Raw genomic sequence first — 56,562 nt, forward strand, 5'->3', positions numbered from 1 at the left:
ACAAGCTCTTCGAGTTCCTCCGGCGATACCGGCGCCTCGTCTGAACTTTCCGGAGATGCGCCAAGTGGTCGAGTCCGAACAGTGCGGGTGGGTGCTCGAATCCGGTTCCGGTTGGCGTGAGGCCGTGGCGCGCCTCGATCGGCCGATGGTCGAGGCCATGCGGTCCGCAGCGGTCAGCGCCGGATCACGGCACGTGTGGGAGCACGAGCGGCGGATCCTGCAGGTGCTCTATCGGGACCTCCTCGATGCCCGTTCGGGAGCGCGCCCGCTGACCACTTGCGCGCGCTGCATCATGGATTCGCGAGTCGATCCGCTCCTCGAGGTGGACAGGTCGGGCATCTGCAATCATTGTCGGCGCTACGCGACGCTCGTTCCTGCACGCGTCGTTCCGTGGCCCCGCAGGACATGACCGTCGCCGAGCGGCTCGCGGACCGCGTGCGCGCGGCGGCGCAGCCGGGACTACTGACTGCATCGTGGGGTCAGTGGCGGCGTCGACAGCACTTACGTCGCCTACGTCGCGAAGGAGCTGGGGCTCAGGCCGCTGGCGGTGCACTTCGACAATGGATGGAATTCGGAACTCGCGGTCGCGAACATCGAGAAGGTTCTTCGTACGCTCTCGATCGATCTCCAGACGTACGTCGTCGATTGGGAGGAGTTCCGCGACCTGCAGGTCGCATTTCTGCGTGCGTCGACGCCCGACGGCGAGATCCCGAGTGACCACGCCATCAATGCGCTGCTCTGGCGCACTGCGGCGCGGATGGGCGTGCGGTTCATCCTCTCGGGCATGAACTTCACGACCGAAGCGCTCAGTGTTCCCCACTGGGCGTACGGGCACTCCGATTGGCGCTACATCAAGGATGTGCATCGCCGGTTCGGTCGCGTCCCGCTGCGCTCGTACCCCCACTTCTCCCTTCCGTACCTGGGGTGGGTCAATCTGGTCAGGCGGGTGCGCACCATCTCGATCCTCAACTATCTCGACTTCGACAAGGCGAGGGCGATGGAAGCTCCTGCGGTCAAAAGCTCGGATGGGTCTACTACGGCGGAAAGCATCACGGGTCGATCTATACGCGGTTCTATCAGGGGTACGTCCTGCCGCGGAAGTTCGGGATCGACAAGCGATATGGACACCTCTCCGATCTGATCAACGCCGGACAGACGACCGCGAGGCCGCGCTCGCCGAGGTCGCCGAACCGCCGTATCCCGTGGAGGTGCAGCAGCGTGACCGCGAATATGTGGTGCGCAAGCTTGAGCTGACCGACGACGAGTTCGAGTCGATCATGCAGGCTCCCATACGCTCGTTCCGGGACTTCCGGAACAGCTACGACGCGGTGCAATTTCTTCGCCGGACCGTGGACAACCTGCGCGCGCGGGATTTGTACCCGCATGATCGTCCTGGAGCGGTACTTGACTCTCAATTCGCGCTCGTCGGTTGCGGCCCGCATCTCCCGCCGCCATGCCGACCTTCTTGGGCACTCGCAGATCGACAGGGCTCGTCTCTCCGCCGTGTGCGACATCCGGCATGAGCGTGCCGAGAAGCTGGGAAGGAGTTCGGGGTCCGTACTTCGGCGACATGCACGCGATGATGCGGCAGGCGCCGGTGGACGTCGTCGCGGTGCTCACGGAGAGCGGCCTGCACGCCGAGCACGTGCTCGCCCTCGCCCCCTACGGCAGGCATGTCGTGGTGGAGAAGCCGATGGCGCTCACGCTCGCCGACGCCGACGCGATGATCCGCGCGTGCGCCGAGGCGGATGCTCGCCTCTTCGTCGTCAAGCAGAATCGGTTCAACGTCCCGGTGGTCAAGCTCCGTGAGGCGCTGGATCCCAGCCGATTCAGGAAGATGGTGCTCGGAACGGTGAGGGTCCGGTGGTGTCGACCGCAATCGTACTACGACCAGGACGCTTGGCGAGGGACCTGGGCGCTCGACGGCGGCGTCCTGACGAATCAGGCCAGCCACCATGTCGATCTCCTTGAGTGGATGCTCGGGGACGTCGAGTCGGTGTTCGCGATGAGCACGACGCGGCTGGCCAAGGTCGAGACGGAGGACACCGCGGTGGTCACCCTGCGATTCGCGAACGGGGCGCTCGGGGTCATCGAGGCGACGACGGCCGCTCGACCACGGGACCTCGAAGGCTCGCTCTCGCTCCTGGGCGAGGCGGCTACAGTCGGATCGCGGGGTTCGCGGTGAACCAGCTGCGCACGTGGCAGTTCGCAAGCCGGAGTCCGGCGATGAGGAAGTGGTCGCGAAGTATTCGGTGAATCCGCCGAGCGTCTATGGCTTCGGCCATCAGGCGTACTACGAGCATGTCGTCGACTGCATCGTGACCGGCAAGCGTCAGATGGTCGATGGGCTCGAGGGGCGCCGAAGCCTCGAGCTGATCACGGCGATCTATGAGTCGATCGAGACGGGACGGGAAGTATCGATGCGATTCCGGCCGGTTCGCTGCAAGCTCGGGGTCCGTGATGCCTGAGCCCGATCGGCGGATGGCCTCCGTCCGCGACGTACGCTGTGGTGACGGGGTCGTGATCGTCGAGCCCGCCAACGTCTACGGGTGCACGTTGAGCGACGGGGTCTTTGTCGGACCGTTCGTCGAGATCCAGAAGGACGTGTCGATCGGCCCGCGCACGCGAGTGCAGTCGCATACGTTCATTTGCGAACTCGTCTCCATCGGCGCTGATTGCATGATCGCGCACGGCGTGATGTTCATCAATGATCTCTTCGCGCACGGCGGGCCCGCTCGGGGTGACAAGAGCCTCTGGCGCGCGACACGCATCGGTGACCGGGTCTCGATCGGCTCCAACGCCACCATCATGCCCGTGGCCGTGTGTGACGACGTGGTCATCGGCGCCGGTGCCGTCGTCACCCGGGACATCACGGCTCCGGGTGTCTACGCCGGGAATCCTGACGCAAACTCCGTCCCCTCCATGATCAAGTTCCTCGATCTCCAGTCGCAGTACGCCGCCTCGCTTCGGGGCGAGATCGACGCCGCCGTCGCCGGCGTACTCGCTGACGCGACCTTCATCGGCGGTGAGCCGGTCCGCGGATTCGAACGCGCATTTGCCTCGTACCAGCAGGCGAAGCATTGCATCGGGGTCGCGAACGCGACCGACGGCTTGGAGATCGCGCTCGAAGCGCTCGACCTGCCGAAGGGAAGCGAGGTGATCGTCGGCGAACTCGTTCATCGCGAGCAGCGAGGCCGTCACGAGATCCGGCCTTCGCGTCGTCTTCGCGGACGTCGACCCCGTCACGTACGGACTCGACCCGATCGATGTGGAGCGACGGATCACCGCACGGACGTCAGCGATCGTGCTCGTGCACTTGCCACGGACAACCGGCCGATCTCGGCGCGTTCCTGGAGATCGCGAGAATGCACGGTCTCAGACTCGTCGAGGACGCGGCTCAGGCGCACCGCAGGCGGAGTGGGGTGGACGGCGAGTCGGCGCGCTCGGCGACATCGGCGTGTTCAGCTTCTATCCGGGCAGAACCTCGGTGCGTACGGGGACGCGGGCGCGATCGTGACCAATGACGACGCGCTTGCGGAGCGTAGTCGCATGATCGCCAATCATGGGCGCCTGGACAAGTACCAGCCATCGGTTCGAGGGCCGCAACAGTCGGCTTGACACGCTCAAGCCGCGATCCTCTCGGTGAGATTGAGGCATCTGGACGCGTGGATCGACCAGCGAAACAGGATCGCGCGAGTGTATCAGCGGGAGCTCGCGGGCCTGCCGTGGCTCACTCTTCCCGGGGAACGGACGGGCGTGCGCCACGCCTATCATCTGTTCGTCGTGCGCGCGGTCGAGCGTGACCGATTGCAGGCGCACCTTGCGAGCCACGAGATCCAGACGGGGGTGCACTACCCGATCGCCCTCCCCAAGCTCCAAGCCTACGCCTACGTGGGCCAGGCTGGCGAGCCGATGCATGCGAACCGACTCGACGTCCAGCTGCTGAGCCTGCCGATCGGCGAGCACTTGACCGAGGGAGAGGCGGAGAAGGTCGCGGCCGCCGTGCGCGCGTTCGAGGCGTGAGGATCGTCTACCTGCACCAGTATTTCGTGACCCCTGAGATGTCGGGTGGGACACGGAGCTACGAGATGGCGCGCAGGCTTGTCGCGGCAGGACATCAGGTGGAGATGGTGACCGCGGATTCGCGCAACGGCGCAAGCGGGGGCTGGAGGGTGACGGAGGAGGCGGGGATCCGCGTGCATTGGATCGCCGTCCCGTACGACAATCGGATGGGCCGGCTTGGGCGGATCCTCGCTTTCGTTCGATTCGCGTGGAGCGCTGCGTGGCGCGCGAGCCGCCTGCCCGCTGACGTCGTCTTCGCAACGAGCACCCCACTGACGATCGCCATCCCCGGCATGCTCGCAGCGGCCCTGCGGCGACGCCCGTTCGTGTTCGAGGTGCGCGACCAGTGGCCCGATGTGCCGATCGCAATCGGTGCGATACGACATCCGGTCGCCGTCGGACTCGCGCGCGCGCTCGAGCGCCTCACGTATCGACGAGCGCAACACATCGTCGCACTGGCGCCGGGGATGCGGGAGGACATCATCGCCAAGGGAGTGCCGCCAGAGAAGGTGACGGTCATCCCCAACGGTTGCGACAACGGACTCTTCGGGCTCGATGCCGCCTCGGAATCGCGAGTTCGCGAGGCGCACGCGTGGCTTGGAGAGCGCCCCCTCGTGATCTTCACCGGCACATTCGGTGAGGTCAACGGTGTGGAGTATCTCATTCGGGTCGCCGGGGAAGTGGGGAGGATCGCGCCCGAGGTTCGCTTCGCCCTCTTTGGCGCCGGACGAGACGTCGAGCGAGTGACGCGGCTTGCCACGGATCTCGGCCTGCTCGATCGAACGGTCTTCCTCCACGCGCCGGTGCCGAAATCGCAACTCGCGGAATGGCTCGCCGCGGCGGACATCTCGTCGCGCTCTTCAGGGGACCTGCGGTCGTCTGGAAGGACGCCGTGCAGAACAAGTTCTTCGACGCGATCGCCGCCGGATGCGCCGTGGCGTGTAACTTCGATGGCTGGCGGACCAGGATCGCGGAGGAGGCGCAGGTCGGCTTCCGGAGAGGAACCAGGACGCTGGCGGCCGCTGCCTCAACTCGTTGACCGGTTGCAGGACGGAGTCCTGGTTGGCAGCCGTGCCGGATCGCGCCCGCGTGGATTGGGGACGGTACGGTCGGGACAAGATGACCCGACACCGAAAGCCAGGGCTCCGAGGAGCCGCGAGCGCCTAGATCCCTGTGACGCAAAAGGACACAGGCCCTGAGGCGTGTGTCCTTTGCCACCATCGATCCATGGGCGCGGAGGGGCTCGAACCCCCGACCTCTGCTGTGTGAAAGCAGCGCTCTAACCAGCTGAGCTACGCGCCCGTGAGCCACGAAGGATAAACGCCCCCCGGACCCCATTCAAGCCCGAGCGCGCCCCCTTCCACCTTCTCCCTTTCGCCTTGATGGGCCCAGCAGGATTCGAACCTGCGCACTTCGGATTATGAGTCCGCCGCTCTAACCGCTGAGCTATGGGCCCGACGCGCGAAGTCTGCCCTCCCTGCCACAGCGCGGCAAGACGCCCGCCGCCCTATCTTGTCCGCGTGCCGCCCGCCATGGACCCTGCGCCCGCGCCCCGCATCGCCGTCGTCGTCGACTGGCTCGCCCAGTTCGGCGGCGCCGAGCTCGTCATCCAGCAGATCCTCGCCGCCTACCCGGGCGCCGATCTCTTCGCGCTCTTCGACGTCATGGACCCCGAGGACCGGGCCCGTCTCTCCGCCAAGCCCGCCACCACCACCTTCCTCCAGCACCTCCCCGACATCCGCGGCCGCTATCGCTCGCTCCTGCCGCTCATGCCCGCCGCCGTCCGCGGTCTCCGGCTCGCCGAGTACGACATCGTCATCTCCAGCCATCACGCCGTCGCCAAGGGGATCCGCCGTCGCAAGGGTCAGGTCCATCTCTGCTACTGCCACTCGCCCACGCGCTACCTCTGGGACAAGCGCGACGAGTACCTCGAGGACCACGGGATCAAGGGCGTGCGCGCCGCGATCGCGCGGCGGCTGCTCGACCGGCTCCAGCGCCTCGACCGCGCGGCGGCCGATGGCGTCGACGTCTTCCTCGTCAACTCGCACTATGTGGGCGATCGCGTGCGGCGCCACTACGGACGCGACTTCCTCGTCATCCCGCCGCCGGTCGACACGAAGTTCTTCACCCCGGCCGGCGACCAGGAACCCGATCTCTACGTCACCGCGAGCCGGCACGTCCCCTACAAGCGCATCGATCGCATCATCGAGGCCTTCCGGTCCCTGCCGGACCGCCGCCTCGTCGTCCTCGGCGACGGACCGCAGCACGCGCGCCTGCTCCAGCTCGCGGACGGCGCGCCCAACATCCGGCTGCTCGGCGAGCGGCCGCGCGAGGAACTCCGCGACTGGTTCCGGCGCGCGCGCGCCTTCGTGTTCGCGGCGGACGAGGACTTCGGCATCGTCCCGCTCGAGGCGCAGGCGTGCGGCACGCCGGTCATCGCGCTGGGGAAGGGCGGGGCACTCGAGACCGTGCGCGGCGAGGCGGGGGCGGACCGCACGGGGCTCTTCTTCGCCGACGACACGCCGGCCCTGATCGCCGACGCGGTCCGCCGCTTCGAGGCGCTGGACCCCGCGCCGAGCACGAGCGCCTGCTGGGCGAACGCCGACCGCTTCAACATCGCGCGCTTCCGGACGGATCTCGTCGCGGCGGTCGACACGGCCTGGCGCACGCGCGCCCACGCCTGAACGGGCGCGCGACGAGCGCGCCGCCCTGAAAAGTCCCATCCCCGCACGCGCCGTCGCGCGCGATCGGACATCCCCATCGGACCGGTCAGCCACCACGCCGGACCGAACGGGTCCGTGCGCGATGTAACAAGAGAAGACCCGCGTAATTGGTTTTGCCCTCTTCGACGGATATACAAGTAGAGGGCTCGATCTCGTTTTCCGGCGTGAGTGCCCCCGCCGACGAGTCCTCGGCCGCAGCGGCAGTCCTTTCTCCACCGCCGCCAGTCGCGAGGTAGGGAGCGCCCCGAGGAAGTCCCCGACCGTCCCGTGCGTCCGCCGGGCGTTCCCGCGACTCCGCCCCAGGCGCCAGCGAGTCCCGCACGCCGTCCCGCCCCTCCCGCATCCCGCACCGCGACTCCCGCCGACCGTCCCGCGCCTTCCGCACGGCGCACCGCGACTTCCGCTCGCCGTCCCGTCCCTCCCGCTCGCCATCCCGTCCCTCCGCCTGGCCGTCCTGTCGTTCCCGCGCGCCCTCCCGTCGCTCCCGCTCGCGGTCTCGTTGCTCCCGCTCGCCGTCCCGTCGCTCCCGCTCGCCTTCACGCTCCTCCCGCATTCCGGATCAGGGCTCCCGCACTCCCGACCAGCACTCCCGCACTCCCGACCAGGACTCCCGCACTCCCGACCAGCACTCCCGCACTCCCGACCAGCGCTCCGCCGCCCGGTCGGCCCCGAAATCCCGCTCGTGACGGACGCACGCGAGCGGAGATCCCGCAGTCCATGCGTCCACCCCACAATCTTTATGGAGGCAGTATGAAGTCGAACCAGAAGCAGACCATCGAGTCGTTCGTCCGCGTCCTCGCGTTCGCTGACGCGCATCCCGTCACAGGCCCCCTCACCTATGAGGGCGCGCGCGTGGTGCTGGAGCAGGTGATCCGCCGGCTCCGCGAGCGGGCCGGTGCGCAGGTCTCCGGCCGCGAACTCTCCCGCGGCGAGGTCCGGCGGCAACAGCAGCTCGCCCAGCGCCTCATCGACCGCCACATCCGCCCGATCGTCGCGATCGCCAAGGCGCAGATCGAACCCGAGTCCGATGTCCGCCTGCCGGCCGTGGTGCGCATGCCCAAGCGGAAGATCGGCGTCACGCGTCTCCTCCAGGCGTGTGACGGCATCATCGAAGCCGCGCGCTCGTTCGAGCCGATCCTCATCGCCCACGGGCTTCCCGCGGACTTCCTCGCGCAGTTCACCACCGCGCGCAACGCGCTCGAGACGTCGCTCGGCGGGCGCGCGACCCTCGTCTCCAGCCACGTCGCCGCGCGCGCGGCCCTCGAGGCCGAGGTCCGCCGCGGGCGCAACGCGGTGCGGCGCATCGACGCGGTCGTCCGCGCGTCGTTCGATGCCGATCCCGCGGTGCTCGCCGCCTGGCGCGCCGCGAGTCGCGTCCAGTTGCTGCCCGGCGGGACCGGCCGCGGCGGCGCAGCGGCCGAGCCGCAGGAGGTGACGACGGCGTCGGCGGAGGGATCGCCGCGCCCGTCGGAGCAGGCCGCCTAGTCCCTCGATGGCGCGCGACGGTCGGCGGAGCGCATCCGCCGGCCGTCGCGCACCGCCGTCAGTGCGACTCGTACGCCGCGAGCACCTCGTCGGGCGACACCGTCGCCGCGCCCGCCTTTCCCACCTCGACGCCCGCGGCGAAGTTCGCCACCACCGCCGCCTCGAACGCCGTCGCGCCGGCGGCGAGCATGCCCGCGAGATACGCCGTGACCGTGTCGCCGGCGCCCACCACATCGAACACCTCGCGCGCCGTCGTCGGGATCCGCGCGATCGCCCCATCGGGCTCGATCAACGCCATGCCGCGCTCGCTCAGCGTGAGCAGCAGCCGCTCCGCGCCCAGTCGTCCGAGGACCGCGGGCAACGCCTCGGGATGGTCGAGGTCCACCGCCGCGCCGAGCGCGGCCTCGAGCTCCCGCCGGTTGGGCTTGAAGATCGTCGCGCCGCCGTAGGCGAAGAAGTTGCGGTACTTGGGGTCCACCACCACGGGGATCCGCTTGGCGCGCGCGGCGGCCATCGCCGCGTGGATCACCGGACTCCACGAGCACGCCCTTGTTGTAGTCCTCCAGCACGAGCGCGTCCGCCTCGCCCACCGCGCGGGCCACCGCGGCGTGGAGCGCCTCGACCTCGGCGCCGACGAGGTCCGCATCGACCTCCTCGTCCACGCGCACCACCTGCTGCCCGCGCGCCACCACGCGCGTCTTGGTCGTCGTCGGGCGCGCGGTGCGGATGAGGCCGCGGGCGTCCGAGCCCAGCGCCTCGAGCATCCCTTGCAGCTGCCGGCCCGCGGCATCGTCGCCGAGCGCTGCGACGAGTTCGGTGCGCGCCCCGAGGGCCGCGGCGTTCTGCGCGACGTTGGCCGCTCCGCCGAGCGCGTGCTTCCGTTCCTTCACGCGCACGACGGGCACCGGGGCCTCGGGGGAGATCCGCTCGACGTCCCCGCGGAGGTAGACGTCGAGCATCGCGTCCCCGACGATCGCGATCCGCAGGCGGCGGCGCGACGGGGCCTCGAGGAGTTCCAGCAGGCGGGCGCGGGCGATCAGGTCTTTCGGCATGACGGGAAAGATGCGTAGACTGACGCCTGCGCGACCACTGCCCCCCTTCGCGAGTCCCGTGACCACGCCCCATCCGCCGCGCGACACCCCTCGCGTCCTCCCGTTCGTGCTCGCTGCGGCCATCCTCGGCATCTCGGTGAGCGGTCCGCTCGCGCGCCTCTCGTCGGCCGCGCCACTCGCGATCGCCGCCTGGCGCCTCACGCTCGCGCTCGGCGTCATCGGGCTCTTCGTCCTCGGCACCGGGAGCTGGCGGGAGTACCGGACGCTCGCGCGCCGCGATCTCGCGGTCGCGTCGGTCGCGGGCGCGATGCTCGCGCTGCACTTCTGGAGCTGGATCGCCTCGCTCCGCTACACCTCGGTCGCGGCGAGCGTGGTGCTCGTGAACCTGCATCCGGTCGTCATCGTCGCGGGCTCGGCGCTCTTCCTGCACGAACGCCCGACGGCACGGCAGCTCGTCGGGATCGCCATCGCGATGCTCGGGGCCGTCGTCATCGGCTACGGCGATGCGGGGCAGGGTGGCGCCGTCGGCGCCGACGCGTTGCTCGGCGATGCGCTCGCCGTGCTCGGCGCCTTCACCGTGGGCGTCTACTACACGGCGGGTCGTTCGCTCCGGCAACGCCTCTCGCTCTGGCCGTACGTCGCGCTCGTGTACGGCGCGTGCCTCGTCGTGGTCCTCGCGCTGGCGTTCGCGACCGGCGTGCCGCTCTGGCCGCAGCCGTCGCGCGACTGGCTCCTCTTCGCCGGCATCGCCGTCGGCCCCATGCTCCTCGGTCACACGGGCTTCAACTGGAGCCTGCGCTACGTCCCGGCCTACGTCGTGAGCCTGGCGATCCTCGCCGAGCCGGTCGGGGCGACGCTCCTCGCCGCGTTCCTCCCGAGCATCGCGGAGACGCCGAGCGCGTGGACGCTCGCGGGAGGGGCAGTGATCCTCGCCGGACTCGTCGTCGGCACGATCGACTGGACGCGTACGACGACGCCTGTCGCGACGCCTGCCGCGACGTCGCCCGCGACGCCTCCCGGCGGCGACTAACTTCCGCCCGTGCACGAGACGCGACTGCAGCCCCCGTCCTCCATCAAGGAGATCTGCCGCACCCTCGAGGCCGCGGGCCACGAGGCGTGGTGCGTCGGCGGCGCGGTGCGTGATGCGCTCCTCGGCATCGCGACGCTCGATTGGGACATCGCGACGTCGGCGCTCCCCGAGCAGGTGCAGAAGCTCTTCCGTCGCACGGTGCCGGTGGGCATCAAGTTCGGGACGGTCGGGGTGCTCGACCGCGCCGGCGTGCTGCACGAGGTCACGACCTTCCGGCACGACGTGGAGACCGACGGCCGGCATGCGGTCGTCCGCTTCGGCGCCTCGCTCGACGAGGACCTCGCGCGCCGCGACTTCACGATCAACGCCATCGCGGTGCACGCCGAGACGCTCGTGGTGCGGGACCCGTTCCACGGCCGCCGCGACCTCGAAGCGCGGATCGTGCGTTGCGTGGGGGAGGCCGCGGAGCGGATGCGCGAGGACCGCCTCCGCGCGCTGCGGGCGATCCGCTTCGCCGGACGGTTCGGCTTCGCGATCGATCCGGACACCTGGGCGGCGATCCGCGAGAGCGCGCCGCACCTGGGGCGCCTGTCGATGGAGCGTGTGAAGCAGGAACTCGAGAAGGTGATGGAGCAGGTCGCGCGCCCCGCGGCGACCCTCGAGCGCTACCGCGAGGCGGGCATCTTCGGTGCGCTCGTGCCGGCGCTCGCCGACGCGCCGCGCGAGCGCTTCGGCGCGATCGACCACCTCGGCCGCCCCGGGCTGCGCGGCCGACCCGACCGTCGCGCGCTGCGGCTGGCCGCGCTCTTCGTGCAGCCCGGCGTCGTCCCGGCGCGCGATCTCGAGCGCACGCTCAAGGCGCTCAAGTACAGCAATGTCGAAGCGCGCGCGACGTTCGCACTCGCGCAGGCCGCGGGCGCGCTCGGCGCGACGGTCGATCCTTCGCTGGACGGAGCGCCGCTGCGCCGCCTCGTGGCGACGGTGGGGCGACTCGACCTCCCCGCGCTCGCCCGGCTGCTCTGGGCGCACGCGGCCGTGGCCGCGGAGGCCGATGAGGCCGCGGCCGCCGCAGCCGCCGAGGTCGCTGGCGTCGCGGGGACCATCCCCGCGGCGCGCCGGGCGCGCCGCGTGCGCGGCATCGCGCTCTATCGCCGGGCGATGCGCATGGCCTGGCGCGACCCCCTCACGCTCGGCGATCTCGCCGTGGACGGCGACGACCTCCGCGCCGCCGGTGTGGGACCGGGTCGGGTGATCGGCGAGACGCTCGGGCGGCTGCTCGACGTCGTCATCGACGACCCGACGCAGAACACCCGCGAGCGCCTGCTCGCGATCGCCGTGTTGCCGCCGGCCGCCGGCTGAGGCGGCGCGGGGCCGGCGCGGCGTCCGCGCGGCCTCCACGCCCGCTCGGCGCCCGGTTAGTGTTCCGGTGTATGCTCGCACTCAATCTCGACGTCGAGGTCACGCGCGGTGACGTGGTGGAATCCACGCACCGGGTGCACGCGGCCGTCATCGGCGCGGACGAGGTGCTCGTGGCCGCCGCGCGCGATGCCCAGCTGGTCACGATGTGGCGCTCCTGCTCGAAGTTCTTCCAGGTGATGCCGTTCATCGCGTCGGGCGGGTTCGACCAGCTGCAATGGGGCCCCGAGGAACTCGCCCTGGCCTGCGCCTCGCACGGCGGCGAGCCCGGAGCATCTCGCCGTCGCGGCGCGCATGCTCGCCTCGCTGGGGCTCGAGGAGGGCGACCTCGCGTGCGGTCCGCACGAGCCGCTGGCGACGCGCGGCGCGAAGCTGTGGCGCGAGAGCGGCCAACCGCTCACGCGCCTCCACAACAACTGCTCCGGCAAGCACGCGGCGATGCTCGCGCGCGCCCGCACCGCCGGCTGGGCGACCCGCGGGTACGAGCAGCCCGACCACCAGGTCCAGCGCAGCTGCTTCGGCGAGGTCTCCTCGTGGACCGGCGTGCCGCTGGACGACATGCCGATCGCCGTGGACGGGTGCGGCGTGGCGGTGATGGCCCTCGCGCTCGACCGCATGGCCCTCGCGTACGCGCGACTCGGCCGTGCCGTGCACGCCGGCGAGGAGGTGCCGTCGCGGATCGTCGGCGCGGTGCGCGCCAACCCGCACCTGCTCGGCGGCACCGACCGCTTCGACACCGTCCTGCTCCAGGAGACGGACGGGGCGGTGCTCGCGAAGGTCGGCGCCGAAGGGGTCCACTCGGTGACGGTCCCGGCGATGGGCCTCGGCCTCGCGCTCAAGGTCGAGGACGGGGCGCTCCGCGCGCAGCACATCGCGGTGCTCTCGGCGCTGCAGCAGCTCGGCGTGCTCCCCGCGGAGCTGCCGCCGCGGCTCGCCGAGTTCGCGCAGAAGTCGGTCCGGAACACGCGCAGCGAGCGGGTGGGCATGATCCGGTCCGCCGCGGTGATCGGGCACGCGCCGCGCTGATCGGATGTCGCCCGACGCGCGGTCGCACGACATCGTGATGCCCTCCGGCGACATCCTCGCGCTCGTCCGGTTCGCGGCGCGGGTCGCGAACGGACCGGAAGCGGGGATGCGTGCCGGAGCGACCGAGTGCGTCAGCGCGGGCACGCCGGTCCCGTGGGTGGAGGAGATGCTGCTGCAGTCGTACCTGTTCTGCGGCTTCCCGCGCACGCTGAACGCGATGCGCGAGTGGCGGCGGGTCTCGGGCGCACCGGCCCCGATCGAGGACAGCGGGGCCGTCGGCGGTGGCCCGGGGGCCTGGCAGGAGGCGGGGGCCGCGACCTGCGAGATCGTGTACGGGCCGTTCTATGAGAAGCTGCGGCACAACATCGTCGCGCTGCACCCGGCGCTCGATGCGTGGATGATCGCGGAAGGCTACGGCAAGATCCTCTCGCGTCCCGGGCTCGCGCTCCGGATCCGCGAGCAGTGCGTGGTGGCCGCCTGCATCGCCAGCGAGCAGGACCGGCAGCTGCACTCGCACCTGCACGGGGCGCTCAACGCCGGCGTTCCGGCGGCCGAGCTCCGGGGGACGCTGGAGGCGCTGGAGGGTGTCGTGCCGGGGCCGGCCCTCGAGCGCGCACGGCTCCTGCTGGACCGCGTCGTCGGAAAGTAGCCGTCCGGGCCGGATGAAGGCCGGCGGTAGAGTATCTTTCCTCCTTCATCCTTCAGCCTCCATCTCGTGTTCATCGATCTCGTCACCGTCCGCGTCACCGCCGGCACCGGCGGCTCCGGCTGCACCTCGTTCCGCCGGGAGAAGTTCGCGCCCATGGGCGGACCGGACGGCGGCGAAGGGGGGAAGGGCGGCGACGTGATCGTCCGTGGTGACTCCAACCTCGCGACCCTGCTCGACTTCACCTACCGGGACCACTGGGAGGCGGAGCGCGGCGAGCACGGCATGGGCTCCAACAAGACGGGGCGTTCGGGCGAGGACATCATCATGCCCGTCCCCCCCGGGACGGTGATCCGCGACAAGGACTCCGGGGAGCGTCTGGGGGAGATCCTCGCCCACGGCGACGAGTTCCGCGTGGCCAAGGGCGGCCGCGGCGGCAAGGGGAACTCGTTCTTCGCGACGGCCACGCATCAGGCGCCCCGCGAATGGCAGCCCGGGGAGGAGGGGGAAGCGCGGACCCTCGAGTTCGAGCTGAAGCTGATCGCGGACATCGGCCTCGTGGGGCAGCCGAACGCCGGCAAGTCCACGCTGCTGTCCGTGATCTCGGCCGCCCGCCCGAAGATCGCCGACTACCCGTTCACGACCCTCCAGCCCAACCTCGGCGTGGTCCAGCTGAGCGACTCCCGGACGTTCGTGGTCGCGGACATCCCCGGGATCATCGAAGGGGCGCACGAGGGGAAGGGGCTCGGGCTCCAGTTCCTCCGGCACATCGAGCGGACGCGCCTCCTGGCCTTCATGATCCCCATCGACGCGATGGACTGGCAGGCCGAGTACGACCAGCTCCGCCGGGAGATCGAGCAGTACTCGCCGGAACTGGCCAAGAAGCCGCACTGCGTGGTCTTCACCAAGCTCGACCTGCTCGGGGAGCACTACATCCCGGAGATCGAGGCGCCGGCGGCGTTCGCCAAGTTCGCCATCTCGGCCGCGGGCCGGATGGGGCTCGACGAGCTCAAGTCGGGGTGGTGGAGCCGTCTGCTCGAGATGCGGAAGGCCGGCGGATGACGCGACGGGAAGGGGGCGCGACCGTGCGGATGACCCGCCTGTCCGCCGACTCCCTTCCTGCCTGCCTGGGCGATCTTTCGCGCCCGGTCGCGGGGTTATGGTACCTCGGTGACCCCGGCGCGCTCACGGATGCGCCGCGGCGGCATGTCGCGATCGTCGGGACCCGGGAGGCCTCGCCCTACGGGATCCGGGTGGCCGAGCGCCTCGCGACGGGGTGCGCCCGGGCCGGTCTGGTGGTCGTGAGCGGGCTCGCGCGCGGGGTGGACGCCGCGGCCCATCGGGCCGCGCTGGCTGCCGGCGGGACGACCATCGGCGTGCAGGGCACGGGGGTCGACGTACCGTATCCGGCGTCCCACCGAGCGCTCCACGCTGCGCTCTGCCGGGATGGCGCGGTCATTTCCGAGATGGAACCAGGTACTCCGGCGACCCCCGGGTGCTTCCCGCGGCGGAACCGGATCATCGCCGCGCTGAGCCAGGTGATCGTGGTTGTCGAGGCCGGGTACAAGTCTGGCGCGATCAACACCGCGAGCCAGGCGCTCGAGCTGGGTCGGACGGTCGCGGCGGTTCCGGGGCGCATCGACGAGGAGCGGGCGCGGGGGTCGAACGGGCTGATCCGGGACGGCGCCCAGGTGATCTGCGATGTGGAGGATCTGTTGGGACTTTTTGGGTTATCCACATCTGGTCCATTCGACGTCGGAGCGTCCCGAACGGCGGCTGCCGCCGGCCGGTGGAACGTCGGCAACCTGCCGGACCAGGCGGCGGTGCCGTGCCCGGACGCCGAAGACCCCTTCGAGAACGTGAGCGTGTCATTTCGGCGGCACGCCGAAGAGATGCTCGGCGGCGAGCTGAGCGGGGCGATCTCGCGCGACGGGCTCGGCTATTTGGCGACAGGCCGGTGAAGGGGAGGGCCGCAAGAGCTGGGCGGGGCGGGGACCTGCCGGCGATCGAGGAGGATGTGGATAAGTTCTCTCCAGCCGCTCGTGCCGGAGACCATCGGACTCGCCGCTCGGGGCAACTGACATCGACCTTTGAACCGTGCGCCAGCATGAGTATCATGCGTAATGTTGTTTCTTGTCAGCATGCCGTAAGTGATTGCAAAATAGAAGTATGAGAAAATACTTTAAGTCGTTCTCAACTCGTGGAGACGTCCCTCGCTACCGCAAGGTCGTGGGTCGCGCCGTCTCGCGCGACCGTCATCGGAAAGGCTCACGATGACTTTTCCACATGCCGCATTCGGCGGCCTGAGAGACCCGGGATGACCGACGGCGCCGCCGCCCCCGATCACGTCTACGTCCACGTGCCATTCTGTGGACGGCGCTGCGCTTACTGCGACTTCTCGATCGCGGTGAGGCGCGAGGTCCCGGTCCGTGCGTTCAATGACGCCATTATGGCGGAGTTGGTCACACGGAGGATCGGTCCGAATCCCGGACTCAAGACGCTCTACCTGGGCGGTGGGACGCCGTCGAAGCTCGGGGGTGACGGGCTCGCGGAGCTGGTGGCTTCCTTGAGGCTGCATCTCATGGGGGCGGACTTTTCAACATTCCCACAATCGGTCGAAATCACCGCCGAGGCGAACCCTGAGGACGTGACGCCGGAGAGCGCGGCGGCCTGGGCCGGCGCCGGCGTGAACCGGATCTCGCTCGGCGTCCAGACCTTCGATCCGACGGTGCTCTCGTGGATGCACCGATCGCACGGACCTGAGCTCGTGTCCGGTGCTGTCCAGCTTTTGCGCGAAGCCGGCATCGACAACATCTCGCTCGACCTGATCTTCGCGCTCCCGGCCGGACAGGCCCGCGACTGGACGGCGGATCTCCAGCGCGCCCTGTCGCTTCGGCCGACCCACGTTTCGCTCTATGGACTCACGGTGGAGCCGCATACCCCGCTCGGAAGGTGGCGTGATCGCGGGGTGGTGCAGGAGGCGCCGGAGGAGCGGTACGAGTCCGAGTTCCTCGAGGCGCACCGCGCGATGACGGCTGCCGGATTCGAGCATTACGAGGTCTCGAACTTCGGGCTGCCCGGGCTCCGGTCGCGCCACAACTCGTCCTACTGGACGGGCGTCCCGTACCTCGGGGTGGGCCCGTCGGCGCACGGGTTCGACGGGGGTGTCCGGCGCTGGAACGCGGCCGCGTACGCGGCCTGGGAGTCGGCGGTGGGGCGGGGCGAGGACCCCATGGAAGGGTCCGAATCGATCGGCGAGGCGGAGGCGATCGCCGAGGGGGTCTACCTCGGGCTCCGCACGACCGACGGCCTCGCCATCCGGCAAAAAGAACTGAAGACAGTTACTTCTTGGGTCGACCAAGGGTGGGGAACTCTCGACGGGCAGCGCCTCGTGCTCTCCGCCGAAGGCTGGCTGCGCCTCGACGCGATCGCCGCCGCCTTGACTTCGCTCCGAAGTCATTCGTAATCTTCGACTTATGGCACTCCACGAGCTCTCGGAACGCGAACGGCAAGTGCTCGAGGCCGTGGTCCGCTCTTATGTGGAGACGGCGGAGCCGGCCGGGTCGCGCACGATCTCGCGGCGGTTCGCCCTCGGCGTCTCCCCCGCGACCATCCGGAACACGATGTCGGATCTGGAGGAGAAGGGCTTCCTCTTCCATCCCCATACCTCGGCCGGGCGCATCCCCACGGACAAGGCCTATCGCGTCTACGTGGACGGGCTCATGCGCGTGGAGCCGCCGCCGGCGGCGGAGCGGGAGCAGCTCGCCGAACGGATCGCGAGCGGCGGGTCGGCCATCGAGACGATCCTGCGCCGGGCGGCGCAGTCGCTCGGCGTGCTCACCCAGGAGCTCGGGCTCGCCCTCGGACCCCGCCTTGACCAGACCATCCTGCTCCGGCTGGAGCTGGTCCGACTCTCGTCGGAGAAGCTGATCCTCGTCCTGACCCTGAAGGGCGGGACCGTCCGCACGATCTTCATCGAGATCCGGGGAGAGATCGCGGACGAGGCGATCGCGCTCGTCGAGCGCGTCCTGAACGAACGGCTGGCGGGACATTCGCTCGCCGACATCCGCGTGTCGCTGGGCTCCCGGCTCCGCGATGCCTCGCCCGGCGGCGACGCGTCGGAGCTGCTCAACATCTTCCTCCAGGAAGGCGACCAGCTCTTCGACGTGGGCGGGACCGCGCGGGAGGAGGAGGCGGTCGTGCTCGGCCAGGCGTCGGTGCTCGTCGAGCAGCCCGAGTTCGCGTCGGGCGAGTCGATGAAGCGGCTGATCGCGCTCACGGAGACGCGCGGGCATCTCGCGGCCGTCCTCCGGGACCGCACGGCGGCGCCCGGGGTGTCGATCACGATCGGTGACGAGCACGGCTCCCAGCTGCTGGGCGGCCTGACGCTGGTGACCGCCGAGTACCGGGCGGGGGGCCTGACCGGGGTGATCGGCGTCATCGGCCCCACGCGCATGCCGTACGAGAAGGTCATCTCGCTCGTCTCGCACACCTCGTCGCTCGTGTCCGACCTGCTGACGTGAGCGCGACGCGGGTGGACCCGGTCTTCCTCGAGTTCCAGCTCGCGGTGGCGGGCCGCTACTCGATCGACCGCGAGCTCGGCCGCGGCGGCATGGGGATCGTGTACCTCGCCCGCGAGGTCCAGCTCGACCGCCCGGTCGCCATCAAGCTCCTGCCGCCGGACCGGGCGACCGACGCCGAGGTCCGGGAGCGCTTCGTGCGCGAGGCGCGGCTGGCGGCCAAGCTCTCGCACCCGAACATCATCCCGATCTTCGCGGTGGACGAGGCGGAGGGGTTCGTCTTCTATGTGATGGCCTACGTGGACGGCGAGACGCTCGGCGAACGGGTGCGTCGCGCGGTCCGATGCCGGCGTCGGAGGCGACGCGGATCCTGCGCGAGGTGGCGTGGGCGCTCGGCCACGCGCACGGCCAGGGCGTGGTGCACCGCGACGTGAAGCCGGAGAACATCATGCTCGAGCGCGGCACCGGTCGCGCGCTCGTGACCGACTTCGGGATCGCGGCCGCGATCGGCGCCGACGAGGGCCCTGCCGTCGCGGGGACGCCGGAGTACATGAGTCCGGAGCAGGCGCTGGGCGGGGAGCTCGATGCGCGGAGCGACCTGTACGCGCTCGGTGTCACCGGCTATTTCCTCGTGTCGGGGCGGACCCCGTTCGCGGGGAAGCGCGCGGTGGATGTGGTCGCGCAGCAGGTCGCGTCGCCGGTGCCGCCGATCGCGTCGACCGGCGTCGCGGTGCCCCGACGACTGGCGCAACTCCTCGAGCGCTGTCTCGCGAAGTCGGCCGCCCAGCGGCCGGCGAGCGCGCAGGTCCTCGCCGAGCAGCTCGGGAGCGCGATCGAGGTGCGCCGTGAGGTGCCGGCGGTGCTGCGCGCGTTCGTGAAGCGCGACGGTCGCGTGGTGGGGCCAGGGTCGCTGGTCGCCGGCTACATGATGCTCCCCGCCTCCATCGGGCTCGCGATGGAGGTCGGGGCGTTCGCTGCCGTGGGCGTCGTCGTGACGACGTTGACCGTCATCCCGATCGGGGTGATGGCCGCGGGGGCGCGCGGACTCCTGCGTCGGGGGTTCACGCTGGCGGACCTCGCGTCGGCCTTCGATCACGAGATCGAGCAGTTGCGTGAGGAATACCATGCGGGAGGTCGCGTCGACCGCCCCCGGCTGCAGCGCGCGGCGGGCATCACCGCGATCGCAGGTTCCGCGCTTCTCCTGGCCGGGATCGCCCTCCCGTTCCCGTTCATCGGCATCAACTGGATCGGTCCCGCCGCCGCGCTCGTCGGCGGCGCGACGGCGCTCGGTGGCGCGCTCGTCCGTGCGGTGATCACGGGACGGCGACCGCACGCGGCGGTCGAGCGCTGGAAGAAGCTCTGGACCGGCCGGATCGGGCAGTTGGTCTTCGCGCTCGCCAAGCGACTCGGTGGGCGCCCGCTCGCCGGCGCGGCGACGACGCATCGCGCGACCGAGATGGCGATCGGGATGGCCGCCGACGAGCTGTTCGCGGCGCTCCCGAAGGAGACGCGGCAGTCCCTCGGCGATGTGCCGACGGTGATCGCCCGCTTGCAGGCGGACGCGACCGAGCTGCGGGCGGCGCTCGACCGGCTGCAGGATTCGCTCACCGACGCCGGCGAGGCGGCGAGCGGCGACGGCTACGCGGCGCTGCGCGCCCTGCGCGACGACGTCGCGACGCGGCACCGGCAGGTGATCACCGCCCTCGAGACGACGCGCCTCAACCTGCTCCGCCTGCACGCGGGGGCGATCAAGGTCGACGGCTTCACGACGCACGTCGATGCGGCGGGGGAGGTGTCGGCCGAAGTGCGCCGCCTGCTCGAGGCCCGCGGCGAGCTCGAACGCTTCCTCCGACTCCCATCCGCCCCGAGTCGGACACCGGCGTAGCGTCGGCACCGCGCTTGCACCCTACCCGTTAGCTTCCTCCACGGTCCCGCCAGAGCGGCAGGGACCGGTCACCCTGGCTGCAGACTATGGCGGACTTCTACTCCACGCTCGGCGTCGCCAAGACGGCGAGCGACGACGAGATCAAGCAGGCCTATCGCAAGCTCGCGATGCAGTACCACCCGGATCGCAACGGGGGGTCGAAGGAGGCCGAGGAGAAGTTCAAGGCGATCACCGAGGCGTACGACGTCCTGCGTGACCCGCAGAAGCGCGCGGCCTTCGACCGGTACGGTGAGGCGGGGCTGCGCGGCGGCGGTGGCGGGGCGGGCGGGTTCCATCACGTCGACCTCTCCGAAGCGCTCAACATCTTCATGCGGGACTTCGGGCTCGGCGACCTCTTCGGCGGCGCGGGCGGTGGCCGTGCGCAGTCGGGGCCGCGCGGTGGCGCCGACGTGAAGGTGGAGCTGGCCCTGACGATGCTCGAGGTCGCGACGGGCGTGAACAAGCAGGTGAAGATGAAGCTCCTCGATCCCTGCGAGCGCTGCACGGGGAAGGGGGCCGAGCCCGGCACGCAGACGCAGCGGTGTGCGACCTGCGGCGGCCAGGGCGAGGTACGCCGGGCGCAGCAGAGCTTCTTCGGGCAGTTCGTGAGCGTGGCCCCGTGCCCGACCTGCCGCGGCGAGGGCGTGATGATCCCGACGCCATGCAAGTCGTGCCGCGGCGAAGGGCGCCAGCGCGGCGAGCACTCGATCGACATCAAGATCCCGCCGGGCGTCTCGTCGGGGCAGTACATGCACCTGCGCGGCGTGGGCAACGCGGGCGTGCGCGGCGGGCCGCGCGGCGACGTGATCGTGGTGTTCGACGTCGTCGAGGACGAGCGTTTCGAGCGGGATGGCGAGGACCTCTACTGCGAGGTGCTCGTGACGTATCCGCAGTTGGTACTCGGCGCGGATGTCGACGTGCCCGGAGTGACCGGCCCGTTGTCGCTGCGCGTACCGGCGGGCACGCAGAGCGGACATGTCTTCACGATGCGAGGCCGCGGGCTGCCGCGCGTGAATGCGAGCGGCGTCGGTGACCTGCATGTGCGCATCCAGGTGTGGACGCCGCAGGAGCTCTCCAAGGCGGAGGAGAAGCTCGTCGAGCAGCTGCACGAGGTGATGGAGAAGGCGCCCGAGAAGCGGGAGAAGGGCTTCTGGGCGAAGATGAAAGAAGCCATCACCGGGTGAGCCGCCATGTGGCATCGCGTCCAGATCACGCCGTCGGTCGCTGACCGCGCCCCGGCCATCGCCGCCGCGATGTTCGCGGCGGGCGCCGAGGGCGTGCACGAGGACGCCGACCGCCTCGTCACGCACCTGCCCGCGGAGATGGACCCGCACGCCTTCGTGACGGCGGTGCGCGCGGTGGACGACGCGCTCGTGGTGGAGCACGCGGCGCTCGAGGACGTGGACTGGTCCGAGAAGTGGCGGGACCGGATCACGTCGCATCAGCTCGGGGCGCTGACGGTGACGCCGCCCTGGCTCGCCGAGGGGATGGACCCGGCGCGCACGGTGGTGATCGAACCGGCGATGGCGTTCGGGACGGGCGAGCACCCGACGACGCGCGGGGTGGTGCGGCTCATGCAGGCGGCGATCCGTCCCGGCGATTCCGTCGCCGACCTCGGGGCAGGGAGCGCGATCCTCGCGATCGCCGCGGTGAAGCTCGGCGCGGCGCGCGCCTTCGCCATCGAGATGGACCACGACTCGATCGCGAACGCCGAGGAGAACACCGAGCGGAACGGCGTGGCCGACCGGATCGCGGTGCTCGAGGGGAACGCGGAGGAACTGCTGCCGCTCGTCGCGCCGGCCCGGATGATCCTCGCGAACATCATCTCGTCGGTGCTGCTCGAGTTGCTGCCGCTGATCGCGGCGAGCCTCACGGCGGACGGCCAGGTGATCCTGAGCGGGATCCTGCTCGAGGAGCGCCCGCGGATGCTCGCGGCGCTCGCGGCGCATGGGTGGACGGTCGAGGCGGAGGATGCCGAGGACCAGTGGTGGAGCGTGCGGCTGCATCGCGCTCGCGCCTGACGGCCGGGCTGGCGAGATTCGTCGCGTGAGCCTCCCGACCTTCGTCACCGACGATCCCTTCGACGCCCCCGGCACCGTCACCCTCGGCGAGGATGCGGCCCATCACATGCGCGTGCGGCGCCTGGAGACGGGGGTGCGCGTGGGGCTCCTCGATGGCGCGGGGACGCGCGGCGAAGGGGTCCTGACGCAGCTCGCCAAGCGCCATGCGGTCGTGAGCGTCGAGCAGGCGGAGCAGGTGGAGCCGGCGCCCGCGGTGCACCTGCTGCTGCCGGTCGCGGACAAGGACCGCATGCTCTGGCTCGCGGAGAAGGCGACCGAGCTGGAGCTCGCGAGTTGGCGGCCGGTGCTGTATCGGCGCAGCAAGCACGTGAACCCGCGCGGCGAGGGCCCGACCTTCCAGCAGAAGGTGCGCGGCCGCATGGCGGCGGCATTGGAGCAGAGCCGCGGGGCATGGCTGCCGGTGTTGTTCCCCGATGCGACCGTGGAGCACGCGATCGCCGCGAGCGCACCCGGCGCGCGCGTCGTGCTCGAGCAGGGTGGAGCGAGCCTGTTCTCCGCGCTCACGCCGCTCCTCGCCGAGGCGCGATCGCGTGGGGCCGCGACCCCTGCGGTCACGATCGCCGTCGGGCCGGAGGGCGGATTCGAGCCGACCGAACTCGAGGCGCTCTCGGCGTCGGGATTCGTGCCGGTCCGCCTCGGCCGCAGCATCCTGCGGTTCGAGTCGGCTGCCGTGGCGGGGATCGCGGCGGTCCGGGCGATGCTGGATCTCGTGGGGGCGCCCGCGGCGGGCGTCGCCGACCTCAACGGAGTGACGTGATGTCCGACTGCCTGTTCTGCCGGATCGTGCGGGGCGAGATCCCCGCGACGAAGGTGGCCGAGAGCGAAGCGTGCCTCGCGTTCCGCGACATCAGCCCGCAGGCGCCGGTCCATGTGCTGGTGATCCCGAAGCGGCACTACCGGTCGCTGGAGGAGGTCCCGGACGCCTCGGTGGTGGGGGCGATGTCGATGCTGGCGCAGGAGGTGGCGCGGAGCGAGGGGATCGCGGCGAAGGGGTACCGGTGCGTGATCAACACCGGGGAGGACGGCGGGCAGACGGTCGGGCACATCCACCTGCATCTCCTCGGGGGCCGCGGCCACAAGTGGCCGCCGGGCTGAGCTTGCCCTAAGCCGAGCAGCGGCCTACGTTTAAGGGCTAACCACACCAAGTCCCCAGCCGGCGCACAAACGCCACGAAGGGGGGAAATCCAGTTTGTCGGAAGTCATCATCCACGAAGACGAGAACTTCGAGCGCGCGCTGAAGCGCTTCAAGAAGAAGTGCGAGAAGGCCGGGATCCTCAGTGATCTGCGGAAGCATCGCCACTACGAGAAGCCGAGCGAGAAGCGGAAGCGGAAGCTCAACGCGGCGCAGCGCAAGAACCGTCGTACGCGTTCGCACTGATGTCCGAGTTGGCTGCGCGGCTGCAGGGCGAGCTCAATGGCGCCCGCAAGGCGCAGGACAAGTCCCGTGTCCTGCTGCTGGGCACCGTGCTGTCGGAGATCAAGAATCGCGAGATCGAGGTCAAGCGGGCCCTCACCGACGAGGATGTCGTCGAGGTGATCCGCAAGGCGATCAAGCGTCGGCGGGAGTCCGTCGAGATGTATGAACAGGCTGGACGCGGCGAGCTCGCCGCGAACGAGCGGCAGGAGGCGGAGACCCTCGAGGTCTGGCTTCCTGCCGCTCCGTCCGATGACGAGGTCCGCGCCGCGGTGCGCGAGGCGATCGCCGGCGGGGCCAAGGCGATCGGCCAGGTGATGGGGAAGGTGATGCCCCGGTTCAAGGGGCGCCTCGACGGCAGCGTGATCAACCGCATCGCGCGCGAGGAACTCGGGCCCCCCGCGTGAGCTTCCAGGCGCACGCCCTCGAGGTCCTCGAGTTCGCGCGGCTCCTGGATCATGTGGCCGGTCACGCGTCGAGCACTCCGGGCGCAGCGCGCATCCGCGCGCTGCGCCCGTTGCGCGTGGGCGGGACCCATCTCGACCGCGCCGACGCGCTCGACGCCCTGCGCCAGGAACACATGCGCGTCGCAGCGATGCGCGCGCTGGTCACGAGCGAGGGCGGTTGGCGGTCGGAGGCGGTGCCCGACCTCACCGAGGCGCTCGCGCGCCTCCGGGTCCCGGGCACGTCCTGGAACGGCCGGGAGCTCCGGAGCGCGATCGTGCTCCTCCAGTCGTCGCGGCGGACGCAGGCGGCGCTGCAGGACGAGTCGAAGCATCCGGCGGCGCGCGCACCGCTCGCGCGCTACGCCGCGGCGTTGATCGCCCGCCCGGCGATCGAGCAGCGCCTGGAGCAGGTCCTCACCGAGGACGGCGACCTCAAGGACGACGCCTCGCCGGCGCTGCGCCGGATCCGGCGCGAGATGCGCGGCGCCGAAGGCGAGTTGGTCCGCCTCCTCGAGCGCCTCATGTCGCGCCTCGAGGACCACCACCGCGTGGACGACGCGTCGGTCACGCTCCGCAACGGCCGCTACGTGATCCCGGTGCGACGTGAGGGACGCGTGGTGATCGGCGGGATCGTGCATGACAGCTCGCACTCGGGCCAGACGCTCTTCGTCGAGCCGCCCGCGGCGGTGGAGGCGGGCAACCGCATCCGCGAGCTCGAGGCCGAGGAGATGGCGGAGTGCGAGCGGATCCTCCTCGAGCTCACCGAGACGCTGCGGCCCGAACGTCCGGCGCTGCTCGACGCGCTCGAGGCGCTCATCGCGCTCGATGCGCTCTACGGGCGCGCGCGGTATGCGCTGGCGGCGAAGTGCCACGACGCGGAGCTGGTCGCCGCGGTGGACGGCTTCTCGGTGGTCGAGGGCCGCCACCCGTTGCTGCTCGCGCAGGGCATCGCCGTGGTGCCGTTCACGCTCGCGATGGCCCCGGACGAGCGGACCCTGCTCGTCTCGGGACCGAACACCGGTGGCAAGACGGTGCTGCTCAAGGCGCTCGCGCTCTGCGCGCTCATGGTGCAGAGCGGCATCCCCGCGCCGGTGGGACCGGAGACGCGGTTGCCGTGCTTCGACGACGTCTTCGCCGACATCGGCGACGAGCAGTCGCTGGAGGCCTCGCTCTCCACCTTCAGCGCCCACCTGAAGCACCTCACGGCGATCATCGAGCAGGCCTCGTCCGACGCGCTCGTGCTGATCGACGAGCTCGGGTCGGGCACCGACCCGCTCGAAGGGGCCGCCCTCGGCGGGGCGATCCTCGAGGCCCTCACGCGGCGCGGCACGACGACGATCGCGACGACGCACCTGGGCGCGCTCAAGGAGCTCGCGAGCGAGGTGCCGGGCGTGGTGAACGCCTCGCTCCAGTTCGACGCCGAGCGTCTCGCGCCGACGTACCGCCTCATCAAGGGGATCCCCGGGCGCTCGTACGGTCTCGCCATCGCGCAGCGGCTCAACATGCCGGCGGCGGTGCTGCAGCGCGCCGAGGAGCGGGTGCCGCGGATGGAGCGCGACCTGAGCGCGTTGCTCGCCGACGTCGAGCGGCGCGCGGCCGCGCTCGGCACGCGCGAGCGGGAGGTCGCCGAGCAGCAGGACGACCTGCAGTATCGCGCGGCGAAGCTCGCCGAACGTGAGCGGGTGCTCAAGGAGAAGGAGCGCGACTACGAGCGCGAACAGCGGCGCGATACCCGCCGCTACCTGCTCGAGGCGCGGAAGGAGGTCGAGCGCACGATCAAGGAACTCAAGGCGGCCGGGGCCGCCTCGATCGACGCGACGGCGGCGGACGCGCGACGGCTCCTCGAGGCGCGGGCAGCGGGTGAGCAGGAGGCGCTGGAGAAGCTCGAGGCGGCCGAGCGGGTCGCGGCGATCGCCGCCGCGCGGGAGCGCGCCGATGCCGCGGACGCGTCGACCGCCGATGCGCGCGGCGTCGCGCTCGCGGTGGGCGATGCGGTCGCGCTCGGCACGCTCGGCGGCAAGATCGGCAAGCTGCTCGACGTGCGCGGCAACGACGCCGTGGTCGCGGTCGGCGCGATGAAGCTCACCGTGCCGTTCGACACGCTCCGCCGGATGTCCGCGCGCCACCTGAAGGACGACCGCGTGGAGGTGGCGATCATCGACGTGCCCGACGTCGAGGTCCGCACCGAGGTGGACGTGCGCGGGATGCGCGTGCACGAGGTCGATGATGCGGTCCTGCAGGCGCTCGACGCGGCCATCCGCGCCGACCTCCAGTCGCTGCGCATCATCCATGGCAAGGGGACCGGGGCGCTCCGCGAGCGCGTGAACCAGATGCTCAAGCGCGAGAAGCGCGTGAAGCAGTTCCGGCTCGGCGCCTGGAACGAGGGCGGCGCCGGCGTGACCGTCGCGGAGTTCACATGATCCCCGACGAGGTGGTCGAGCAGGTCGCGCAGCAGGCGGACATCGTCGCGATCATCAGCGAGCATGTGCGCCTGAAGAAGACCGGGTCGGTGTGGCGCGGACCCTGCCCGTTCCACCAGGGGACGAACGCGAACTTCTCGGTCGTGCCCGGGCGCGGGTACACCTGCTTCGTCTGCGGCGAGAAGGGGTCGGTCTTCACCTTCGTGCAGAAGCGCCTCGGGATGAGCTTCGTGGAGGCGGTGAAGTACGTCGGCGAGAAGTGCGGCGTGGAGGTGAAGGAGACCGAGCGCAAGCGCGAGGGGCCGGATCCGCGCGAGCCGATGTGGGAGCTGCAGGCGACGGTCGGCGAGTACTTCTCCCGCGTGCTGTGGGATGCGCCGGGCGGGCAGGCGGCGCGCGACTATCTCGCGAGCCGCGACGTGCCGCGCCCGCTCGCCGAGCGGTTCGGCATCGGCTTCGCGCCGCGCGAGCTGGGCGCGATGCGCGCGCACCTCAACGGCCTCGGCTACGACGACGCGCGGCTCCTCGCGGCCGGGCTCCTGGTGAAGCGCGAGGAGAACGAGGAACCGCGTCCGCGGTTCCGCGACCGGCTGATGTTCCCCATCCACGACGCGAGCGGGCACCTCGTCGGGTTCGGAGGACGCCTGCTCGGGCCGGGCGAGCCGAAGTACCTGAACTCGGCCGACTCCGAGATCTTCAACAAGGGGAAGATCCTCTACCACCTGCACCAGGCGCGGAACCCGATCCGTCGGGACGATCGCGTGATCCTGGTGGAGGGGTACTTCGACGCGCTCCGGCTCGTGGCGGCGGGGGTCGAGAGCGTGGTGGCGCCGATGGGGACCGCGCTCACCGAGCAACAGGCGGAACTGCTCGGGCGATACGCGCGACAGGTGTTCCTGCTCTACGATTCCGACGCGCCCGGACAGAAGGCGACCTTCCGCGCCGCGGACGTGCTGCTGGCGAAGGGGTTGGAGGTGCGCGTGGTGACCCTCCCCGAGGGCGAGGATCCCGACACCTTCGTGCGCAAGAACGGCCGCGACGCGGTGGAGCGGCTGCTCGAAGGGGCGATGGACGTGTTCGACCGGAAGGTGCAGCTGCTCGAGCGCGCCGGCTGGTTCAGCGACCTGCAGCACAAGCGGCGCGCGCTCGACCGGCTGCTGCCGACCATCCGCGCGGCGACCGACCCGGTGACACGCGATCTCTACCTCGCGCGCGCGGCGCAGGCGGCCGGCATCGCGCGCGAGGTGCTGCTGAGCGAGCTGCACACGGTCCGGCGGGGCAGCGGCGTGCGGACGACCACGCGGCCCGCCGCGTCGCCGGCGGCTCCGTCGCGCGCGCGCGGTCGTGACGGCCCGCCGGACGACTTCGCGCCGATCGAGGATGCCGACGGGCCCGGCATGCCCGGGCACGATCCGCTGCCGACCGGTCCGTACAAGTCCGAGGTGGAGCAGGGGAACGCCGAGCAGACCCTCATCCGGGTGCTCCTCACGCAGCCGATCTGGCAGGACCAGATCATCGAGGAGCTCGGGAAGATCGAGGCCGAGGAGATGCCCGAGGGCGAGGGAGACTCGGACGCGCTCGGCGAGGAGTCGCCGGGCGTGCTGCGCGACCCGATCTACCGGGCGATCTACGAGGCGGTGATGCAGCACGGCGCCGACGCGGCGCCCGAGACGATCGCCGAGGTGCTGACGCCGTACGCCGTGCGGGTGTACGAGGACCTGCGGGGCGAGAAGGAGGCGGTGGTCGACGCGAAGAAGAGCATCGCGGACGGGGTGCGGAAGCTGCGCGCGCGGTCCGTGGATGCGCGGATCCGGTCGCTCGAGTCGCTGCTGCGGATCGCGAGCGAGGCGGAGAAGGACCGGATCAACCTGGCCATCAAGCGCCTGACGGACGAGAAGCGGTCGCTCGGGGTGCAGAGCTGGGGGAGCATGCGGGGCCGGCGCTGACCGGCGCCATCCGGCGGGCGGACCGCCGGGCGACGCAGGACGCGGGAAAGAATCTGCTGGACGGGAGTGGAGCTTCGCCCGGTTTCAATGCACCTTTAGTCGTGGCGTCCGCGCGTCCTGCGACCGCGCACGCTTTCTGCCTCCTGCCTTCCGCCTTCTGCCTTCTCCCATGTCCGATATCCAGTCCCTGCTCGCACTCCAGAACGACGACCTCGCGATCCACGACCTCGAGACGCGCCTCGCGGCGCTGGAGCCGCGGATCCGCGAGCTCGATGCGCGGCGGCAGCGGATCGTCGACACGATCGAGCGGCAGTCGGGGATGGTGGCAGGGGAGGAGAAGAAGCAGGCGTTCCTGCGCGACAAGATCCAGGAGCATCGCGGGCTGATCGACCGGAACCAGGCGCAGCTCGACGCGGTGAAGACGATGCGGCAGGCGACGGCGGCCGCGGCGCAGATGGAGCAGGCGAAGAAGATCGTCGCGGGGGAGGAGAGCGACCTCCTCGCGCTCAGCCGGAAGCTGGAGGAGCTGCGCGGGGTGCTCACCGCCGCGAAGAAGGACCTCGAGGCGTGCGAGGCGGAGCAGGCGGCGGCGCGGACCGAGGTCGCCGCCGAGCGCGCGACGATCGACGGGGCCTTGCGTCGGCGCAGGCGAGGCGGCAGGAGACGGCGGCGGCGGTCCCGGCCGCGCTCCGCTCGCGCTATGACCGGATCCGCAACAAGAAGCGCGTCCTCGTGGTCGTGCCGCTCACCGCGCTCTCGTGCGGCGCGTGCGACACCGCGATCCCGATGCAGCGCCGGCATGCGATGATGGCGGGCAACGTGATCGAGCTGTGCGAGGTCTGCGGCGTGCTGATGTACCACCAGGTGTGAGGCACGTCCGGCCCGCGGCGCGCTGGGAAGGCGTCCCGCCCGCGCCGGAGGGGATCGCCGAACGTCTCGCCGCCGCCTTGCGGCCCGATGGCGCCCGACCGGGACAGGCGGCCGTGCCGATCGCGATCTGCCGGCTCCTCGCGGCGCGCGGCGTCCACGATGTCGAGACGGCGAAGCGGTTCCTCCGTCCCGCGCTGGAGCAGGTCGAGTCCCCTGAGCAGCTCGCCGACCTGCCGCGCGCCGCGGACCGATTGGTGGCGGCGATCCAGCGCGGCGAGCCCATCCTCGTCCACGGGGACTACGACGTCGACGGCATCTGCTCGACGACCCTGATGACGCGCGCCCTGCGCGCGCTCGGCGGTCAGGCGATCCCGTTCATCCCGGATCGGTTGAAGGACGGCTACGACCTCGGCGCGGCCGGCGTCGCCGCGGCGCGGGCCGCGGGAGCGAAGGTCGTGCTGACCTGCGACTGCGGCACCACCGCGGTCGCACCGGCGCGCGACCTGCTGGCGTCGGGCATCGACCTGATCGTGACCGATCATCACCTGCCGGGCGCCGAGCTCCCGGTGACCTTCGCGCTCGTGAATCCGCGGCGCGCCGACTGTCCGTCGCTCGACAAGGACCTCGCGGCCGTGGGCGTCGCGTACAAGCTGGCGCTGGCGGTGACGCGCCGACTGGGCGGCGACGAGGGGGTGGTGCACGAGATGCTCGACCTCGTCGCCCTCGCGACCGTCGCCGACGTGGCGCCGCTGCGCGGGGAGAACCGCGTGTTCGTGCGACTCGGGCTCAAGCGCATGCAGGAGACGCGGAACCTCGGGCTCCGCGCGCTCATCCGGGCGGCGCGGCTCGACGCGAAGCCGCTGACGGCGGGACGGATCGGCTTCACCCTCGCGCCGCGGCTCAATGCGCTCGGGCGCCTGCGCCAGGCGCTGCGCGGGGTGGAACTGCTGATGGCGGAGACCGAGTCCGCCGCGAACGCGATCGCGCGCGAGTGCGAGGAGCTGAACGAGGCGCGGCAGGCGATGGATCGCGGGATCCTCGACGAGGCGATGCGGCGGATCGACGCGATGGACCTCGACGCGACGTGGGGGATCGTCCTCGACTCCACGGACTGGCATCCCGGCGTGATCGGGATCGTGGCGTCGCGCGTGGTGGAGCGGACGGCGCGCCCGGCGATGATGATCGCGGTGCAGGACGGGGTGGGGAAGGGGAGCGGCCGGTCGATCTCGGCCTTCGACCTGCACCACGCGCTGCAGCAGTGCTCCGACCTGCTGGTGAAGCATGGCGGACACCGCGCGGCCGCGGGGCTCACGATCGTGCCGGCGCGCATCCCGGAGTTCGCGGCGCGGTTCAACGCGGTCGCCCGCGCGACGCTCACGCCCGAGGATCTCGTGCCGCGCCTGCGCACCGACCTCGAGCTGCCGCTCGACGAGGCCGACGCCGACTTCGAACGCGCGCTCCGGCACCTCGAGCCGTTCGGGGTGGGGAACCCGGGTCCGGTGCTGGTCTCGCGCGGCGTGCGGGTGGTGGGGACACCGCGGAAGATCGGGACCGATGGCCTCAAGGTCTCGCTCGAGACCTCGCGCGGTCCGCTCGACGGCGTGGCGTGGGGCATGGCGGCGCGGGCGGGCGAGCTGCGCGCGGGCGAGCGCGTGGACCTCGCGTACCGGATCGACGTGAACGAGTACCAGGGCGCGAAGACGCTCCAGGCGGTCGTGCAGGACTTCCGCGCGCCGCGCCCCGACGGGGCCTGAGGGTGTCGGAGCTGCGGATCGTCGCGGGCGAGTGGCGCGGGCGTCGGATCGCGGTGCCGAAGGGCAACGTGCGACCGACCGCGGACCGGGTGCGCGAAGCGTGGATGAGCATCGTCCTGCCGGCGATCGACGGGGCGCGCGTGGTGGACCTCTGCGCGGGGTCGGGTGCGCTCGGGCTCGAGGCGCTGTCGCGGGGCGCCGCCCGGTGCGACTTCGTCGAGCAGGATCCGCGCGTGCTCACGACCCTCCGCCAGAACATCGCGGCGCTCGACGCGGCCGACCGGGCGGTGGTGCACCGCGGGGCGGCACTGGCGCAGGTGGAGCAGGCGATGCCGCCGGGGGCCGACGCACCCTGGGATGTCGCCTTCGCCGACCCGCCGTACCACAAGGGATCCGCGCTCGCGCTCGCGGAGCGCTGGCTCCGGGCGCCCTTCGCGACGATCTTTGGGGTCGAACACGAGGCGGGCCTCGTGTTGCCGCCCGCCGGACCGGGGCAGCGGCAGGACCGCCGGCAGTACGGCGACACGGCGATCACCTTCTATCGCATGGACAGCTGACGATGCCCAAGGTGGCCCTGTACGCGGGGAGCTTCGACCCGATCACGAACGGGCACGCCGACCTCATCCGGCGCTCGCTGCGGTTCGTCGACCGGCTGGTGGTGGGGGTCGCGGTCAACATCTCCAAGCAGCCGCTCTTCTCCATCGAGGAGCGCATCGCGCTCATCCGCGCGGCGCTCGATGACGACCGGCGCGTGGAGGTGCGCAGCTTCAGCGGGCTCGTGGTCGATTTCGCGCGCGAGGCCGGCGCGCAGATCGTGCTGCGCGGCCTGCGCGCGGTGGCCGACTTCGAGTACGAGTACCAGATGGCCCTGATGAACCGGCATCTCGCCCCGATGCTCGAGACGATGTTCATGGTGCCGTCCCTGGAAGTGAGCTACGTGAGTTCCTCGCTCGTCCGCGAGGTCGCCCGCTTCGGCGGCGACATCGACGCGCTCGTCCATCCCGCGGTCGCGCGGGCGTTGCGCGAGAAGTACCAGTCGTCATCTTTCACGTCGAACCCCGGCCCGAGCGCCACATGAGCCTGCAGGTCACGAAGTCCGGCGACGTCGTCGTCATCGAGATCGACGGTCAGCTGATCGTCGGCAATCGTCAGGAACTGAAGCAGAAGGTGCTCGACGAGGCGGAGGGCGGGGCCCGCAAGGTGCTCATCGACTTCGCCAAGGCGGGCTACATCGACAGCTCCGGGCTGGGCGTGCTCGTCTCGCTCGCCAAGCGGCTGCGCGAGCTCGGCGGCGACCTGCGCCTCGCGAACCTCAACGACGACCTGCAGACGCTGTTCGAGCTCACCAAGCTCGACTCGCTCTTCCAGATCAGCGACACGCGAGAGCGCGCCCTCGAGAGCTTCTAGATGGGGTCGGCGACCGCGCTGGACCTCCGCTTCCCGAGCGACGTCCAGCAGATCGAGGGGATCGTGGCGCAGGTGGTGCGCCGCTGCCGTGAATGCCGGTTCGAGGGGCGCCAGCTCTCGCTGAACGTCCCGGTCGCGCTCACCGAGGCGCTGTCCAACGCGATCCTCCGCGGCAACGGCGAGGACGCGGCGAAGCTCGTGCGCGTCCGCGCCGAGGTGAGCGAGATCCGCCTGGTCCTCGAGGTGGAGGACGAGGGGAACGGGTTCGACCTCGACGCGTGCACGAGCAACCCGAACCTCCCCGAGAACCTGGAGCGCGAGGACGGGCGCGGGCTCTACCTCATGCGGTCGCTCATGGACCGCGTCGAGGCGTACCGCGGCGACGGCAACGTCGTGCGGCTCACGCTGCATCGGCGCTGAGCGGGGCGCGGTGAGCGACCTGGCGCGCGTCCTCGAGGCCTTCAGCGAGGCGTACGGCTGCGGGGCCGTCCTCTGGACGCGCGCGTCGGCGGAGGCACCGCTCGAGGTCGCGGCGACGTCGGGCGGGGACGTGACGCCCCCCGCGCTCGACTTCCTCTCGCATGACGAGGTCATCCGCTCGCGCGAGACGGCGCTGGGTCGCCAGCTCGTCGCGCGGATCCCCGGCCGCACCCGCGCCTGGCTTGGGGTCGGACCGGTCGCCGACGACGACGCCGAGCCGACGCGCTGGATGAAGGTGCTCGTCCCCGCACTCTCCCAGATGCTCCAGAGCCAGTGGGAATCGAGCCGCGCCGCCGACGAGCTCGCGGAGCGCTACGAGGAGATCAATCTCCTCTATTCGATCAGCGAGATCCTCGGGCGCACGGTGACGCTCGAGGACGCCGCGCGCACGATCCTCCTGGAAGTGGCGGAGACGGTGGGCGCCGAGTACGGCGCCCTGCTGGTCCACGATGCGGGTCCGGGGTTGCTGCGCCCCGTCGTCTCGCTCCGCGTGAAGGGCGCCGGCGCGGCGCCGCCGATCCCCACCGACGACCCGATCAGTCCCACGGCGCGCGTCTTCCGCACACGGGCGGCGCTGCTCGTGAACTCCGGCGTGCTCGAGAGCGAGTACGAGGCGCCGTTCCGCGAGGGAGCGATGCTCACCGTGCCCATCGTGTGGACGACGCCCGACGGGGGGATCCCGCTCGGGGTGGTCTGCCTCTCGGGGCGCCGGGGCGGGGCCGCCTTCAGTGCGGGGGACGAGAAGCTGGTCGCGGCGGTCGGATCGCAGATCGGGACGGCGATCCAGAACGCGCGGCTCGTCCGCGCGTCCATCGACCAGGAACGGCTCGCGTCGGAGATGCGGCTGGCGCACGACCTCCAGTTGCGCCTCCTGCCGCCGGGGCACGCGGTCGCGCCCGACGCGATCTGCGCGGCGCGCGTCGAAGCGGCCGACGGCGTCGGCGGCGACTTCTACCATCTGTTCCGCCTCGGCAATGGCCGCGTCGGCGTGCTCATCGGCGATGTGTCCAGCCACGGCTACCGGGCCGCGCTGATCATGGCGCTCGTCATGAGTGCGGCCGCGATCCATGCGCAGACGACCGCGGATCCGGCCGAGACCGTGCAGGCGCTGCTCGCGACGGTCGAGGAGGAGCTGCACGAGACCGAGATGTTCCTCAGCCTCTGCTATGTCGTGATCGACCGCGAGAAGGGCACGATCCGGTGGACGAACACCGGGCATCCGCATGCGTTCGTGATCGGTGCCGACGGCGAGGCGGTGCGCCTCGAGGCGACCGATCCGCCGCTCGGGCTCGGGCCGGAAGGGCTCCATGGGGCGCAGCGGGCGTGGCAGGCGAGCGACCTGCTCGTGATGTTCACCGATGGCGTGAGCGACGCGCGCGACGCGCGAGGGACGGGCCTCGGCGAGCCGCGCGTGCTCGACGTGCTGCGCGCGCGGCGCCGCGAGGTCCCGTCGCGGATCATCGATGGCGTCTTCGCGCTCGTCGAAGGGCACATGGGCCGCATGCGCCCGCATGACGACCAGGCGGTCGTCGTCCTGCGCACTGCCTGACCGGCGCCGTGTCGCTCCCGCGCGCCAAGAAGCGCCTCGGCCAGCACTTCCTCTCCGATCCGCGACTGCTGGCGCGCATCGCCGACGCCGTCGGCGCGACGCGCGATGATACCGTGATCGAGATCGGTCCCGGGCGGGGCGCGCTCACCTCGGCCTTGCTGGAGCGCGCCGGCCGGGTGATCGCCATCGAGCTCGATCGCGATCTCGCCCCGCTGTTGCGTGAGCGCTGGGGCGCGGAGCCGCGGTTCGCCCTCGTGGAGGGGGACGTGCTCGCCCAGGACCTCGGCGCCCTGGCCGGTGGCGCGTATCTGCTCGCCGGGAACGTGCCCTACAACATCACGACGCCCATCCTGTTCCACGCGATGCGGCGTCCGCGACCGGCGCGCGCGGTGTACCTGGTGCAGCGCGAGGTGGCGGATCGCATCGTCGCACCGCCGGGCCACGACGACTACGGTGCGCTCTCCGTGAACGTGCAGGCGCTCGCGCGGGCGGAGCTGCTCTTCGGCGTGCCCGCGCGGGCGTTCTCTCCGCCGCCCAAGGTGGAGTCCGCCGTGGTGCGGATCACGCCGCGGACCGATCCCGTGGTCACGGAGGCCGAGGAGGAGCCGTATCGGCTCCTCGTGCAGGGCGCGTTCGGTCTCCGGCGGAAGCAGCTGCGGCGCGTACTGCGCACGCTCTGGTCGCTCGACGCCGACGCCGCGGACCGTGTGCTGGCGGCGGCGCGGCTCGACGGGGATCTGCGTCCCGAGGTGCTCTCGGCGGACGACTTCGCTCGCCTGTTGCGGGCGCGCTGAGCGGGGAAACCGCAGGGGTCGCGGGGACCGCGCGCGCCGGCGCGGCCGGTCGCGCGATCAGCCCGCCAGCTCGTTGGTGAGCGAGAAGGCCAGGATCTCGAGTTCCGTCGCCATGTTCACGCCACGGAGCTTCACGCCCAGAGGCACGACGAGGGGGACGGGGGCGAAGTTGAGCACGGCGCGGATGCCGGCCTTGGTGACGCGATCCGCCAGCGCCTGCGCCGCGTCGGCCGGGACGCAGAGCACGGCGATCTGCGGCTTGAGGCGCTGGATGTCGCGCTCGAGCTCGCCCTCCGGACGGATGGCGACCCCTTCGAGGCGCTCGCCCACGCGAGCCGGATCCTTGTCGTAGACGCCGACGACCTTGAAGCCACGGGTCGAGAAGCCGCGATACTGCGCGAGCGCCGCGCCGATCTTCCCCGCGCCGACGATCACGATGTTCCACGGATGCTGGAGGCCGAGGATCTCGCGGATGGAGTCGGTGAGGTCCCGCACGGAGTACCCGAGGCCGCGCTTGCCGAAGGACCCGAAGAACGAGAGGTCCTTTCGCACCTGTGCCGAGGTGGTCCCGCCCGAGGCGGCGAGCTCGCCGCTCGAGATGGTGGCATGTCCGTGCGCCTCGAACTCCTCCAGGAACCGGAGATAGAGGGACAGGCGTCGGACGGTGGATTCGGCGATGTGCTTCACGTCGTGTGGACTGGGGAGCTTGTGAATGATTTCACAAACTACCATGCCCGACGGGACACCTCAATGGGCGAGCCCGGGCCATGGTAGTTTGTCCCGATGGAACTGCACACGCTCCCGTACGTCGTCGTGGACGTCGAGACCACCGGTGGTCAGCCGGACGGGAGCGATCGCGTCACGGAGGTGGCGGCGGTCCACGTGGACGGCGAGCGCGTGTCGCTCGCGTTCCATTCGCTGGTGAACCCGCAGCGTCCGATCCCCTGGCACATCACGCGGCTCACGGGGATCGACGACGCGATGGTGCGGGGGGCGCCGACCTTCCGCGACATCGCGGGCGAGTTCGCGGCGGAACTGGCCGGGCGGGTCTTCGTCGCGCACAACGCGCGCTTCGACTTCGGGTTCCTGAGTGCCGAGTTCCGGCGGGTGGCGCCGGTGCCCCTCGGTGAGTTGCTGCTCGGCCAGATCTGCACCGTGCGTCTCTCGCGGAAGCTCCTCTCGCACCTCCCGCGGCGGAACCTCGATGCGGTCTCGGCGCACTATGGGGTGGAGATCGCGGACCGGCACCGCGCGTCGGGGGACGCCCTGGCCACGGCGGAGGTGCTGCGCGGCCTGTTGCGCGACGCGTCGCACCGCGGGGTGCACACCTGGGAGGACCTCGACGTTCTGCTCGGGGCACGCGCGAAGCGGACGCGGTCGCTGCGCGCGTTCCCGTCGTCGACCGATGGTGCGGAGGGGGTGTGAGAGGCGGTCGTCCCGGGGCCGTTAGATTGTTCGCATGACCGCCCCCACCCCTCTCCACGAATCCCGCCTCCTCGGCCGCACGCGCATCCACGCGTTGCAGGCAGGCGGCCAGCGCCTCGACGGCGGCGCGATGTTCGGCGTCGTGCCCAAGACGCTCTGGGAGCGCCGCATCCCGGCAGACGAGCGCAACCGCATCGCGCTCGGGATGCGGTGCCTGCTCGTCGAGCATCCGGACGGGCTCGTCCTCATCGACACCGGGATCGGGAACAAGGAGGACGCGAAGTTCCTCGACATCTATTGCACGGAGGCGTCGGTGCCGGGCCACCGCTCGATGCTCGATGCCGCGCTCGCGGCAGCCGGCTTCGCGGCCGCGGACGTCCGCGTGGTGATCAACACGCATCTGCATTTCGACCACGCGGGCGGGAACACCTTCCGGGCCGATGACGGCCGCGTGGCGCCTGCATTCCCCAACGCGCGGTACGTGGTGCACGCGGGCGAACTCGACTACGCCACGCACACCAATGAGCGCACGGCCGCGAGCTACTTCCCGGCGAACTGGGAGCCGCTGCGCGCGAGCGGGCAACTCGACATCGTCGATGGCACGCGCGAGCTGGTGCCGGGGATCCGGTACCGGCACACCCCGGGGCATACGCCCTTCCACCAGAGCGTCATGATCGAAGGTGGCGGGGAGACCGGGGTCTTCCTCGGCGACCTCTGCCCGACGGCGGCGCACGTACCGTTGCCGTGGATCATGGGGTACGACGTCGAGCCGCTCCGGACGCTGGAATCGAAGCGGGCGCTCTGGGCGGACGCGCTTCCTGGCGGGTGGCTGCTGGTCTTCGAGCACGATGCGACGATCGCCTGGGGACGCTTGGGGCAGGGGGCGAAGGCCCACGAACTCCGCCCCGCTTGACCTAAGCCCGCGACCCGTCTAGGTTTAGCGGACAATCTGGCAAAGTGGGTGAGCGTCCGCTCGCCCCACCCTCTGGCCTTCGCCCCCGGGCGTCGTGCTGCAGGAGTCCGAGGCAAACGACCCCACGGCGTCTCGCCGCGCGGGGATCGTGCGTCACGCGGGCTCCGTCAAACGGGGTCCGCGTTCTGTTTTCCCTTCGTCGAGGAGCCGTCGTATCCAGGACACTACCAAGCGGGGCCCGCGCATCAACCGGCAGATCCGCATCAGCCCGCTGCGCGTCATCGGCGCTGATGGAGCTCAGCTGGGCGTGCTCGAAGTCGATGTGGCCCTGAACATGGCGGTGGAGGCCGGGCTCGACCTGGTCGAGGTCGCGCCGCTCGCTCGGCCCCCGGTGGTCCGCATCATGGACTACGGGAAGTACAAGTTCGAACAGGCCAAGCAGGCACGGCAGGCGAAGAAGAAGCAGCACATCATCCAGCTGAAGGAAGTGAAGTACCGTCCCGGCATCGAGAAGCATGACTTCGACACGAAGACCAATCACGCCCGGTCGTTCATCGGAGACGGCAACAAGGTGAAGGTGACGTTGATGTTCCGCGGCCGGCAGATCGCGCATCCCGAACTCGGCATGGCCGTGGTGGAGCGCGTGGCGCAGGCGCTCGCGGATGTCGCGAAGGTGGAGACGCCGGCGCGACTGGAAGGGAAGGCCCTCACGATGATCCTCACGCCGAAATAAGGAAGCGAGGCAGCGATGCCGAAGATGAAGACCCACAAGGGCGCCAAGAAGCGCTTCTCCGTCACGGGGAAGGGCAAGGTGCGCCGGCTCAAGGCCTACAAGAGCCACATCCTCACCAAGAAGACCGCCAAGCGGAAGCGCAATCTCCGTCGTCCGACGACCGTCGCGACGAATGGCGAGGCGAAGAACCTCAAGCGGCTGCTCCAGGCCTAAGGAGACGAGACCATGCCACGCGTCAAGTCGAACAAGGTGCGCCTCAAGCGCAAGAAGCAGGTGATGAAGGCGGCGAAGGGCGCATTCGGCGCGCGCTCCAAGCTGTGGAAGGCCGCGAAGGAGACGGTCGAGCGCGGTTGGGTGTACGCCTACCGGGACCGCAAGGCCAAGAAGCGCGACTTCCGCAAGCTCTGGATCATGCGCATCAACGCCGCTGCGCGCCTCAACGGGATGAGCTACAGCACCTTCATCAACGGCATGCAGATGTCGGGGATCGAGGTCGATCGCAAGATCCTCGCCGAGCTCGCGGTGAAGGACCCGGCCGCGTTCACGCAGATCGCCGAGAAGGCGGCGGCGGCGCTCAAGACGGCGAAGTAGGCCGAAGGCTCAAGGATGAAAGCGGCGGGTGGCGGAGTTCTCCGCCGCCCGCCGCTTCGCATCCCGCCGCGGTTATCTTTCGGGTCACCACTCACCACTCACCACGCCGTTCGCGAGATGCATCTCGAATACTTCCTCGCGCAGCTCGACGCGCTCGCCGACAAGGCGCCGTACCGCATCGCGGGTGCGGCCGACCTGGAGACGTGGACCGAGGTGCGCAACGACCTCATCGGCCGCGCCTCCGGTGAGCTCACGCACATCCTGGGGCACCTCGGTGCGCTGCCGAAGGAGGACCGCCGCGAGGCCGGTCAGCGCGCGAATGCGGTGAAGGTCGCCATCGAGGAGGCCCTCGAGGTCCGTCGCGTCGAACTCGCGGCGAGCGCCGCGGGCAGTGGCCCAAGCCTCGACCTCACGATGCCGGGGCGCGAGCGCTGGCGTGGGGCGGTGCACCCCGTCTCGCTCGTGATCGACGAGGTCGCCGAGATCTTCCGCGAGCTCGGCTTCACCATCGCCCTCGGGCCCGAGGCCGAGCACGCCTGGTACAACTTCGGTGCGCTCAACTTCCCGCCCGACCATCCGGCGATGGACCTGCACGACACCCTCTACATCGGCGACGAGCAGGTGCTGCGCACGCACACGTCCCCGGTGCAGGTGCGCACGCTGCAGCAGTACCCGCCGCCGATCCGCATCCTCGCGCCGGGCAACGTGTACCGGTCCGACCCGTTCGACCCGTCGCACGCGCCGATGTTCGCGCAGATCGAGGGGCTCGTCGTCGATGAGGGCGTGAGCTTCGCGGATCTCAAGGCGACCCTCTCGCACTTCGCGCGCCGCTTCTTCGGCCCCGCGACCAAGACGCGCTTCCGCCCGAGTTACTTCCCGTTCACCGAGCCGAGCGCCGAGATGGACGTGCAGTGCGGCGTGTGCGCGGGGTCGGGCTGCAGCGTCTGCAAGCACTCGGGGTGGGTCGAGATCCTCGGATCCGGCATGGTGCACCCCGCGGTGCTCGAGGCCGCGGGGCTCGACAGCGAGCGGTACACCGGCTGGGCGTTCGGCATGGGGCCGGCGCGCACGGCCATCTCGCGGAGCGCGATCCCCGACATCCGCATCCTCTACGATTCCGACGTCCGCTTCCTGGACCAGTTCGCCCGATGAAGATCTCGCACGAGTGGCTCGCCCGATTCGTCCCGCACGGCCGCGAGGCCACGGCCATCCGCGACCTCATCACCGCGCACGTCGCGACGGTCGAGGGGTTCGAGCGCCTGCGCGCCGACCTCGCGACGTTCGTCGTCGCGCGCGTGGTGGAGAGCGAGCGCATCCCCGACACCAAGCTCTCGTTCAACAAGGTCGATGACGGCTCTGGCACGCTGCTCGAGGTCGTCTGCGGCGCGCCCAACGTCGCGGTGGGCGCGATGTACCCCTTCGCCCGCTCGGGGACGCGGGTCCCGCCGAGCGCGAAGAATCCGGCCGGCCTGCTGATCGAGAAGCGCAAGATCCGGGGCTTCACGTCGAACGGGATGCTGTGCTCGGCGCAGGAGCTCAACCTCGGCGACGATGCGGACGGCATCCTCACGCTCGAGACCAGCGCGGCGCCCGGCACGCCGCTGCTCGACGTCCTTCCCCTCGGCGATGTCCGGCTCGAGGTGGACGTCCTGCCGAATCGCCCCGACCTGCTCTCGCATCGCGGGCTCGCGCGCGAGATCGCGGCCCTCACCGGCACGGCGCTCCAGCAGCCCGCCGAGCTCGCCGCGCTTCCGGCCGGCCCGTCGGTCGTTCGCGGGGACTCCGAGGTGAGCGCGGGGGGCCTGCGCGTGCGCATCGAGGACGCGGCCGACTGCCCGCAGTACGGGGCGGCGGTCATCACCGGCCTCACCGTCGGGCCGAGTCCGGAGTGGCTGAAGGCCGCCGTCGAGTCGGTGGGCGGACGCTCGATCAACAATCTCGTGGACGCGACGAACTACCTGCTCCACGGGCTCGGACAGCCGGTGCACGCGTTCGATGCGGCGACGCTCGCGGGCGACAGCATCATCGTCCGGCGTGCGCACGCGAGCGAGGCGCTCGTGACGCTCGACGGGACGGAGCGGAAGCTCGACCCGCAGATGCTCGTCATCGCCGACGCCGAGCGGGCGACGGCGATCGCGGGCGTCATGGGAGGGCGCGCGAGCGAGGTCACGGACGCGACGACGCGCGTGGTGCTCGAGGTCGCGGAGTTCGCGCCGCGCGTGGTGCGTGCGTCGCGTCGCAAGGCGGGGCTCTCGACGGACGCGAGCTATCGCTTCGAGCGCGGGATCGATCCGACGGGCGTGGCGGAGGTGCTCGCGCAGGGCGCGGCGCTCCTCGCGCACCTCGGCGGTGGTCGCGTCGAGACGTCGTTGCTGGTCGGCGCGATGCCGGCCGCCCGCGCCTCGGTCACCTTGCGGCCGTCGCGCGTCGCGCTCCTGCTCGGCGAGGTCGTTCCCGCGGCGGAGATCGCGGCGCTCCTCGGCGGGATCGGATTCATCGTCGCGCCGAGTGGTGAGGCGCTCACGGTCACGCCGCCGTCGTGGCGGCACGACGTGACGCGCGAGGTGGACCTCATCGAGGAGGTCGCGCGGCTCCGCGGTTTCGATCGGCTCCCCGATGCCTTGCAGGGTGCGCGGCCGGGGACGGTCCCCGATCATCCGCTCTTCACGACGTACCGGCGCGTGCGCGACGCGCTCGTCGCCGAGGGGCTGCTCGAGGTGCGGCCGCTGCCGTTCACCTCCGGTCGCGTCGCCGGCCGCGACGCGCCCGAGGAGGACCTCGTCCGCGTCATCAACCCCTTGGGCGATGACGAGCCGTTCCTCCGGCGGTCGGTGCTCGAGACGCTGGCCCGTCGCGCGGAGTACAATCTCAACCGGATGCAGGGCGACGTGCGCCTGTTCGAGGTCGGGACGGTCTTCCAGGCCCAGGGCAAGGCGTTGCCGCGCGAGGAACAGCGCGTCGGGGTGCTCGTGATGGGACGGCGGCGCCCGGTGCACTTCACCGAGCCGCAGCCGCCCGCGTTCGACGAGTGGGATGCGCAGGCGCTGGCGGCCCGACTCGGCGCGGTCGCGTTCCCCGGCGCCACGATCGCGTTGGTCCCGGCGGATGCGCCGTACCTGTGGAAGGTGCAGGCGGGCGGTGTCACGGTGGGTGAGGTGCGGCGTCTGGCGCTCGACGCGCCCGTGTGGGCCAAGCCCGCCTTCGGCATCGAGATCGCGCTCGGCGTGATCCCGAGCGCGATGGTCGCGGGCCGAGGCGCGAACGCGCACGCCGCGGCCCCCGAGCGGCCGCGGCCCGCCGCTCCGGTCCGGTACGTGGCGCTCCCTACCACGCCGGCGGCGGAGTTCGATCTCGCGCTCCTCGTGCCCGATGCGGTGAGTGCCGGGCAGGTCGAGGCGCTCATCCGCAGCGTCTCCGGCACGCAGCTCGAGCGCTGCGAACTCTTCGACGAGTTCCGCGGGGCAGGTGTGCCGGATGGCACGCGCTCGGTCGCGTGGCGATTGACCTTCCGTCATCCGGAGCGCACCCTTCGCGACAAGGAGATCGAAGGGCGTCGGGTGCAACTGCTCAAGACCTTGGAGGCACAGCTCGGTGTCCGACCGCGCACGGCCTGACCTCGCCACGGGCGCCGCGTTCCGCGAGCTCGAGCACCTCGTCCGCAACCTGGGCGAGGAACTCGCGACGTTCCGGAAGCGTGCGCATCAGGCCGAGGCGCGCCTGAAGGCGCTGAGCAACTCCCCGGGGGGTGATGCATCCGCCGAGGAGCGCGTGGCGACCCTCGAGGCCGAGAACGCCCGCCTGCAGGCGCGGCTCCAGCAGGCGACCGACCGGACCCGTGCGATGCTCGATCGCGTGCGGTTCCTCCGTCAGCAGCACGCGCTCGGCGGTGAATCGTGACGATGCATTCGACGCGCGTCCGGATCGTCGGCGAGGAGTACACCATCCGGTCGGAGGTCTCGCCGGAGGTGACGCGGGCGATCGCGGCCCACGTGGATGCGGCGATCCGTAAGGTGCTGGAGAGTCCCGCCATCACCGACCCGGGCAAGGCGGCGATCCTTGCTGCGATGTCGATCACCGACGAGCTCTTCCGCGAGCGGGCGGCGCAGGATGAGGTCGCGGAGGAGATGCGCGATCTGTCCAGCGAACTCCGGCGGTGGCTGCCGCCGGGGAAGCGCGGCGAGCCGCAGGGCTGAGGCGCGGGGCGCTCAGCCCTCGTGCTGGCCGAGCGCGTCCCAGAGGACGTCGGCGAGGGAGCGCATCGAGAACGGCTTGTGCAGGAGCGACACGCGGGTCGCGTTGCCGATCCGCTCGCGGATCTCGTCCTCGAGGAAACCGCTGAGGATGAGCGCCGGCAGGTCGGGCGCGATCTCGCGGATCCGCAGCAGGGCCTCATCGCCGTTCAGTCGCGGCATCGTGAGGTCGAGGACCACGAGGCGGAATCGCCCGGGGGCCGCGCGGACGAGTTCGAGCGCGTCATCCCCATCCGCGACCTCGGCGACGGTCATGCCGAATCGCGTGAGGGCCCGGGAGAGGACCTTCCGGATGGGCGCGTCGTCATCGGCGAGCAGGACCTCACCGGAGACCAACCACGGCAGCGACCGAGGGCCGCTGTCAGGTTCGTCAGGCGAGGATGGGCGCGTCGAGTGGCGTGGTGACACGGGTCACAATACAGTGGTTGTCACGAAATAATGCAATACCAGCTACGTCCAGTTGTCGGCGTCAGCGAAACTCCTACGCGCGAGCGCCGCGACTCGTTGCGCATCCGTTGCAGTATCGGTAGGTTCTCCCCGAGTGGGTGCGAAGGCCCGTAGGTGTAAGCGCTCCCGGCAGTTACCCCGTCCCGTCCCGCGCCCTTCGTCGGCGCCCGACCGGCCGGCCAGCCCCCGGCGAGCGATCACGCCCAGCGAGCCGATCGTGCTCTCCCTTCAGTAACGCGGCGCGAGTCGGCCGCCTTGAGCATAGGTCGTCAACATGGGAATCGAGCTGGCCATCGCGATCGCGATAGGCGCAACCCTCGTGGTCGCCTCTCCGATCGCGTTCGTGTTCGGTCGCAAGCGGGGGCAGGCCGCCGAGGAGGCGGTCCGCAAGGCCGCCGGGCAGTCGGCGGAGCAGGTCGCCAAGCGCATCGTGTCCGATGCCGAGCGGGAGGCGGACTCGGCCAAGAAGCAGGCGCTCCTCTCCGGAAAGGAAGAGGTGATGAAGGTCCGCGAGGCCTGGGAGCAGGAGGCCCGGAAGCGTCGCGAGGAGGTGGAGCGCGAGGAGAAGCGCGTCGTCGAGCGCGAGGGGCAGCTCGACAAGAAGGTCGACCTCGTCGACCAGAAGGAGCGCGACCTCAGCCGTCGGGCGAGCGAACTCGGGCGGAAGGAGAAGCAGCTCGACGAGAAGCAGTCGGAGCTCGACGGACTCGTGGGCGAGGAGCGCCGGCGCCTGGAGCAGCTGGCGGGGCTCTCGGCGACCGAGGCCAAGGCCGAGCTGATCCGGCGTTTGGAGGAGGAGGCGCACGCCGACGCGTCCAACCGCATCCGCGAGATCCGGGACTCCGCCAAGCGCAATGCCGACCGCGAGGCGAAGAAGATCGTCGCCCTCGCCGTGCAGCGGATCGCCGCCGAGCACACCGCGGAGATCACGGCGAGCGCGGTCGCATTGCCGAAGGACGACATGAAGGGGCGCATCATCGGCCGCGAGGGGCGCAACATCCGCGCGTTCGAGCTCGCGACCGGGGTGGACGTCATCATCGACGACACGCCGGACACGGTGGTGGTGTCGTGCTTCGATCCGGTGCGCCGCGAGGTGGCGCGTCTCGCGCTGGAGAAGCTCGTCGCCGACGGGCGCATCCATCCGGGGCGGATCGAGGAAGTGGTCGAGAAGTCCAAGAAGGAAGTGGACGCCGGCATCATCGAGACGGGCGAGCAGGCGGCCTACGAGGTGGGCGTGCATGGCCTGCACCCCGAGATCATCAAGCTCATCGGCCGCATGAAGTGGCGGACGAGCTACGGGCAGAACATCCTGTTCCATTCGAAGGAGGTCGCGTTCCTCGCCGGCATCATGGCCGCGGAACTCGGGCTCGACGTCGCGATGGCCAAGCGCGGGGCGCTGCTGCACGACATCGGCAAGGTCCTCACGCACGACCACGAGGGCACGCACGTGCAGCTCGGCGTGGAGGTGGCGACCAAGTACGGCGAGCACCCGCTCGTCGTGAACTGCATCGCGGCGCACCACGACGACGTGCCGCACGAGAGCGAGGTGTCGGTGCTGGTGCAGGCCGCCGACGCGATCTCGGGCTCGCGCCCGGGGGCGCGCCGCGAGGCGTTCGAGACGTACGTGAAGCGCCTGGAGGGGCTCGAGAAGATCGCCGCGAGCTACAAGGGCGTGGACCGGGTGTTCGCGATCCAGGCGGGGCGCGAGGTGCGCGTCATCGTCGATCCGGACACCGTGGACGACAACCGCATGCAGTCCCTCACCGAAGAGATCGCGCGCCGCGTCGAGTCCGAGCTGCAGTACCCGGGCCAGATCAAGGTCGTGGCGATCCGAGAGAAGAGGTCCTCCGACATTGCCCGCTGAACGCATCGATGGCGTCGCCATCGCGACGCGCGTCCGCGCGAAGGTCGCCGCCGACGCCGCCGCCCTGAAGGCCCTCGGCATCACGCCCGGACTGACCGTGGTCCTCGTCGGGGACGACCCGGCGAGCGCGTTCTACGTGGGCGCCAAGGAGAAGGCGTGCAAGGAGGCCGGGATGAACGGCGAGACCATTCGCCTTCCCGCCGACACGCCAGAGGCCGAGTTGCTCGCGGTGATCGACCGGTTGAATGCCGATCCCGCGGTGCACGGTATCCTGGTGCAGATGCCGGTGCCGAAGCACATGGACCCGCAGAAGGTCATCCGCCGGATCGACCCGATGAAGGACGTGGACGGGTTCCATCCGGTGAACGCCGGCAAGGTGCTCATCGGCGACGCCGACGGGTTCGCTCCCTGCACGCCGGCGGGGGTGCAGGTGATGCTCGTCGAGAGCGGGGTGGACACCTCCGGGAAGGAGGCGGTGATCCTCGGCCGCTCGACGATCGTCGGCAAGCCGATGGCGGCGTTGCTGATCCAGTCGGGGAAGGGGGCGGACTGCACGGTGACCATCTGCCATTCGCGCACGAAGGACCTCGCGGCGCACACGCGCCGCGCGGACATCCTCATCGCGGCGATCGGCAAGCCGGAGATGGTGACGGCCGACATGGTCAAGCCGGGCGCCGTCGTGATCGACGTCGGGATCAATCGCGTGGACGATCCGACCGCGAAGAAGGGCTATCGGATCGTCGGCGACGTGAAGTACGACGAGGTGGCGGCCGTGGCGTCGAAGATCACGCCGGTGCCGGGCGGCGTGGGGCCGATGACGATCGCGATGCTGCTCGCGAACACGGTGCGTGCCGCGCGCCTTCGCCACGAGGCGTCCGCGCGCGCGTGACCCACGCCGGCGCCACCTCCGCCGAGGCGCTCTCGGTCCACGCGCTCACCAGCGCGGCGAAGGACGTCCTCGAGGGCGCCTTTCCGAAGCTCTGGGTGCGCGGCGAGATCTCGGGGTTCAAGGCCTACCCCAGCGGCCACTGGTACTTCACGCTGAAGGATGCGGACGCGCAGATCCCCGGCGTCGTCTGGAAGGGGAGCACCGGGCGGATCCGGATGCGGCCGGAGGACGGGATGCAGGTGAGCGCCTACGGGCAGCTCACGGTCTGGCCGACGAGCGGCAAGATGCAGTTCGTGGTCACGGCGATCGAGGCGGACGGCGCCGGGCTCTGGCAGAAGCGCTTCGACGAGACGAAGGCGCGCCTGGAGAGGGACGGCCTGCTGGATCCGGCGCGGAAGCGGGCGCTGCCGCGATTCCCGCGCACGGTCGCGGTGATCACGAGCGCCGAGGGTGCGGCGCTGCGCGATGTGCTCGCCGTGATCGCGCGGCGGAACCCCGGCGTGCATGTGGCGGTGATCCCCGCGGCGGTGCAGGGCGAGGCGGCCACCGAGTCGCTCGTGGCGGCGCTGGACCGGCTCGCGCGCTGGGTGCGGGGCGACGCCGAGTGGCGGGGCGACGCGATGCCGGCGCCCGAGGTGCTGATCATCGGCCGTGGCGGCGGGTCCCGCGAGGACCTCTGGGCGTTCAACGAGGAGGCCGTGGCGCGCGCGATCGCGGCCTGTCCCATCCCGACGATCTCGGCCGTGGGGCACGAGACGGACGTGAGCATCGCCGACCTCGTGGCGGACCTCCGGGCGGCGACCCCCAGTGTCGCGGCCGAGCACGCGGTGCCGGTGCTCGCCGAGGTGCGCGAACTGGTCGCCCAGCTCGCCGGGATGATGGCCGATGGCCTGCAGGACCGGATCGAGGTGGGGCGCGCGGAGCTGGACCGGCGGGCGGACGCGCTCTCGCGGCGCGCGGCCCTGGTGGTGGAGCGGCGCCGGACGCGGATCGACCGCGTGGCGACGCGGCTGGCGCAACAGGCGCCGCGCGCGATCGAACGACGCCGGGCGCGGACCGAGCGGCTCGGGGCGATGCTGGAAGCCCGTTCGCCGCTGGCGGTGTTCGCGCGCGGCTTCGCCGTGGCCCGCAGTGCGGACGGTGCAACCTTGGCGCGGCGCACCGCGTTCACCCCGGGAATGCCCTTCGACCTCCTGTTGCAGGACGGACGCGTGCAGGCCACGACCGGCACGGTGCACGCTGACGGACCTCATCTGCGGACGGATGCATGACCTTCGAACAATCGCTCGCCCGGTTGGAGCAGATCGCGTCGGCGCTCGATCGCGACGACCTGCCGCTCGAGGAGGCGCTCAAGCTCTTCGAGGAGGGGATCGCGCGCCTGCGTGAGGCGTCGGCGGCGCTCGCCGACGCGGACGGCAAGGTGCGCACGCTGATCGAGCAGGCCGAGGGCGTGTTCGAGGCGAAGGGATGAGCGCGACGGGCGTGACGCCGATCGACTTCGCGCACGATCGTGCGGCGGTGGCGCGCGCGCTCGAGTCGCTCGTCACGCACCAGCTCGCGGGGGAGTCGGGGCCGGTCTCCGACTCCATCCGCTACGCGCTCCAGGGGGAGGGGAAGCGGCTGCGGGCGGTGCTGGTGGTGAGCGCGTATCGCGCGGCAGGCGGGACGGGGGACGTCAGCGCCCTCGCGGCCGCCGTCGAGGTGGTGCACGCCTACTCGCTGGTGCATGACGACCTGCCCTGCATGGACGACGACGACATGCGGCGCGGACGTCCGACGGTGCACAAGGTGCATGGCGTGCCGGCCGCCACGGCGGCGGGGATGGCGATGGTGCCGCTCGCCGCACGCGCGGCCGACGATGCCGCGGCGGCCCTCGGGCTCGACCTTCCGACCCGCGCCGAGATCGTGCGGACGCTCATGCGCGCGTCAGGCGCGGGCGGCATGATCGGCGGGCAGCTCCTCGACCTCGAGGGCGAGGGTCTCTCGCTCGACCTCGCGCAGCTCGAGCGCATCCATCGGTGCAAGACGGGTGCGCTCATCGAGGCCGCGATGCGTCTGGGCGGACTCGCCGCCCGCGCGCCCGAGGCGATGCTCGAGGCGTTCGGCCAGTACGGCGCGGCGATCGGGCTCGCGTTCCAGATCGCCGACGACGTGCTCGACATCACGGCGACGACCGACCAGCTCGGGAAGACCGCGGGGAAGGACGTCCAGTTCCGGAAGAGCACCTACCCGGCGCTCCTCGGGATCGCGGGGGCGAAGGCGCGGGCCGAGACGCTCGTGCGCGAAGCCTGCCAGGGGCTCGCGGATCAGGGCGCGCTGACGCCGGAGCTCGAGTTCCTCGCGCGGTTCGTCGTGGCGCGGCGGTCCTGACATGCAGCGCGCCCCCGCTCCGCGCGCCGGCAGCACTGGCGTGACCCGACCGACCGCCGCACCGTACACGAAGGCCTCCTCCAACCGTCGCATCGCATGAGCCTCCTCGATCGCATCCAGGGCCCGCCGGACCTCCGGACCCTCACGCCCGCCGAGCGCACGCAGCTCGCCCAGGAGGTGCGCGATTTCCTCATCTCGACCTGTTCGGTCACGGGCGGCCACATCGGGGCCGGCCTTGGCGTCGTGGAGCTGACGATCGCCCTCCACACCGCGTTCGAGACGCCGCGTGACCAGCTCGTGTGGGATGTCGGTCACCAGGGGTATCCGCACAAGGTGCTCACCGGCCGCAAGGACCGGATGCACACGCTGCGGCAGGAGGGGGGCATCTCGGGCTTCCTCAAGCGGACCGAGAGCGAGTACGACACGTTCGGCGCCGGGCATGCGGCGACGTCGATCTCCGCCGCGCTCGGGATCGCCGCGGGGCGCGACCTGAACGGCGAGGACTTCAGCGTCGCGGCGATCATCGGCGACGGCTCGCTCGGGTCGGGGCTCGCCTACGAGGCCCTGAACAACGCGGGGGCGTCGGAGCGCGACTTCATCGTCGTGCTCAACGACAACGAGATGTCGATCGCGCCGAACGTGGGCGCCATGCACAAGTACCTCACGTCGGTGCAGCGCAACCCGATCTACAACCGGCTGCGCGGCGCGATCGGCGACTGGGCCGACCATGCGACGGGGCTGTTCAAGGACGCGGGCACGCTCGTGCGGAAGTGGGAGGAGTCGGTGAAGGCCTTCCTCACGCCGGGCGTGCTCTTCGAGGAGCTCGGCTTCCGCTACTTCGGGCCGATCGACGGGCACGACATGGAGCAGATGATCGAGACCTTCAAGGCGATGCGCGAGTTCAAGGGCCCGCGCCTCGTGCACGTGATCACGCAGAAGGGGCGCGGCTTCCCGGCGGGCGAGCATGGCGAGAAGTGGCATGCGCTCCCCCCGGGGCACGACCCGGCCACCGGCAAGCAGCTCAAGGTCTCGACGGCCAACCCGAACTACACCGCCGTCTTCGGCAAGGCGCTCGCCGAGCTCATGGAGGAATTCCCCAAGGCGGTCGCGATCACCGCGGCGATGCCGAGCGGGACGGGCACGGCGGTGATCGCCAAACAGCATCCGGCGCGCTTCTACGATGTCGGGATCGCCGAGGGACACGGCGTGACGTTCGCGGCGGGACTGGCGACGCAGGGCGCGAAGCCGGTCGTCGCGATCTACTCGACGTTCCTGCAGCGCGGCTACGACAACATCGTGCACGATGTGGCGATCCAGTCGCTGCCGGTCATCTTCGCGATGGACCGCGCCGGGCTCGTGGGCGAGGATGGCGAGACGCACGCGGGGCTCTACGACATCGCGTACATGCTCGCGGTGCCGAACATGGTCGTGACCGCGCCGAAGGATGGCGCCGAGCTCGTCGGGCTCCTGCGCACGGCGCTCGCGCACGAGAGCGGGCCCTTCGCGTTCCGGTATCCGCGGGACGTGCCGCCGGACCTCGTGCCGCACGCGAAGGACGTGCCGGCGGTCCCGCCGGGCACGTGGGAGGTGCTGCGGCGGGGCGAGAAGGTCGCGATCCTCGCCGTGGGCACGATGGTCGGCGAGTCGCTCAAGGCGGCCGATGCCCTCGCCGCCGAGGGGCTGCCGGTGACCGTGGTGAACTGCCGATACCTCAAGCCCTACGACGCGACGACGCTCACCGCGCTCCTGGCGACGCATCAGCAGCTGCTGGTCGTGGAGGAGGGGACGGTGGTGAACGGCTTCGGCGCGTACATGGCGTCGGTGGTCGCGGCGCACGATCCCTCGGTGCGGGTGCACGCGCTCGGCGTCCCGGACCAGATCGTGTACGCGGCCTCGCGTCCGCGGCAGCTCGCGCTCTGCGGCATCGATGCGGCGGGGGTCGCCGCGCGGGTGCGCGCGTTGCACGAGACCGAGGCGTTGGCCGGGTGACCACCCGGCTGGGGGTCGTCGGGCACGACGGGTACGACGGCCTCTCGGAGGTCCTCGCGCTGCTCAAGCGCGAAGCCCCCGCGCACGGTTATTCGCTGCGCTTCGAGGAGGCGCTGCTCCAGGGTGCCGGGAGCGACCAGAAGCTCTCGCGGCCCGACCAGGTCGACGCGCTCATCGCGCTCGGCGGCGATGGCACGCTGCTGCGCGCCGCCCGGTTCCTCGGCGGACTCCGGGTCCCCGTGTTCGGCGTGAACCTCGGGAAGCTCGGGTTCCTGACCGCCTGCGGGCACGAGGAGTTCCCGGACGCGTTCGCGTCGTTCGCGCGCGGCGACTTCACCGTCGAGACGCGCATGGTGCTCGAGGCGGCGACCTACGGCGAGGGCGGGGTGCTCGGCGTCCGGCTGCGCGCGCTCAACGACGTGGTGGTGCACAAGGGCGGCTTCGCGCGCGTGCTGCGGCTCCGGGTGCGCGCGGATGACGAGCTCGTCAGCGCGTTCGCGGCGGATGGGCTCGTGGTCTCCACGCCGACCGGCTCGACCGCCTACTCGCTCTCGGCGGCGGGCCCGATCGTGGTGCCGACCTTCGACGCGATGATCGTCACGCCGGTCGCCCCGCACACGCTCGCCCTGCGCCCGACGATCCTGCCGCCCGAGACGGTGCTGCGCGTCGAGGCCGACGACGCCCCCGAGGAGGTGCTCGTCACGGCCGACGGTCAGGTGGGCACGTCGCTCGCGCCGGGGCAGCATCTCGTCGTGCGTCGCGCGGCCGACCCCGTGCATCTCGTGCGCTTCGCGGGCACGAGCTTCTTCTCCCGGCTCCGGCGGAAGTTGCACTGGGGCGGGCTCGACGAGCGCGATCGATGAAGCATCGCGCGCCCGAGCGCGGCATTCGGGTGGCGCACCCGGCCCCGACCCGGCGAGCTTGAGGGTCATGCTCACCGAGCTCCGCATCCGGAACCTGGCGATCATCGACGCGGTCACGCTCCCGCTGTCGAGCGGCTTCAACGTGCTCAGCGGCGAGACCGGGGCCGGCAAGTCGATCATCGTCGGCGCGCTGGGCCTGCTCATCGGCGAGCGCGCGTCGAGCGACCTCGTGCGCACCGGGGCGGACAAGGCGACCGTCGAAGGGGTGTTCGACGTGAGCGATCGCCGCGACCTGCTCGATGACCTCGATGCGCGCGGGATCGAGAGCGATGGCACGCTCGTGCTCAAGCGCGAGGTGCCGGCCGGGGCGGGGGGACGCGCACGCGCGTGGGTGAACGGATCGCCCGTGACCGCGAGCCTGCTCGCGGAGATCGGTCGCGCGCTCGTGAACGTGCACGGGCAGCATGAGGCGCAGGCGCTGCTGGAGCCCGAGGCGCAGCTGCGTATCCTCGATGCGTTCGGGGACGCCGCGTCTGAGCGCGCGGCGGTGGCCGAGGCGCACGGACGGTTGGTGGAGGCGCGCGACGCGATCGCCGCCCTGCGCGCGCGGCGGGACGAGGCGGCGAAGCGCGCCGATTGGCTCGCGCACGTCGCCAAGGAGATCGGCGACGCGAAGCTCAAGGACGGCGAGGATGCGCGCCTCGACGAGGAGGCGCGCCGGCTCACGCACGCCGAGGAGATCGAGGGCCTCGTCCGTGAGGTCACCGATGCGCTCGACGGCGCCGACGAGGCGGCGCTGCCCCGGCTCGGGCACCTGCAGAAGCCGCTCGCCGCGCTCCAGCGGATCGATCCGTCGACCGCGCGGCTGCAGGAGCTCTACGATGCGGCGTACTACGCGCTCGAGGAGCTGTCCCGCGAGGCGCAGGCGTACGCGGACGGGATCGAACGCGATCCCGCGCGGCTCGACGAGGTCGAACGGCGCCGCGACCAGATCTTCCGGCTCGCGAAGAAGTACGGCGGCAGCATCGAGGCGGTCATCGAGACGGGGCGTTCGGCGCGCGCGGAGCTCGACCTGCTCGACACGGCCGGGCTCGACCTGCGCGGGCTCGAGACGCGGGTCTCCGATGCGGAGGCCGCGTTCGCCGGCGCCGCGGCGAAGCTCAGCGCGAAGCGGCGGAAGGCGGGCGCCGCCCTCGCCAAGGCCGTCGAAGCCCGGCTCCCCGACCTCGGGATGCCCGACGGCCACTTCCTCGTGGAACTCACCCCGCGCGGCGAGGCGTCACCGCAGGGGGCCGAGGAGGTCGAGTTCCGCGTGGCCCTCAACCTCGGGCACGAGGCGCGCCCGCTCGCGCGCGTGGCGTCCGGCGGCGAACTCGCGCGCGTGATGCTCGCGCTGAAGACCATCCTCGCGCGCCTCGACGGCGTGCCGACGCTCATCTTCGACGAGGTCGATGCGGGGATCGGTGGCCGGACCGGGCTCATGGTCGGCGACGCGATGCGCGATGTCGCGTCGCATCACCAGGTCTTCGCCATCACGCACCTCCCGCAGATCGCGGCGCGTGCGCACCATCACATCATCGTGCAGAAGGCGGCGAAGGGCGGCGTGACGACGTCCGACGTGCGCGTGGTGGATGGCGAGGCGCGCGTGGACGAGATCGCGCGGATGCTCGGCGGCGACGCGGAGAGCGAGACGAGCCGCGACCACGCCCGTGAGCTGCTCGCGCAGGCACGCGAGGCCGGGAAGCAGGCCGCGCGCCCGGCCGCGGCGCCTGCTCAGCGCGCGCGGAAGCGCGTGTAGTAGCGGATCATCAGGCGATCCTCCCACTGCTTCGGCACCACGCCCGCTCCGCTCGCGACCGACTGCTGGTGGAGATACGTGATCTCGAAGTGCAGGCCGGCGATGCCACGCGCCCGCGCCGCGAGCGTCGAGTAGGTGGCCGAGAGCCCCACCCGCTGCTCCTCCGCCTCGCTGCGCGCATCGAGCGCGGCGCCGTCGGCGAGGACGTCGGTCCCGACGATCGCGATGACCGGGACGTTCACGTCATGCGTGTCGGCGGACTTGTGCCGCCAGCGCCACTGGCCGCCCAGGGCGATGTAGTCGTTGAGCTGCCAGCGCGGTGAGAGCTCGACGTCGAGCTGCCCCCCGGGCGTGACCGGCACCACCATCTCGCGCTGCCACTCGAGCCACTCGTTGTCCGTGCTGCTCGGCACGCGCATCCGGAAGTCCTTCGCGAACGCCTTGGTGTACCCGATCGCCACCGTCGCCCAGAGCCGGTCGTGCGGCACCACGTCGGTGATCGATCGCACGGAGATCGCCGAGGTGCCGGACCCGGTACCCTGGTCGAGGAAGGCCTCGGGGCGCTCGCGATAGCTCGTGCCGATGCGCGCCTCGAGCGCGATCGCCTGCCGCCATCCCCGCGCCCCCGGCGCGAAGCGCGAGGTGCCGCGCGCGAGGAAGCTGTCGTGCACGCGGATGAGCGCGCCCAGGTGCACGTCGCCGATCTGCGTGAGGGAGGCATCGTTGAGCGCACGCGCGCCGAAGCCGTCCGTGGAGTCGCGCACGAGGCGGTCGAGGTCGGCGGCGGCGAGCGGCACCTGGGCCCCGAGGGGCAGGCCGGTGGTGCTCGTCACGCTGGTGATACCATAGCGTTCGAGCGCCGTGCGGATCGAGTCCGCGCGCGCCTGCAGCGCCGCCTCCGTCGACGAACCGGCGAACGGGACGTAGCGCGCGCCGCGAAGCGCACCGTTGCCGTAGAGCTGCGCGAGTCGCACCGAGAAGATCGACGTCGTGGTCGACAACGCCGTGACCGCGCCCGCCTCGGCGAGCAGGGTCGGGCACTCGGGGAAGGCGCCCGCATCGCCCTGGCACGCGGTGAGGCGCGCGGCGAGGGACTGCGCGGCGGTGCCGTACGTGCCGATCGTCGCGGCGTTCTGCGCGGCCACGCCCGTGCCATCGAAGATGGGGTTGAGGCCGAGCGTCGCCCGCCCGCTATCGGTGCGGATGCGGAACTGCGCTTCGGCCTTCGTGCGCACGAGCGTGGCACGCGCGCTCAGCGTGAGCCAATCCGCGACGCCGTACTCGATGGCGAGCGGTGTCACGAAGGCGCGCTGGCGCGCGTCGAGGCGCGTGGACCCGAGCGACGCGCCGAAGTCCGCGATGCCCAGGCCGCGGACGAGTTGCTCGACCGGGGCGAGCATCGAGAACTGCAACGGGCCGAACGCGTCGGTGGTGACGGAGCCGCCGAGTCCTTCGAGCGCGCCGTCGCGCCAGCGGTCGCGCTGCACCGTGGATTCCCCGCCGATGCCCACGCGGAAGGCGCCGCGGGGCAGCGTGACGGCGTCACTTCCGCCGCCGAGGATGCGTTGCGCCTCGGCCGCGCGCGGCCGCAGCCAGAGGCCGGCGCCGAGGACGAGCGCCAGGGTGGTCCGGCGGTACAAGAGGCCTGAGCGGACGAACACGAGTGCGAAGCGGGCGGAAGGGGGCGCGTGGGCGGGAGCGGTCGGCTAGTTTAGCGTCGTACCCCGCTCAAGGTAACGTGACACCCACCGAATCCCTGCCACTCCCCGTGGCCCCGCTCCCGACGCTTCCCTGGCAGCTCACCGGCAATCACTGGTTGGCGCTGCCGTGCATCCACCCCGCGGACGGCGCGATCCACGCGGTGAGCCTCCTCCATCGGGGTGCCCGGGCCGCCGTGGAGTTCGCGGGCGATGCCAGCTTCCTCGAGGGATCGGGGGCCGCCCTCGCGCGGCCGACGGTGTCGATCGACGGGACCCCGGTGGCGCTCGCGCGCGGCGGGATGGCCTGGGAGCGGGCACTCCAGTGGCTCCCTACGTTCACCAGCCAGGCGGGGGACGTCGTGATCCGCGGGACCGTCTTCGCGCCGTTCGGCCAGGACGCCGATGTCGCGGGGGCCGTGTACGCGTTGGCGTTCGAGAATCGCGGCAACACCCCGCGCACGATCGCGGTCGGACTCGAAGGCACGCTCGGTCACCGTCAACTCCGCGTGCGGACGCCGCGGCCGGCCGAGGATGCGCACCGGGTCACGCGGAACGGTGAGGTGGTCCTGCTCGACGGAACGGCGGCGCCGGGACTCGCCGCGCTCGCCGTGGCGACGGATGCGGCGGCCACGGTGCGGATCTCCGAGGGCGCGAGCCCCGGCTACGCGATCGCACGCACGCTCACGGTCGCCGCAGGCGAGCGCGGCGAGGTCGCCTTCTACCTCGCGGCCGGCCCCGAACGCGATGGCGCCGAGGCGACGGTGGGGGTGATGCGGCGCCGCGGGTGGCGCACCCTCCTGCAGGCCACGCGCGAGTCCTTGCGCGCCTTGGAGCAGGGGACGGGGCATGAGTCGCTCGACGCGCTGATCAACCGCAACCTGCTGTTCGCGTACTTCTACTCGGTGGGCCGCGCGCTCGATGACGCGCACTACTATCTCGTGCGGAGCCGGGCACCCTGGTGCGCCTGGGGCGTGACGGTGCGGGACTGGGAAGCGCTCGCGTGGACGGTCCCGGCGGTGCAGCTCGCCGACCCGACGCTCGCGCGGGAGCTGATCCTCCGCGCGTGCGAGATCCACGGCTACGCGCCGGGGCGCGGCGTGCACTATCTCGACGGGACCCTCTTCGAGCCGGGCTTCACGCTCGAGGGGGCGTCGTCGTACGCGATCGCGACGGAGCGCTACATCCGCGAGACCGGCGACGACCAGATCGTCGAGGAACCGATCCTCGCGGACACGCTCTACGTCTCGCACGACGAATTGCTGGCGCGGCGGGAGGCGGATCATCCGCTGTATCGCACCGAGGTCACGCTCGACCGCCAGCCGGCGGCGTTCCCCGTCACGCTCCACGGCAACGCGGTCGTCGCCTTCGCGCTCGATGCGCTGGGCAAGACGCTCGACGAGGACGCGGCCAAGGACGTGCAGGACCCTCAGGCCGTGCGGGCCGCGCTGCGGCGCCACTTCGCCTCGGGCACGGACAACAAGGCGACGTACGTCGCGGCGATCGACCTGCGCGGCGGAAAGGCGCTCGAGGACGATCCGGTGGGATCCGCCCTCTGGCTCCCGCTCTGGGAGGCGGTCGATCGGAACGACTCGTTCTATCGGCGCACGGCCAAGCGCATCGGCAGTTCGGACCGCCTCGCCGTGCAGATCGCCCGGCTCTTCGGGCCGGAGGGGAGCGACGTGCTC

The 56,562-nt window shown here is 71.2% G+C and carries 54 protein-coding genes, 2 tRNA genes and 3 pseudogenes (1 of these 59 only partly in view); 53 read left to right on the plus strand and 6 right to left on the minus strand.

The genetic code is table 11. The features are described 5' to 3' along the window. Positions 1-292 precede the first annotated feature (292 nt). From IPJ78_14300 to IPJ78_14325, 6 genes and pseudogenes are all read left to right on the plus strand, one after another. Positions 293-1,322: pseudogene (locus IPJ78_14300) on the plus strand (N-acetyl sugar amidotransferase). A gap of 197 nt (positions 1,323-1,519) precedes the next feature. Continuing rightward, positions 1,520-2,185, plus strand: coding sequence for a Gfo/Idh/MocA family oxidoreductase (locus IPJ78_14305; protein ID MBK7907717.1), 666 nt, complete (start codon positions 1,520-1,522; stop codon positions 2,183-2,185). Positions 2,186-2,198: 13 nt separating this feature from the next. Then, positions 2,199-2,468, plus strand: coding sequence for a hypothetical protein (locus IPJ78_14310; protein MBK7907718.1), 270 nt, complete (start codon positions 2,199-2,201; stop codon positions 2,466-2,468). Continuing rightward, a pseudogene (locus tag IPJ78_14315) lies at positions 2,461-2,901 on the plus strand (N-acetyltransferase). Before IPJ78_14310 ends, IPJ78_14315 begins: the two are co-directional and overlap by 8 nt. 21 nt (positions 2,902-2,922) lie before the next feature. After that, positions 2,923-4,023: pseudogene (locus IPJ78_14320) on the plus strand (DegT/DnrJ/EryC1/StrS family aminotransferase). Next, the gene (locus tag IPJ78_14325; protein ID MBK7907719.1) at positions 4,020-5,261 is read left to right on the plus strand and encodes a glycosyltransferase family 4 protein; all 1,242 of its coding nucleotides are present in this window, start codon (positions 4,020-4,022) and stop codon (positions 5,259-5,261) included. The pseudogene IPJ78_14320 and the gene IPJ78_14325 overlap by 4 nt, the downstream one beginning before the upstream one ends. A 29-nt stretch (positions 5,262-5,290) precedes the next feature. On the opposite strand, the gene IPJ78_14330 is transcribed toward IPJ78_14325, so the two are convergent. Further along, positions 5,291-5,364, minus strand: a tRNA-Val gene (locus IPJ78_14330). Between the two features lie 81 nt (positions 5,365-5,445). After that, positions 5,446-5,518: transfer RNA gene (locus IPJ78_14335), tRNA-Ile, on the minus strand. A 76-nt stretch (positions 5,519-5,594) separates the two neighbouring features. Here IPJ78_14335 and IPJ78_14340 point away from each other — a divergent pair. After that, positions 5,595-6,746, plus strand: coding sequence for a glycosyltransferase (locus IPJ78_14340; GenBank protein MBK7907720.1), 1,152 nt, complete (start codon positions 5,595-5,597; stop codon positions 6,744-6,746). A gap of 789 nt (positions 6,747-7,535) precedes the next feature. Further along, positions 7,536-8,270, plus strand: a complete 735-nt coding sequence (locus tag IPJ78_14345; GenBank protein MBK7907721.1) for a hypothetical protein — start codon at positions 7,536-7,538, stop codon at positions 8,268-8,270. Positions 8,271-8,328: 58 nt separating this feature from the next. On the opposite strand, the gene IPJ78_14350 is transcribed toward IPJ78_14345, so the two are convergent. Then, complete coding sequence (locus IPJ78_14350; protein MBK7907722.1) at positions 8,329-8,784, minus strand: hypothetical protein; 456 nt, start codon at positions 8,782-8,784, stop codon at positions 8,329-8,331. Between IPJ78_14350 and IPJ78_14355 the strand changes: the two genes are divergently transcribed. From IPJ78_14355 to rsmA, 27 genes are all read left to right on the plus strand, one after another. After that, entirely contained in the window at positions 8,765-9,340 is a 576-nt protein-coding gene (locus IPJ78_14355) for a hypothetical protein (protein MBK7907723.1), read from the plus strand. The two genes, IPJ78_14350 and IPJ78_14355, sit on opposite strands and share 20 nt — an antisense overlap. Then, positions 9,333-10,352 (plus strand): DMT family transporter, encoded by a 1,020-nt coding sequence (locus IPJ78_14360; GenBank protein MBK7907724.1) that lies wholly within the window; start codon positions 9,333-9,335, stop codon positions 10,350-10,352. The genes IPJ78_14355 and IPJ78_14360 overlap by 8 nt, the downstream gene beginning before the upstream one ends. Before the next feature lie 9 nt (positions 10,353-10,361). Next, entirely contained in the window at positions 10,362-11,711 is a 1,350-nt protein-coding gene (locus IPJ78_14365; GenBank protein ID MBK7907725.1) for a CCA tRNA nucleotidyltransferase, read from the plus strand. 71 nt (positions 11,712-11,782) lie between these two features. After that, the gene (locus tag IPJ78_14370) at positions 11,783-12,832 is read left to right on the plus strand and encodes an asparaginase (protein MBK7907726.1); all 1,050 of its coding nucleotides are present in this window, start codon (positions 11,783-11,785) and stop codon (positions 12,830-12,832) included. Further along, entirely contained in the window at positions 12,799-13,443 is a 645-nt protein-coding gene (locus IPJ78_14375; protein ID MBK7907727.1) for a carboxymuconolactone decarboxylase family protein, read from the plus strand. The genes IPJ78_14370 and IPJ78_14375 overlap by 34 nt, the downstream gene beginning before the upstream one ends. A 66-nt stretch (positions 13,444-13,509) precedes the next feature. Continuing rightward, positions 13,510-14,502, plus strand: a complete 993-nt coding sequence (obgE, locus tag IPJ78_14380; protein ID MBK7907728.1) for a GTPase ObgE — start codon at positions 13,510-13,512, stop codon at positions 14,500-14,502. 29 nt (positions 14,503-14,531) lie between these two features. Beyond that, on the plus strand, positions 14,532-15,401 hold the full coding sequence (dprA, locus tag IPJ78_14385; protein MBK7907729.1) for a DNA-protecting protein DprA: 870 nt from the start codon (positions 14,532-14,534) through the stop codon (positions 15,399-15,401). A 356-nt stretch (positions 15,402-15,757) separates the two neighbouring features. After that, a complete protein-coding gene (gene hemW, locus IPJ78_14390; GenBank protein MBK7907730.1) occupies positions 15,758-16,906 on the plus strand; it encodes a radical SAM family heme chaperone HemW in 1,149 nt (382 codons plus the stop codon). 10 nt (positions 16,907-16,916) lie between these two features. Further along, complete coding sequence (hrcA, locus tag IPJ78_14395; GenBank protein MBK7907731.1) at positions 16,917-17,963, plus strand: heat-inducible transcription repressor HrcA; 1,047 nt, start codon at positions 16,917-16,919, stop codon at positions 17,961-17,963. Then, positions 17,960-18,394, plus strand: coding sequence for a protein kinase (locus IPJ78_14400; GenBank protein ID MBK7907732.1), 435 nt, complete (start codon positions 17,960-17,962; stop codon positions 18,392-18,394). Before hrcA ends, IPJ78_14400 begins: the two co-directional genes overlap by 4 nt. Next, the gene (locus IPJ78_14405; GenBank protein ID MBK7907733.1) at positions 18,304-19,845 is read left to right on the plus strand and encodes a serine/threonine protein kinase; all 1,542 of its coding nucleotides are present in this window, start codon (positions 18,304-18,306) and stop codon (positions 19,843-19,845) included. The genes IPJ78_14400 and IPJ78_14405 overlap by 91 nt, the downstream gene beginning before the upstream one ends. 86 nt (positions 19,846-19,931) lie before the next feature. Continuing rightward, the gene (dnaJ, locus tag IPJ78_14410; protein MBK7907734.1) at positions 19,932-21,068 is read left to right on the plus strand and encodes a molecular chaperone DnaJ; all 1,137 of its coding nucleotides are present in this window, start codon (positions 19,932-19,934) and stop codon (positions 21,066-21,068) included. A 6-nt stretch (positions 21,069-21,074) separates the two neighbouring features. After that, positions 21,075-21,905 (plus strand): 50S ribosomal protein L11 methyltransferase, encoded by an 831-nt coding sequence (locus IPJ78_14415; protein MBK7907735.1) that lies wholly within the window; start codon positions 21,075-21,077, stop codon positions 21,903-21,905. A gap of 25 nt (positions 21,906-21,930) precedes the next feature. Then, positions 21,931-22,722, plus strand: a complete 792-nt coding sequence (locus IPJ78_14420) for an RsmE family RNA methyltransferase (protein MBK7907736.1) — start codon at positions 21,931-21,933, stop codon at positions 22,720-22,722. Continuing rightward, positions 22,722-23,060 carry a histidine triad nucleotide-binding protein gene (locus IPJ78_14425; GenBank protein MBK7907737.1) on the plus strand — a complete coding sequence of 113 codons (339 nt, stop codon included), beginning with the start codon at positions 22,722-22,724 and terminating at the stop codon, positions 23,058-23,060. The genes IPJ78_14420 and IPJ78_14425 overlap by 1 nt, the downstream gene beginning before the upstream one ends. Before the next feature lie 94 nt (positions 23,061-23,154). After that, complete coding sequence (locus IPJ78_14430; GenBank protein MBK7907738.1) at positions 23,155-23,343, plus strand: 30S ribosomal protein S21; 189 nt, start codon at positions 23,155-23,157, stop codon at positions 23,341-23,343. Beyond that, positions 23,343-23,786 carry a GatB/YqeY domain-containing protein gene (locus IPJ78_14435; protein MBK7907739.1) on the plus strand — a complete coding sequence of 148 codons (444 nt, stop codon included), beginning with the start codon at positions 23,343-23,345 and terminating at the stop codon, positions 23,784-23,786. The genes IPJ78_14430 and IPJ78_14435 overlap by 1 nt, the downstream gene beginning before the upstream one ends. Beyond that, the gene (locus tag IPJ78_14440) at positions 23,783-26,245 is read left to right on the plus strand and encodes a Smr/MutS family protein (GenBank protein MBK7907740.1); all 2,463 of its coding nucleotides are present in this window, start codon (positions 23,783-23,785) and stop codon (positions 26,243-26,245) included. The genes IPJ78_14435 and IPJ78_14440 overlap by 4 nt, the downstream gene beginning before the upstream one ends. After that, entirely contained in the window at positions 26,242-28,191 is a 1,950-nt protein-coding gene (locus IPJ78_14445) for a DNA primase (GenBank protein MBK7907741.1), read from the plus strand. The genes IPJ78_14440 and IPJ78_14445 overlap by 4 nt, the downstream gene beginning before the upstream one ends. 169 nt (positions 28,192-28,360) lie before the next feature. Beyond that, on the plus strand, positions 28,361-28,999 hold the full coding sequence (locus tag IPJ78_14450; GenBank protein ID MBK7907742.1) for a hypothetical protein: 639 nt from the start codon (positions 28,361-28,363) through the stop codon (positions 28,997-28,999). A 58-nt stretch (positions 29,000-29,057) separates the two neighbouring features. Continuing rightward, positions 29,058-30,815: a single-stranded-DNA-specific exonuclease RecJ gene (gene recJ / locus IPJ78_14455; GenBank protein MBK7907743.1), complete on the plus strand. Its 1,758-nt coding sequence runs from the start codon at positions 29,058-29,060 to the stop codon at positions 30,813-30,815. Between the two features lie 11 nt (positions 30,816-30,826). Further along, positions 30,827-31,372, plus strand: coding sequence for a 16S rRNA (guanine(966)-N(2))-methyltransferase RsmD (gene rsmD / locus IPJ78_14460; GenBank protein ID MBK7907744.1), 546 nt, complete (start codon positions 30,827-30,829; stop codon positions 31,370-31,372). 2 nt (positions 31,373-31,374) lie between these two features. Then, the gene (coaD, locus tag IPJ78_14465; GenBank protein ID MBK7907745.1) at positions 31,375-31,893 is read left to right on the plus strand and encodes a pantetheine-phosphate adenylyltransferase; all 519 of its coding nucleotides are present in this window, start codon (positions 31,375-31,377) and stop codon (positions 31,891-31,893) included. After that, positions 31,890-32,222, plus strand: a complete 333-nt coding sequence (locus tag IPJ78_14470; GenBank protein ID MBK7907746.1) for an STAS domain-containing protein — start codon at positions 31,890-31,892, stop codon at positions 32,220-32,222. The genes coaD and IPJ78_14470 overlap by 4 nt, the downstream gene beginning before the upstream one ends. Then, entirely contained in the window at positions 32,223-32,642 is a 420-nt protein-coding gene (locus IPJ78_14475; protein MBK7907747.1) for an ATP-binding protein, read from the plus strand. A 10-nt stretch (positions 32,643-32,652) separates the two neighbouring features. Next, positions 32,653-34,251 carry a SpoIIE family protein phosphatase gene (locus IPJ78_14480; protein MBK7907748.1) on the plus strand — a complete coding sequence of 533 codons (1,599 nt, stop codon included), beginning with the start codon at positions 32,653-32,655 and terminating at the stop codon, positions 34,249-34,251. 8 nt (positions 34,252-34,259) lie between these two features. Then, complete coding sequence (rsmA, locus tag IPJ78_14485) at positions 34,260-35,045, plus strand: ribosomal RNA small subunit methyltransferase A (GenBank protein ID MBK7907749.1); 786 nt, start codon at positions 34,260-34,262, stop codon at positions 35,043-35,045. Between the two features lie 57 nt (positions 35,046-35,102). Here the strand turns inward: rsmA and IPJ78_14490 are convergent, their stop codons facing one another. Further along, entirely contained in the window at positions 35,103-35,732 is a 630-nt protein-coding gene (locus IPJ78_14490) for a redox-sensing transcriptional repressor Rex (GenBank protein MBK7907750.1), read from the minus strand. A 96-nt stretch (positions 35,733-35,828) separates the two neighbouring features. Between IPJ78_14490 and IPJ78_14495 the strand changes: the two genes are divergently transcribed. The 9 genes from IPJ78_14495 (at position 35,829) to IPJ78_14535 (ending at position 42,900) form a co-directional block, all read left to right on the plus strand. After that, positions 35,829-36,470, plus strand: coding sequence for a 3'-5' exonuclease (locus IPJ78_14495; protein MBK7907751.1), 642 nt, complete (start codon positions 35,829-35,831; stop codon positions 36,468-36,470). A gap of 34 nt (positions 36,471-36,504) precedes the next feature. Beyond that, a complete protein-coding gene (locus IPJ78_14500) occupies positions 36,505-37,383 on the plus strand; it encodes an MBL fold metallo-hydrolase (protein ID MBK7907752.1) in 879 nt (292 codons plus the stop codon). Between the two features lie 214 nt (positions 37,384-37,597). Further along, positions 37,598-38,116 (plus strand): translation initiation factor IF-3, encoded by a 519-nt coding sequence (locus tag IPJ78_14505; protein ID MBK7907753.1) that lies wholly within the window; start codon positions 37,598-37,600, stop codon positions 38,114-38,116. A gap of 15 nt (positions 38,117-38,131) precedes the next feature. After that, positions 38,132-38,329, plus strand: a complete 198-nt coding sequence (gene rpmI, locus IPJ78_14510; GenBank protein MBK7907754.1) for a 50S ribosomal protein L35 — start codon at positions 38,132-38,134, stop codon at positions 38,327-38,329. A 12-nt stretch (positions 38,330-38,341) separates the two neighbouring features. After that, entirely contained in the window at positions 38,342-38,707 is a 366-nt protein-coding gene (gene rplT / locus IPJ78_14515) for a 50S ribosomal protein L20 (protein MBK7907755.1), read from the plus strand. 117 nt (positions 38,708-38,824) lie between these two features. Then, a complete protein-coding gene (pheS, locus tag IPJ78_14520; protein ID MBK7907756.1) occupies positions 38,825-39,859 on the plus strand; it encodes a phenylalanine--tRNA ligase subunit alpha in 1,035 nt (344 codons plus the stop codon). Beyond that, on the plus strand, positions 39,856-42,321 hold the full coding sequence (locus tag IPJ78_14525) for a phenylalanine--tRNA ligase subunit beta (GenBank protein MBK7907757.1): 2,466 nt from the start codon (positions 39,856-39,858) through the stop codon (positions 42,319-42,321). The genes pheS and IPJ78_14525 overlap by 4 nt, the downstream gene beginning before the upstream one ends. Further along, entirely contained in the window at positions 42,299-42,604 is a 306-nt protein-coding gene (locus IPJ78_14530) for a hypothetical protein (protein ID MBK7907758.1), read from the plus strand. The genes IPJ78_14525 and IPJ78_14530 overlap by 23 nt, the downstream gene beginning before the upstream one ends. After that, on the plus strand, positions 42,601-42,900 hold the full coding sequence (locus tag IPJ78_14535; GenBank protein MBK7907759.1) for a cell division protein ZapA: 300 nt from the start codon (positions 42,601-42,603) through the stop codon (positions 42,898-42,900). Before IPJ78_14530 ends, IPJ78_14535 begins: the two co-directional genes overlap by 4 nt. A 12-nt stretch (positions 42,901-42,912) precedes the next feature. Here IPJ78_14535 and IPJ78_14540 read toward each other — a convergent pair whose 3' ends face one another. Beyond that, entirely contained in the window at positions 42,913-43,293 is a 381-nt protein-coding gene (locus IPJ78_14540; protein ID MBK7907760.1) for a response regulator, read from the minus strand. A gap of 385 nt (positions 43,294-43,678) precedes the next feature. Between IPJ78_14540 and rny the strand changes: the two genes are divergently transcribed. The 8 genes from rny to recN all read left to right on the plus strand — a co-directional run bounded on the left by rny (position 43,679) and on the right by recN (position 53,177). Next, positions 43,679-45,268, plus strand: coding sequence for a ribonuclease Y (gene rny / locus IPJ78_14545; protein MBK7907761.1), 1,590 nt, complete (start codon positions 43,679-43,681; stop codon positions 45,266-45,268). After that, positions 45,258-46,157, plus strand: coding sequence for a bifunctional methylenetetrahydrofolate dehydrogenase/methenyltetrahydrofolate cyclohydrolase FolD (gene folD, locus IPJ78_14550; protein ID MBK7907762.1), 900 nt, complete (start codon positions 45,258-45,260; stop codon positions 46,155-46,157). Before rny ends, folD begins: the two co-directional genes overlap by 11 nt. Then, positions 46,154-47,428 (plus strand): exodeoxyribonuclease VII large subunit, encoded by a 1,275-nt coding sequence (xseA, locus tag IPJ78_14555; GenBank protein ID MBK7907763.1) that lies wholly within the window; start codon positions 46,154-46,156, stop codon positions 47,426-47,428. The genes folD and xseA overlap by 4 nt, the downstream gene beginning before the upstream one ends. Beyond that, complete coding sequence (xseB, locus tag IPJ78_14560; GenBank protein MBK7907764.1) at positions 47,425-47,628, plus strand: exodeoxyribonuclease VII small subunit; 204 nt, start codon at positions 47,425-47,427, stop codon at positions 47,626-47,628. Before xseA ends, xseB begins: the two co-directional genes overlap by 4 nt. After that, complete coding sequence (locus IPJ78_14565; GenBank protein MBK7907765.1) at positions 47,625-48,527, plus strand: polyprenyl synthetase family protein; 903 nt, start codon at positions 47,625-47,627, stop codon at positions 48,525-48,527. The genes xseB and IPJ78_14565 overlap by 4 nt, the downstream gene beginning before the upstream one ends. A 96-nt stretch (positions 48,528-48,623) precedes the next feature. Further along, positions 48,624-50,516: a 1-deoxy-D-xylulose-5-phosphate synthase gene (locus tag IPJ78_14570; GenBank protein MBK7907766.1), complete on the plus strand. Its 1,893-nt coding sequence runs from the start codon at positions 48,624-48,626 to the stop codon at positions 50,514-50,516. Next, the gene (locus IPJ78_14575; GenBank protein MBK7907767.1) at positions 50,513-51,379 is read left to right on the plus strand and encodes an NAD(+)/NADH kinase; all 867 of its coding nucleotides are present in this window, start codon (positions 50,513-50,515) and stop codon (positions 51,377-51,379) included. The genes IPJ78_14570 and IPJ78_14575 overlap by 4 nt, the downstream gene beginning before the upstream one ends. 67 nt (positions 51,380-51,446) lie before the next feature. Continuing rightward, positions 51,447-53,177 (plus strand): DNA repair protein RecN, encoded by a 1,731-nt coding sequence (gene recN, locus IPJ78_14580; GenBank protein ID MBK7907768.1) that lies wholly within the window; start codon positions 51,447-51,449, stop codon positions 53,175-53,177. Here the strand turns inward: recN and IPJ78_14585 are convergent. Next, a complete protein-coding gene (locus tag IPJ78_14585) occupies positions 53,153-54,817 on the minus strand; it encodes a hypothetical protein (GenBank protein MBK7907769.1) in 1,665 nt (554 codons plus the stop codon). The two genes, recN and IPJ78_14585, sit on opposite strands and share 25 nt — an antisense overlap. Positions 54,818-54,945: 128 nt before the next feature. Here IPJ78_14585 and IPJ78_14590 point away from each other — a divergent pair, with 128 nt between their 5' ends. Next, on the plus strand, positions 54,946-56,562 hold the 5' portion of the coding sequence (locus tag IPJ78_14590) for a hypothetical protein (GenBank protein MBK7907770.1). Its footprint extends 156 nt past the window's final position; the window shows 1,617 of its 1,773 coding nt (coding positions 1-1,617); the start codon lies at positions 54,946-54,948; the stop codon falls past the right edge of the window.

This window comes from Gemmatimonadota bacterium (assembly GCA_016714015.1).
Classification (GTDB): domain Bacteria; phylum Gemmatimonadota; class Gemmatimonadetes; order Gemmatimonadales; family Gemmatimonadaceae; genus Pseudogemmatithrix.

Excerpts from the sequence above, each read along its gene's own strand:
- IPJ78_14305 (MBK7907717.1), top strand. The coding sequence starts at position 1,520 with ATGAGCGTGCCGAGAAGCTGGGAAGGAGTTCGGGGTCCGTACTTCGGC.
- IPJ78_14340 (MBK7907720.1), top strand. The coding sequence starts at position 5,595 with ATGGACCCTGCGCCCGCGCCCCGCATCGCCGTCGTCGTCGACTGGCTC.
- IPJ78_14345 (MBK7907721.1), top strand. The coding sequence starts at position 7,536 with ATGAAGTCGAACCAGAAGCAGACCATCGAGTCGTTCGTCCGCGTCCTC.
- IPJ78_14350 (MBK7907722.1), bottom strand. The coding sequence starts at position 8,784 with ATGGCCGCCGCGCGCGCCAAGCGGATCCCCGTGGTGGTGGACCCCAAG.
- IPJ78_14360 (MBK7907724.1), top strand. The coding sequence starts at position 9,333 with ATGCGTAGACTGACGCCTGCGCGACCACTGCCCCCCTTCGCGAGTCCC.
- IPJ78_14370 (MBK7907726.1), top strand. The coding sequence starts at position 11,783 with ATGCTCGCACTCAATCTCGACGTCGAGGTCACGCGCGGTGACGTGGTG.
- IPJ78_14375 (MBK7907727.1), top strand. The coding sequence starts at position 12,799 with ATGTCGCCCGACGCGCGGTCGCACGACATCGTGATGCCCTCCGGCGAC.
- dprA (MBK7907729.1), top strand. The coding sequence starts at position 14,532 with ATGACCCGCCTGTCCGCCGACTCCCTTCCTGCCTGCCTGGGCGATCTT.
- hemW (MBK7907730.1), top strand. The coding sequence starts at position 15,758 with ATGACCGACGGCGCCGCCGCCCCCGATCACGTCTACGTCCACGTGCCA.
- hrcA (MBK7907731.1), top strand. The coding sequence starts at position 16,917 with ATGGCACTCCACGAGCTCTCGGAACGCGAACGGCAAGTGCTCGAGGCC.
- IPJ78_14405 (MBK7907733.1), top strand. The coding sequence starts at position 18,304 with ATGCCGGCGTCGGAGGCGACGCGGATCCTGCGCGAGGTGGCGTGGGCG.
- dnaJ (MBK7907734.1), top strand. The coding sequence starts at position 19,932 with ATGGCGGACTTCTACTCCACGCTCGGCGTCGCCAAGACGGCGAGCGAC.
- IPJ78_14415 (MBK7907735.1), top strand. The coding sequence starts at position 21,075 with ATGTGGCATCGCGTCCAGATCACGCCGTCGGTCGCTGACCGCGCCCCG.
- IPJ78_14425 (MBK7907737.1), top strand. The coding sequence starts at position 22,722 with ATGTCCGACTGCCTGTTCTGCCGGATCGTGCGGGGCGAGATCCCCGCG.
- IPJ78_14435 (MBK7907739.1), top strand. The coding sequence starts at position 23,343 with ATGTCCGAGTTGGCTGCGCGGCTGCAGGGCGAGCTCAATGGCGCCCGC.
- IPJ78_14445 (MBK7907741.1), top strand. The coding sequence starts at position 26,242 with ATGATCCCCGACGAGGTGGTCGAGCAGGTCGCGCAGCAGGCGGACATC.
- IPJ78_14450 (MBK7907742.1), top strand. The coding sequence starts at position 28,361 with ATGTCCGATATCCAGTCCCTGCTCGCACTCCAGAACGACGACCTCGCG.
- coaD (MBK7907745.1), top strand. The coding sequence starts at position 31,375 with ATGCCCAAGGTGGCCCTGTACGCGGGGAGCTTCGACCCGATCACGAAC.
- IPJ78_14470 (MBK7907746.1), top strand. The coding sequence starts at position 31,890 with ATGAGCCTGCAGGTCACGAAGTCCGGCGACGTCGTCGTCATCGAGATC.
- IPJ78_14475 (MBK7907747.1), top strand. The coding sequence starts at position 32,223 with ATGGGGTCGGCGACCGCGCTGGACCTCCGCTTCCCGAGCGACGTCCAG.
- IPJ78_14495 (MBK7907751.1), top strand. The coding sequence starts at position 35,829 with ATGGAACTGCACACGCTCCCGTACGTCGTCGTGGACGTCGAGACCACC.
- IPJ78_14500 (MBK7907752.1), top strand. The coding sequence starts at position 36,505 with ATGACCGCCCCCACCCCTCTCCACGAATCCCGCCTCCTCGGCCGCACG.
- rpmI (MBK7907754.1), top strand. The coding sequence starts at position 38,132 with ATGCCGAAGATGAAGACCCACAAGGGCGCCAAGAAGCGCTTCTCCGTC.
- rplT (MBK7907755.1), top strand. The coding sequence starts at position 38,342 with ATGCCACGCGTCAAGTCGAACAAGGTGCGCCTCAAGCGCAAGAAGCAG.
- pheS (MBK7907756.1), top strand. The coding sequence starts at position 38,825 with ATGCATCTCGAATACTTCCTCGCGCAGCTCGACGCGCTCGCCGACAAG.
- IPJ78_14525 (MBK7907757.1), top strand. The coding sequence starts at position 39,856 with ATGAAGATCTCGCACGAGTGGCTCGCCCGATTCGTCCCGCACGGCCGC.
- rny (MBK7907761.1), top strand. The coding sequence starts at position 43,679 with ATGGGAATCGAGCTGGCCATCGCGATCGCGATAGGCGCAACCCTCGTG.
- xseB (MBK7907764.1), top strand. The coding sequence starts at position 47,425 with ATGACCTTCGAACAATCGCTCGCCCGGTTGGAGCAGATCGCGTCGGCG.
- IPJ78_14565 (MBK7907765.1), top strand. The coding sequence starts at position 47,625 with ATGAGCGCGACGGGCGTGACGCCGATCGACTTCGCGCACGATCGTGCG.
- IPJ78_14570 (MBK7907766.1), top strand. The coding sequence starts at position 48,624 with ATGAGCCTCCTCGATCGCATCCAGGGCCCGCCGGACCTCCGGACCCTC.
- recN (MBK7907768.1), top strand. The coding sequence starts at position 51,447 with ATGCTCACCGAGCTCCGCATCCGGAACCTGGCGATCATCGACGCGGTC.